General features: G+C 64.1%; 35 protein-coding genes, 1 tRNA gene and 1 riboswitch. Of the genes, 19 read left to right on the top strand and 17 right to left on the bottom strand.

Features of this window, described 5'->3' with window-relative positions:
- Window positions 1-229, top strand: a 229-nt coding sequence (locus VN634_18930; GenBank protein HXC52968.1) for a hypothetical protein, incomplete at its 5' end; no start/stop codon positions are given.
- A 179-nt stretch (window positions 230-408) separates the two neighbouring features.
- On the opposite strand, the gene VN634_18925 is transcribed toward VN634_18930, so the two are convergent.
- A complete protein-coding gene (locus VN634_18925; GenBank protein HXC52967.1) occupies window positions 409-1,347 on the bottom strand; it encodes a hypothetical protein in 939 nt (312 codons plus the stop codon).
- A gap of 2,587 nt (window positions 1,348-3,934) precedes the next feature.
- Here VN634_18925 and VN634_18920 point away from each other — a divergent pair.
- A complete protein-coding gene (locus tag VN634_18920; GenBank protein HXC52966.1) occupies window positions 3,935-5,542 on the top strand; it encodes a DUF2235 domain-containing protein in 1,608 nt (535 codons plus the stop codon).
- A gap of 844 nt (window positions 5,543-6,386) precedes the next feature.
- Complete coding sequence (locus tag VN634_18915) at window positions 6,387-7,949, top strand: SUMF1/EgtB/PvdO family nonheme iron enzyme (GenBank protein HXC52965.1); 1,563 nt, start codon at window positions 6,387-6,389, stop codon at window positions 7,947-7,949.
- A gap of 629 nt (window positions 7,950-8,578) precedes the next feature.
- On the opposite strand, the gene VN634_18910 is transcribed toward VN634_18915, so the two are convergent.
- Both VN634_18910 and VN634_18905 read right to left on the bottom strand, forming a co-directional pair.
- A tRNA-Ser gene (locus VN634_18910) sits at window positions 8,579-8,668 on the bottom strand.
- A 191-nt stretch (window positions 8,669-8,859) separates the two neighbouring features.
- Entirely contained in the window at window positions 8,860-10,017 is a 1,158-nt protein-coding gene (locus VN634_18905) for a hypothetical protein (GenBank protein HXC52964.1), read from the bottom strand.
- Window positions 10,018-10,404: 387 nt separating this feature from the next.
- Between VN634_18905 and dnaX the strand changes: the two genes are divergently transcribed.
- From dnaX to VN634_18885, 4 genes are all read left to right on the top strand, one after another.
- Window positions 10,405-12,225, top strand: a complete 1,821-nt coding sequence (gene dnaX, locus VN634_18900; GenBank protein HXC52963.1) for a DNA polymerase III subunit gamma/tau — start codon at window positions 10,405-10,407, stop codon at window positions 12,223-12,225.
- Window positions 12,226-12,236: 11 nt separating this feature from the next.
- Window positions 12,237-12,656: a YbaB/EbfC family nucleoid-associated protein gene (locus VN634_18895; GenBank protein ID HXC52962.1), complete on the top strand. Its 420-nt coding sequence runs from the start codon at window positions 12,237-12,239 to the stop codon at window positions 12,654-12,656.
- Between the two features lie 8 nt (window positions 12,657-12,664).
- Window positions 12,665-13,261 carry a recombination mediator RecR gene (recR, locus tag VN634_18890; GenBank protein ID HXC52961.1) on the top strand — a complete coding sequence of 199 codons (597 nt, stop codon included), beginning with the start codon at window positions 12,665-12,667 and terminating at the stop codon, window positions 13,259-13,261.
- Window positions 13,262-13,390: 129 nt separating this feature from the next.
- Complete coding sequence (locus tag VN634_18885; GenBank protein HXC52960.1) at window positions 13,391-13,858, top strand: hypothetical protein; 468 nt, start codon at window positions 13,391-13,393, stop codon at window positions 13,856-13,858.
- 189 nt (window positions 13,859-14,047) lie between these two features.
- Here the strand turns inward: VN634_18885 and VN634_18880 are convergent, their stop codons facing one another.
- The 8 genes from VN634_18880 to gltB all read right to left on the bottom strand — a co-directional run bounded on the left by VN634_18880 (window position 14,048) and on the right by gltB (window position 27,283).
- Entirely contained in the window at window positions 14,048-14,467 is a 420-nt protein-coding gene (locus tag VN634_18880; protein HXC52959.1) for a hypothetical protein, read from the bottom strand.
- 196 nt (window positions 14,468-14,663) lie between these two features.
- Window positions 14,664-15,782: a DUF1214 domain-containing protein gene (locus VN634_18875; GenBank protein HXC52958.1), complete on the bottom strand. Its 1,119-nt coding sequence runs from the start codon at window positions 15,780-15,782 to the stop codon at window positions 14,664-14,666.
- A 123-nt stretch (window positions 15,783-15,905) separates the two neighbouring features.
- The gene (locus tag VN634_18870) at window positions 15,906-17,174 is read right to left on the bottom strand and encodes a sulfotransferase (protein HXC52957.1); all 1,269 of its coding nucleotides are present in this window, start codon (window positions 17,172-17,174) and stop codon (window positions 15,906-15,908) included.
- Window positions 17,175-17,300: 126 nt separating this feature from the next.
- On the bottom strand, window positions 17,301-18,677 hold the full coding sequence (locus VN634_18865) for an alanine racemase (GenBank protein ID HXC52956.1): 1,377 nt from the start codon (window positions 18,675-18,677) through the stop codon (window positions 17,301-17,303).
- 146 nt (window positions 18,678-18,823) lie between these two features.
- A complete protein-coding gene (locus VN634_18860) occupies window positions 18,824-20,017 on the bottom strand; it encodes a hypothetical protein (protein ID HXC52955.1) in 1,194 nt (397 codons plus the stop codon).
- Window positions 20,018-20,141: 124 nt separating this feature from the next.
- On the bottom strand, window positions 20,142-20,957 hold the full coding sequence (locus VN634_18855; GenBank protein HXC52954.1) for a GNAT family N-acetyltransferase: 816 nt from the start codon (window positions 20,955-20,957) through the stop codon (window positions 20,142-20,144).
- A gap of 179 nt (window positions 20,958-21,136) precedes the next feature.
- The gene (locus tag VN634_18850) at window positions 21,137-22,582 is read right to left on the bottom strand and encodes a glutamate synthase subunit beta (protein HXC52953.1); all 1,446 of its coding nucleotides are present in this window, start codon (window positions 22,580-22,582) and stop codon (window positions 21,137-21,139) included.
- A 126-nt stretch (window positions 22,583-22,708) separates the two neighbouring features.
- Window positions 22,709-27,283, bottom strand: coding sequence for a glutamate synthase large subunit (gene gltB, locus VN634_18845; protein HXC52952.1), 4,575 nt, complete (start codon window positions 27,281-27,283; stop codon window positions 22,709-22,711).
- A gap of 373 nt (window positions 27,284-27,656) precedes the next feature.
- On the opposite strand from gltB, the gene VN634_18840 reads away from it, so the two are divergent.
- The 5 genes from VN634_18840 (at window position 27,657) to VN634_18820 (ending at window position 32,605) form a co-directional block, all read left to right on the top strand.
- Window positions 27,657-28,232 carry an Lrp/AsnC family transcriptional regulator gene (locus VN634_18840; GenBank protein HXC52951.1) on the top strand — a complete coding sequence of 192 codons (576 nt, stop codon included), beginning with the start codon at window positions 27,657-27,659 and terminating at the stop codon, window positions 28,230-28,232.
- Window positions 28,229-29,104, top strand: a complete 876-nt coding sequence (locus VN634_18835; GenBank protein ID HXC52950.1) for an SDR family oxidoreductase — start codon at window positions 28,229-28,231, stop codon at window positions 29,102-29,104. Before VN634_18840 ends, VN634_18835 begins: the two co-directional genes overlap by 4 nt.
- On the top strand, window positions 29,101-29,649 hold the full coding sequence (locus tag VN634_18830) for a hypothetical protein (protein ID HXC52949.1): 549 nt from the start codon (window positions 29,101-29,103) through the stop codon (window positions 29,647-29,649). Before VN634_18835 ends, VN634_18830 begins: the two co-directional genes overlap by 4 nt.
- A gap of 141 nt (window positions 29,650-29,790) precedes the next feature.
- Entirely contained in the window at window positions 29,791-30,255 is a 465-nt protein-coding gene (locus VN634_18825; protein ID HXC52948.1) for a pyridoxamine 5'-phosphate oxidase family protein, read from the top strand.
- A 223-nt stretch (window positions 30,256-30,478) separates the two neighbouring features.
- Window positions 30,479-32,605, top strand: coding sequence for a hypothetical protein (locus VN634_18820; protein ID HXC52947.1), 2,127 nt, complete (start codon window positions 30,479-30,481; stop codon window positions 32,603-32,605).
- A gap of 48 nt (window positions 32,606-32,653) precedes the next feature.
- Here the strand turns inward: VN634_18820 and VN634_18815 are convergent, their stop codons facing one another.
- Window positions 32,654-34,285 (bottom strand): thiamine pyrophosphate-binding protein, encoded by a 1,632-nt coding sequence (locus VN634_18815; GenBank protein HXC52946.1) that lies wholly within the window; start codon window positions 34,283-34,285, stop codon window positions 32,654-32,656.
- A 212-nt stretch (window positions 34,286-34,497) separates the two neighbouring features.
- Window positions 34,498-34,647, top strand: a riboswitch (cobalamin riboswitch).
- Window positions 34,648-34,804: 157 nt separating this feature from the next.
- On the opposite strand from VN634_18815, the gene VN634_18810 reads away from it, so the two are divergent.
- From VN634_18810 to VN634_18795, 4 genes are all read left to right on the top strand, one after another.
- Window positions 34,805-36,265, top strand: a complete 1,461-nt coding sequence (locus VN634_18810) for a hypothetical protein (protein ID HXC52945.1) — start codon at window positions 34,805-34,807, stop codon at window positions 36,263-36,265.
- On the top strand, window positions 36,265-37,209 hold the full coding sequence (locus VN634_18805) for a hypothetical protein (GenBank protein ID HXC52944.1): 945 nt from the start codon (window positions 36,265-36,267) through the stop codon (window positions 37,207-37,209). Before VN634_18810 ends, VN634_18805 begins: the two co-directional genes overlap by 1 nt.
- 270 nt (window positions 37,210-37,479) lie before the next feature.
- Complete coding sequence (locus VN634_18800; GenBank protein ID HXC52943.1) at window positions 37,480-38,604, top strand: fatty acid desaturase; 1,125 nt, start codon at window positions 37,480-37,482, stop codon at window positions 38,602-38,604.
- 128 nt (window positions 38,605-38,732) lie between these two features.
- Window positions 38,733-39,668 carry a metal ABC transporter substrate-binding protein gene (locus VN634_18795; GenBank protein HXC52942.1) on the top strand — a complete coding sequence of 312 codons (936 nt, stop codon included), beginning with the start codon at window positions 38,733-38,735 and terminating at the stop codon, window positions 39,666-39,668.
- A 48-nt stretch (window positions 39,669-39,716) separates the two neighbouring features.
- Here VN634_18795 and VN634_18790 read toward each other — a convergent pair whose 3' ends face one another.
- Window positions 39,717-41,609 carry a tetratricopeptide repeat protein gene (locus VN634_18790; protein HXC52941.1) on the bottom strand — a complete coding sequence of 631 codons (1,893 nt, stop codon included), beginning with the start codon at window positions 41,607-41,609 and terminating at the stop codon, window positions 39,717-39,719.
- Window positions 41,610-41,792: 183 nt separating this feature from the next.
- Here VN634_18790 and VN634_18785 point away from each other — a divergent pair, with 183 nt between their 5' ends.
- From VN634_18785 to VN634_18775, 3 genes are all read left to right on the top strand, one after another.
- Complete coding sequence (locus VN634_18785; protein HXC52940.1) at window positions 41,793-42,560, top strand: ABC transporter ATP-binding protein; 768 nt, start codon at window positions 41,793-41,795, stop codon at window positions 42,558-42,560.
- Window positions 42,560-43,351 carry a metal ABC transporter permease gene (locus VN634_18780; protein HXC52939.1) on the top strand — a complete coding sequence of 264 codons (792 nt, stop codon included), beginning with the start codon at window positions 42,560-42,562 and terminating at the stop codon, window positions 43,349-43,351. Before VN634_18785 ends, VN634_18780 begins: the two co-directional genes overlap by 1 nt.
- 72 nt (window positions 43,352-43,423) lie before the next feature.
- The gene (locus VN634_18775) at window positions 43,424-43,627 is read left to right on the top strand and encodes a hypothetical protein (GenBank protein ID HXC52938.1); all 204 of its coding nucleotides are present in this window, start codon (window positions 43,424-43,426) and stop codon (window positions 43,625-43,627) included.
- 74 nt (window positions 43,628-43,701) lie between these two features.
- Here the strand turns inward: VN634_18775 and VN634_18770 are convergent, their stop codons facing one another.
- The 4 genes from VN634_18770 to VN634_18755 form a co-directional block, all read right to left on the bottom strand.
- Window positions 43,702-46,254 (bottom strand): hypothetical protein, encoded by a 2,553-nt coding sequence (locus VN634_18770; GenBank protein ID HXC52937.1) that lies wholly within the window; start codon window positions 46,252-46,254, stop codon window positions 43,702-43,704.
- Entirely contained in the window at window positions 46,251-47,090 is an 840-nt protein-coding gene (locus VN634_18765; GenBank protein HXC52936.1) for a right-handed parallel beta-helix repeat-containing protein, read from the bottom strand. The genes VN634_18770 and VN634_18765 overlap by 4 nt, the downstream gene beginning before the upstream one ends.
- 105 nt (window positions 47,091-47,195) lie before the next feature.
- Complete coding sequence (locus VN634_18760; protein HXC52935.1) at window positions 47,196-48,593, bottom strand: sulfatase; 1,398 nt, start codon at window positions 48,591-48,593, stop codon at window positions 47,196-47,198.
- A 7-nt stretch (window positions 48,594-48,600) separates the two neighbouring features.
- Window positions 48,601-49,353 carry an SDR family oxidoreductase gene (locus VN634_18755; GenBank protein ID HXC52934.1) on the bottom strand — a complete coding sequence of 251 codons (753 nt, stop codon included), beginning with the start codon at window positions 49,351-49,353 and terminating at the stop codon, window positions 48,601-48,603.
- Window positions 49,354-49,360 lie beyond the last annotated feature (7 nt).

Here is a 49,360-nt window from a genome sequence, read left to right as displayed (position 1 = left end):
TCTTAGCGGGGAGGTACGCACGGTCAGCGAGATAGCGCGCGAAGCCAAAGTCACAGGGCCGTATGTGAGCCGCCTCATTCGCTATGCGTTCCTGGCACCGGACCTCGCCGACGCGGGCCTGTCGGGAAAAGAAGCTACGCGCGGCGGTCTCGACGTGCTCCTGGATTCACCATTGCTGAGCTGGGCGGAACAACGATCCCGGCTTGCCTCGCAATCAGTCCGGAGGTGAGACGAGGCTGGCACGCGCCCGCCACGGATACACTTAAAAAGTGCGTGTCGTCTTCGAGTATGGCGGTAGAGCAATTAGCCGCGGCTCAATGAGGCTTCTTCGTGGCTGAGGTGCGAGAAAGAGAATAACATCGACATTACGGGTGCGAGATAAAGGGCCGCGCTGGCGGCCTAGGTTCGTTAGGCATCGGCCTTCGCGAGATGAAGAACTTCGCCCACGAATAGGTAGGTGTTTAGAAAGAGCGATCGAGCTTCCTCTGCGGTCACTTCGCTATGGACTCCAGAGGAAACCCGATCGAAGAGATTTGCCAAGTTTTGCCTAAGCCTTTTTTTGCGTGAAGCGCTATCAGTCTTTGTGTGAATGTAAGCGTTGATGCGATTCTGATGCTTGGACGCGTCGAGGCTAAGGGCGTTCCCACCGATTTCCATTGTTCCCTCTGTTGGTGGGAACACAGAATCTGCGAACGCTTCGATTATGCGCCGACAGGTTACGAGAGCCTGCGAGATCGACTCCTCATCGTTTGCAGCGAGCCTGTCCATAACAGCGGGGATCTTCTGAATAACGTCGCCACAATTATCGGCGATCAAAGTGTCAACCTCGCTCTTGTACCGCTCAAAAATCGATTCCGATAGCTTGTCGAACTCTTTCTCGTAGTAGACGTCGGTCACAAAGTCGTGCAACTTCGCGAGCACTCGGCTTTTGATCCCGCTGAGTCGCCCGATGAGATTTGCGGATTCGGTCATCGCTCGCGTCACGTTCCCAATCGCCGCGATGGCGAACTGACTGCTCGAGTCTGGAGTTCGCATGGAAGCCAGTTTGGCTTTTTCAGCTAGAATCGAAGCCTCTTGCTGAGCGAGTGGCCCCCAGTATCCGGTCTTGTTTTCGTAGTTCACCCACCGGTGTGTGAGGCTCATATATTTCAGCGATACTGGATCTGAGCCATTGTATCCGCCCATCTCCAGCTGGAGCCACTGACGAATCTCGTTGTTGCCAACCCAACGAGCGAGGCGAGACGCCTTGAGGATCAGACTCTCAGCGCTCGTTCGGCTAAGCTCGATGTCGTCTAGCAACTCCCGAGCGAGTTGAAGAATGTGCTCCGATCGACTTTGGTCGGTCATGGTGTTCCGCGGATCACGCGTAACGACTGAAGTAACTGCGGTCGCAGATACGGCCAGCTCGAAGCGCGGCCCTCGGCCGGCATCCAGTTGAGTAATAGTTAGGCACCGCTCAGTTCTATAGGCCGCTTGAGCCGCGGGTTAGTCACATCGCGGCAATGCCAAGTATGGCTGCATCCCGGAGCGAAGTCGCTCAAGCGAAGCGCGATGAACATCCCGCGGCTTTACCATTTTGACTGCTCCAGACGTCATCCCCCTTACCCATTCTGGGATGACCTCTGATTGTTCGATGAGACTTAGTGTCTCGGCCACCCACTGCTCTGGATCCGGGGATCGTTCGAGAACGCCTATGTTAGCTAGATGTTGTTCGATGGCGCACGGGATGACAGACTCGCACTTTGCGACGATGCCGAGCACGTAAAAGCTCAACCTCGGATACGATTTTGCTCCGCTCTGATTGGAGATGGCGTGAGGCGCAATGAAGAAAGGAATTCCGCTTTTGATATGCGCCGCCGCTGAAATATCTAATCCGCGATGCACGATCGCATTTCTAAGCTCTCGTACGTACGAATAGTTCACCTTGCCGGATGGGTTCTCCGCAAACACGAAGCGCGACTCCAAAAGCGCCGAGAATCCGATCGAGAGAGAGGCGCTCTCCCGTAGCAACTCGACAGCAGAAATAAGGCTACTGAAATAGTTGGAGTAGTTGACTCTAAGGTCGGAGGTTTGTGCGGTCGTGAGCGGCGTCCGCAGGGAAAGGGCGCAGCGCAGGGCAGTCTGCCTTGTTGCGAGGTACAAGGACAAGGAGTTCAGGGTCGCTCTATCCTGTAGGCTGAGACTATCCATGCGTCGAGAGGTTAGAAAGAACGAGACGATGGGTCGAACGACGGTGAACAAGCCGAGGGGGAACGCAGGTTCGCGCTCGTGCGGCCTCGACGCAGCAGAACCGTCTCCACAATCGCGGTGCTTTTTCGGGACTTAGCACAGGACAGGCAAGTAAGACTGCGGCACCAAGGTCCGCGCGTGCTTGACCGGCGCCCATCACCTTCTTGGAGTTGCGCAATGGGCTAAGAGTCGCGTAGATTTACGCTCTCCTTCTCGAACGTCTACGTACGGCACTCCGAGCCTGTGGTTGGGCAATTGCGCGGAGATGGGGCCTTCGTTCCGTCACCACTGGCCGCTAAGATATTCGTCATTGTTGACCTCGTAGGAGCATCCTCGCCTAAGTGTGTGATCGTCCGCGAGGGTAACAATCCAAACCGACCACGATCGGAGGATATCATATTCGGCACAATATTCTGGGCGGCTGCTGCTAGCCAAGTTGGCCGACCTCCGCTTATGCATGCGAGATGAAGGAGGCGTAGCCCAGCGACCATCACAAAAACGGGACAACGGCCGGGTCTTTGAGGTGGTGGTGGTAGGAGCCTGAGAACTCGGCCGTGGCGAAGAAGCACAAAACGAGAACTCGTTGAGATTTCTACGACTGGCGTGTCGGGCCGACGCAAGGCGGTCGAAGTCCGCACGCGATTGCGTATCGGACTGCTCGGCACATCGGAGGTGCTGGGCATAAGCGAGGCATTCAAAGTCATTAGAAGGAAGATCGACCGAGAAGGCGATCGCGTGGTCACGCCATGCCCGAAAGCGCCCCAGGTCCTTTGGGGGCCGCTCGACACCCTGATCCATCGTATTCTGATTCCATCTAGCGTCGAAGTATTCCGGCCGACCCGCCTTCGGAATGAGCGACCATTCGAGGTCGGCTTGGCCGCGATAGCACCATCCCACGCCTTCCACCGGTGGAAATTCTTGCGCCAGGGCATAGAGATGTCCCAAAGTATGCGCGACACGTTCTTCCATGCTTTGACTGTTCGCTCCTCCTGCCTAGTTCCAAATCTACCGAGGCTTACAGCTTAGCCGAGATTGCGAGCCGGGTCCCGTGTATTGCGCCGGTGACGCGTCTCACGACTCTGCGGCCCATTGCTTCCTACGCGCGCGAAATATCTATCTCGCCTAACAACTGGGCGCGACGCGAGGCTAGTCTGAGCCCAGAGAAGGTCACCCACCTCGGAGCGACTTGGGTGTCCAACTTTTCACGAAGCACTTCCTAAGCGAATCTGGAAAATCCGTGACGATGCGAAATGCCCGCGGGGAAGCCTTCCCGTAATCGCCCAGTCCGGGTTCATTGGGAGAAGAGTATCGTCACTCGGGGCCGCCGAGTCCGGGAGAGCATGGGGCTCACGTTAGAGAGCTGGGAATTCGGACCAGGTGAAAGTGGAGAGAGGGATCTCGACTGCAGTACTCGTAGCCACAGTCGGATCGCCTGACTTGCTGAGTCACACGAGTCGGCCATCTAGGCGGGCGCCCCATTGGTACCACGAACGTCTGACAAATTCGGCTCTAGTTGCGAAATCGTAGCCTCTGCCCGCCACCTCCGACCCTGTTGGGACGCGGGCGGCAGTGTCTCTCCTAGGAATGCCCAAGCCTGGACAAAATATGCGAGCAACCTCGGCACAGGCCCCGATGTGTGACGGTGGCCACCGCGTTCCCCATCCCCTTCTTTTGTCACGCGCCGCAGTCGGGTAAGGAATCGTGCATGGGCAACGTCGCCGTCTTCGTCGATGGCACCTACAATTCTCCAGAATCGACTCATACCAACGTTCATCGGTTGGCTGAGCTCGTCATCGAAGACGCGACCCAAGCCGCTCCGCACTACCTGCCCGGAATAGGGACAGACGAATGTGGCGACGGTAAGTTGTCTCAAACTACATCTTTCCTCGTCAACGCCGGACGGACTGTTCGAAAAATCTTCGCAGGAACCAGCGGATATGGAACTGAGGGACGCATCGTTGCCGCCTATCGCGACCTCTGCCAAGTGTACCATCACGGGGACCATCTCTTTCTTTTCGGGTTTAGCCGCGGAGCATTTGCTGTCCGCTCGCTGGCGGGGTTCGTCGCCGAAGTCGGGCTGCTGCTCAAGGATCACGCCACGGACGCGAATATTATCGAGGCATTTCGGTTGTACGAGGACGGAAACAATGCGCTCGCGGGATCGTCACTGCGTGCGTATCTTCGAAAGCTCGAGTTTCCCACGCAGCTTCGCGAGGACCAGCAGATTCGGATCCACTTTCTCGGCGTCTGGGACACCGTGGCAAGCATTGGAATCCCTACGCGATCCCGATGGCTGACCGCCAAGTGGACTGAACGCTATCAGGTCGCCGTTCCGCCCAACATCTTCCACGCGCGACACGCCCTCGCACTACATGAGATGCGAGCATCATTTCGGCCGCTTCCGTGGCGGCGTCACAGCGTAGTGGATGACCAGCACTCCTTGAAGCAGGTGTGGTTCACCGGGGGGCATGGCGATGTAGGGGGAGGCTACTACGACAAATCATTACCGAGCCTGGCCGACCGTGCTTTGAGGTGGATGGCCATGGAAGCAATGCAGCATGGACTGCGGCTGCTTCCTCTACCGCCTGACCCCGGGTCGAATCTGCCGCTCAACCACGAAATCCGCGGAAAATTCCTTTTCGCACCGCCGCGAATGCGACCGCAACTTACGGAGATCCCTGAAGCGCCGTCGGATTTTTCGCTCCATCCATCGGCTATATCTCAGTCCATTCGATTCAAGCCAGCCGACTACCGTTTTCCGCCCCGCGTGCATCGTTGTCTGACGCGCATCGACCGTAGGATTCCGGGCTTCCATTTCGAATTGTGTTATCGCAATGAAACAGAACGCCGACGGAACGAAGTCCGCAGCGAATTGAAGGACGTAGATGAGGCAGAACTGACCACCGCTATCGCGCAGAGCAGGCTACTGTTGACCACCCATCACAAACTTTCTACGGGGGGACCCAGGGCAGTGTCGCGAAGCCTGCTACTGTGGATCCTGTGCGTTGAGAGTGAAGTCGACGATGCGTTGCGCGGCTTCCTGGCGCTGAGCGGCGTGATTGAGAAAGAGGCCCCGCCATTTCGATCGGAATGTCCTCTGGAGGACTGGGTGGTGCGGCTCGGACTCGTCGCGGAGGCAGCATTGCTTACGTCGAGTGCACTCCCTTCACTGCAAGTTCCTCGACTTTTGGAATTCGCTCAGGAGGTGCGGAAAAGAAGAAGCGGAATTTCTATCAAGCTAACGGCAGGCCCAACGCGGATCCCCATAAGTGCAAGCAGGACGATCCAAGTTTCCAGACGCCGAAGCGACTGACGGCGGTGAACAAATTGCTGAGGACCGGGCCGAACGCTGTCGGTACATACGGGAGACTTTGCGATAGGCGGAGGGAAGGGTACCAGAGAATGGTGCCAGGAACGCGCGCTTTCGCCTTCCGCTAGTCGTTGCGCTTCGTATGTTGACTGGCCAGAAGCGGCTCAGAGAAAAACGCGTGGATCGGCCCTTTTCATCTGAGTTCGGCTTTCTCCAAGTCTCACGCGCGCGAACATGAATCACGGATTCCCGCAGCAACTCGACTATATTCGACGACCCGAGAGAAGTGCGGAAGGTTATAAAGAATTGGCGGAGCGGTAGGGATTTGTACTCATGGACTTGTAGTAGGGTTGCGTCGATGACGCGCGGCGTCGTATTTGAGCGATTCGTTGTCGATCGCGAGCCGGCTGCGTGCAGCTCACAGGTCGACCTCGGTAGGCTTTCGCTCGTAGTATTGTCCACGAGGGCGTGCTGGGTCACGAGTCCAGTTTCGGGCACAGGTCACCGCTCGACAGAAATCGACTAGTACATGAGTACGGACAATCCTTGCCGCATTGTTGGCGCTGATCGTGCCCGCACTGGTCCTGCCGAACGTCAGATCTGAGCAACAAATTTCGAGAGGAGGGCTTCTGATGCGACGCGACTGGCGTGGTTGTCTACACTGCGTGTGCTGTCGTATCTGGCCTCCTAGCGGCCGCAAATATTGGGGCGCTTGTGGTAGAGATTTTTGAGCTTATTTTTCTGGCGTTGAAGACAACGCTAGGAGCATTTCTTTTTATCGTGTCGTCGGGACATTGGGGAGGCGACGCGTTCAAAAAAAAATGTCACCGTACGAATCACAGCGGGAATGGTAGCCACATTCCTCTCGTACCTCACGCTAGAGCCATTTTTGCCGCTGCCTAGAGTCGAACCTATCATTGCACGCCTTCTCTCACCTCGTGGCGACAATCAGCAACGCACAATTCCGCAAAACGCCGCAACTTCAGATTTAGCAATATCCGGTGTCACGCCAAGCACCGAATACCGGTCGAGCACCGTCGACAGTGTTTCGGCCCAATCGGAAGTGCGCTCTAAATCCAACGAGTTGGGTAGCAAATCCGCCAATCAGCAAGGAGCAATGTCGGTCACTTCCGCAACTTCAAATCTAGAAAAAACCGGTGCTACACCGACCACAGACGACCGATTGAACAATAGATTGCCAACCGGCACCGCACGACCGGACTCTGCCGACAATGCTGCGACCAAGCCCGACGTGCGCTCTCAATCCAATGCTTTGGCTAGCGAGTTAGATAACCCGCAAGCAGCCACCTCGCAAAAGCTCGCAAACTCTAGTCTCGGAACAATAAGTGCTACGCCGCCCGATGACAGTCGGTCGGACGGTAGTGCGCCAGCCAGCGCCACGCGGCGCACCGATGCCGACGATACTGCGACGAAGCCCGAGGTGCACGTTCAATCCAACGTTTTAGGCAGCGAATCCTCCCAACGTAGATACGAAAATCTAGACGAAATTGTCATTCCGGGAACATACAAACCCCGCGATAGCTTTCGAGACTGCGCAGGCTGCCCCGAGATGGTCGTTCTCCCGGCTGGATCCTCAAGCATCGGTGTGGTTGAGGAGCTCGCAGGCGTAAGGATCGAAGTTGGTGGCTTGCCACCGTTCAAAGTGACGCTCAACTATCGCCTCGCGTTAAGCAAAACGGAACTAACCATGAGCGAGTATGCTCTTTGTGAGCGCGAAGGTCACTGCCCTCGTGTCCGCACGAAGTATACCGGCCGCTATGTAATTCTCGAATTGACCGGTCAGTATCCAGTGATTGCTTCATGGAACGATGCACAGAAGTATGCTGAATGGCTATCTCGAAAGACCGGCCGACACTACAGATTGCCCTCAGAGGTCGAATGGGAGTACGCCGCCAGGGGAGGAACCAAGTCTGCATTTTGGTATAGCAACGAGTATGACGCATCCAAAGCAAACTCGAGGGATAGTATGTCAATCAACCCGTTCAACGCGCACACCGAGAATAAACCGATCCAAGTCGGGCAGTATCCTCCGAACCCATTTGGTCTCTACGATATGTATGGAAATCTTGCCGAGTGGGTGCAGGACTGCTTCAATATTTTTTGGTCTCCAGAGGACCTAAGAGCCGGAGAAGACGACGCAGTTGTGGTCGACGGGGACGTGTCTTCGATCACCGAACATCCTACAAACGGTTCGGCCTATGACAACTCGGAACAGTGTAAGAAATGGGGTGGCACAACATGGGGCGGCAAGAAGTTTGCGTATCGAGTGTATAGGGGAGGATCGTTCGAACAGGGTTCTGACGATTTCCCGAATTCGTACTCGAGAGGCTGTCTCACTCCTAGTTCACAGGAGGAAGGGATTCGTCTTGCCGTCAGCCTGTCCGACTAGCATGCCCGTTCGCCTTTCCTGGCTCAGCTATATTCGCCAATCGCTTCAATTCTTGCCGCTGGCAGCGCAGCCAAGTCCCACGCTCAATCCATTGACGTTTTCCCCTTAGAAGCGACCATTCAAGAGCCGGTCCCATGAGACGAATGAGTAGTTCACGTGAGGGGTATCTGACGCTCCGAAGAGACAGCGATTGGAAGCCGAAAGAGTCCCAGAGAGATCGAGATGACCGCTAGGAACAGGGAACCGAGAGAGGTGAAATGCCGTGTCGCATTTTGCGATTTCGCAGCTCGGTGCCCTCGTACGTATACTGGCTGACGCTGGCGCCGATGGTGGGGATTCTCTTCAGTACCGCGGGTTCAAATACCTTACCCACCGGAGATTTGAAGTAGGAGGTGGAACCGGAACCAGAGAGCGGTGCCGAGAGCCCGCACTTTCGCGTTTCGGTGGCCGTCGCGTTGCGTATGCGAACCGCCCAAAAGCGGTTCAGAGAAAATCTCCCGGAAAGGCCCTGTTTGTGTAGGTTCGGCTCTCTCCAGGTCCCGCTTGCCCGAACTTGAATCGCGGATTCCCGCAGCAATTCGGCTGTATTCGGCGATCCGAGAGAAGGGCGCCCGCTCTTGACGACTTTATGGCGGAGAGGGTGGGATTTGAACCCACGGTACCGGTAAGGGTACACACGCGTTCCAGGCGTGCTCCTTAAGCCACTCGGACACCTCTCCGCAAAGGCTGGAACGACGACCGCGGAAACTAGCGGCCCCCGTAGCCGCTTGCAACGCAGGCCATGCGGCCCGCGAGCTCGCCGGATCGTGCAACTTCCTGCAACCTGACAGCAGTTGGCAAGACATGTCCGACGCGCAAAGGCTGGCGGCGGTCGACGAATGAACGCGGCGCGGGCGCGCCCGATGCCAACTCAGTGCGCCTTCAAATTCACCGCCGGCAGCGTATCGATCGGCTCGAAGTTGATCCCGGTCGCATGCAGCACCTCGGTCGGCCCGTACTCGAGTAGTCCGTAGCCCTCGCAGCTACCGACCGTTCCGGATTCGGAGATTCCGTGAGCATCGATGATGCAGATGGTCGCGGAGTCGTCGTCTTCGTGACCGAGATAGATCTGGCGATCCGGCTGGAAGTCGTCGGTGCCGCAGAACAGGCAGCCGTACGGTGTCGTCTCGCCGCTGACGCGCACCACGAGCGAAGTGAAAAGGGGCGGTGTCTCGGGGATCTCGATATCGCCGAGCTCATCCACGTTGCAGCAGGTGCCGCACGGAGACTCGGTCGACGATGAGCTGACTGTTTGCGACGGAGTGGTGGTCGATACAATCGACGTCGCGGTCACGTCCGACTTGCTTACGATCGTCGGTGATCGTTGGCTGATCGGCGGTTGAGGGATCGCCTGGCCCGCGGCGCCTGTGCTCGCGCATCCGTTGTCTCCCACATCGTTGCACAACGTCCGCTCGGGACATTCGATGGAACAGCACGGGCACGCGACCTTTGCGGCTGCGCTCATCGCATCGGCCTGTTTCGCGGACACGTCACAGGTGAAGATCGACTGGTAGAGGTCGCAGTTCTCGTATGTGTCCTCGGAGTGCCGCACATCGATGATCAGGCCGTCGCCGGTGCGCTCGATCGTGCCCACGCAGCCGTTCTGCGCTCCCTGCTCCACGAGCGCGCAGTCCTCCGCCGAGAGGCCGCCAGGCAGCGCGACCGACGGAATGAAGATGTGGGCGCCCAGGCAGGTCTGGGCCTCTGGAATCCCGAAGTCCGCGCAGCGCGGACACGCGAGGGCCGAGCTGAGGCCGACGGCGGCCTGCAGAACCAGCAAGGCATCGCTGGCCAGGATCTTTTTGTCCCCGTTCGAATCGCAGACGCAGATGTCGCACGTGGCCCCATACCCGACGCTGCGACGCAGTACGGTCAGCGCGTCGATCGCCGTCACGGTGCCGCTCGTGTCCGCATCTCCGCACTCGGCTCTGCCGCTCGATGCGTATGAAACCCCGGCGATGCCTGTCAGCAGCGCGAGCATCGTGATGACGACCACAAGTCGATTCGCAGGCGAGCCGGTTACGTGCATGGCGGGCGTCTTAACGGGATTGCCGGTGCTGCGGCAAGGGTAAAGCGCAATGATGCGCCGATTTCCGTCGGTGCGGACGCTCTTCCGGGATCAGCGCTTCGACAGAACGGGACTGGTCCGGCCGGCGTCGGATGATCAGCGACGACGTCGTGAAGGATCACTGCCGAAGGCGCTGGTGAGCGGTCTGCAATCGACGGGCGGCGACCGCCGCTGCAGCGCCCCTTCGGACAGACGCAGCGACAGGACGCAATGAGTCGCAAACATCGCGGCAAAATCCGCGCCCCGGTCGAGCGCAACGCCCCGCCACGTCAAACAAAATCCGCGCAAACCGCGAGATTGCCCGGCCCTGTCCCCGGTGCTACCGACTCGCCTTCGGAGCGCTGGCAGATGTCGTATGAAGTGGTCGCACGCAGGTGGCGCCCGCTGACCTTCGGGTCGGTGGTGGGGCAGAGCCACGTCACGCAGACGCTGGCCAACGCGATCCGCCGCGACCGCGTCCCCCACGCGTTCCTGCTGACCGGGACCCGCGGAGTCGGCAAGACCACGATCGCCCGCCTGCTGGCCCGCGCGATCAACTGCACCAATCGCGGCGAGAACGCCGAGCCGTGCAACCAGTGCCCGTCGTGCCTGCAGAACCTGTCGGGCTCGTCGATGGACATCATCGAGATCGACGGCGCGTCCAACAACGGCGTCGACGAGGTCCGCGACCTGATCGAAAGCGCGCAGTACCGGCCGTCGTCGGGGCGCTTCAAGGTCTACATCATCGACGAGGTCCACCAGCTGTCGAAGTCGGCGTTCAATGCGCTCTTGAAGACGCTCGAAGAGCCGCCGTCGCACGTCAAGTTCATCATGGCGACGACCGAGGTGCACAAGCTGCCGCCGACGGTGCTGTCGCGCTGCCAGCGCTACGACTTCAAGCGGCTTTCCGATGACGAGATCGGGCGCCAGCTTACGACGATTGCCGAGCGCGACGGGATGCAGATCTCGCCGGACGCCATTGCGCTGCTCGCGCGCGAGGCCGACGGCAGCATGCGCGACGCGCAATCCCTGCTCGAGCAGGCGATGGCCGGCGCCGACGGGCCTCTCGGCGTTGCCGAAGTCGCGCAGCTGCTCGGCGTGGCCGGCACCGAACTGGTGTCGGGGATCGTCGAATCGATCGTTCTCGGTGACGCGCCGCGCATCGTCGACCTGATCGGCGAGGTCCGCCGCTACGGCTACGACATCGAACGCCTTCTCGGCGAAGTTCTCGAGATCCTCCGGCACGTCACGGTCGCCACCGTCGCGAACGTGAAAGCGCTGTCGCCGGTGATTCCTGAAAATCATCGGCGTCTTGCAACCGAGCTCAGGGCAAAGCGGAGCCCGCTCGATCTTCAACGCATCTTCTCGTCGCTGCTCGGGACGGCGAGCGACCTGCGTCGCGGCACGCATCCGGATCTCGTGCTCGAGATGGGACTTCTCAAGGTCGCATCGCTCGAATCGGTGGAAAGCGCGGCCGAGCTGCTGTCGAAGCTCGGTGCGATGGAGAGCGGCTCGGCGCCGCGCTCTGCGGCAGCGCCGCGAACGATGTCAGGGCCGGCGCCGACGCCGCAGCGAATCGAACCGCAGCGGACCGAGCCGGCGCGAACCGAAGCCCCGCGCTCGCAACCGCAAACCGCGGCGCCGCAGCGTCCCGCTCAATCACCGCCGCAAGCGCCGCCGCCTCCGCGTACAGCTGCGCCCGCGGCCGACCGCCTCCCGCTCGCCGGCAAGCCGAACGCCGCAGCGGTCGAAGCCTGGACCGGCCCCGAAGGCGAGCCGCTCGAGCCGCTGTCCGAAGAAGAAGCGCTCGCGCGCCGCTGGGAAGCGTTCCTCGACGACATCAAGAAGAAGGGCGGCCTCGACCTTTACGTCACCGTGACCAACTGCAAGCTCGCGAGCATCACGCCCGAGCACGTCCAGATCGCGCCGATTTCGGCGAGCTGGGCGCAGAAGCTCAAGAACCCGACGGTTCTCGGCCGCGTCACCGAAGTTGCCCGCGCGCACTTCGGCGAGAACGTGAGCGTCAAGATCGTCGATGCGTCGGCGCAGGCCGAAGGCGTCACGCTGCAGGGAATCCACGACGAGCGCACCGCGAAGAAGAAGGCGAGCGCGCTCGCCGATCCGTTTGTCGACAAGGCGGTCGCCGATCTCGGCGGGCGCGTCACCAAAGTATCCGTCTACGAAGAATAAGGAGTGACGAGATGGCCGAAGAACCATCCATGATGCAGATGCTCAAGCAGGCCCGCGGCCTGCAGAAGCAGATGAAGCAGATCCAGAAGCGCGTCGACAAGAAGGAAGTCTCGACGACGCTGCTCGACGGCAAGCTCGAGATCGTGATCACCGGAAAGCTGCAGGTGCGCCGGATCCTTCTCGACCAGAGCCTGCTCGAGAATCCCGACAAGCGCGTGCTGCAGGACAACCTCGTGCTCGGCGTCAACACGGCGATCCAGAAGGCGCAGAACCTGATGGCGGTCGAGATGCAGAAGATGGCAGGCGACATGGGTCTTCCGCCCGACGCGATGAATGAAGCGATGGGCGGCGACAGCGAAAGCGACGACGACACGACCGGCGGCGGCGAAGCGGCCGGCGGCGGACGCCTGCGCCGCTGGCTGGGGCGCTAGGAGAACGAGTGGCCTACACGCCCGCGCTCCAGGCCCTGATCCAGCTTCTCACGCGTCTTCCCGGCGTCGGCGAGAAAAGCGCCGCGCGCCTTGCGTTCTTCATCCTGCGCGGCGACCAGGGCTACGCGAACGAGCTCGCGCGTGCGATCGAATCGGTAAAATCGGCGACGCGCTTCTGCAGCCGCTGCTTTGCGCTCACCGAAGACGATCCATGCTCGAACTGCGAAGACCCGCGGCGCGATCGCACGATCGTCTGCGTCGTCGAGGAGCCGGCCGATCTGGTTGCGATCGAGCGAAGCCACGGCTTCCAGGGAATCTTCCACGTGCTGCACGGATCGATCTCTCCGCTGGACGGGCGCGGCCCCGAGCAGCTCAAGATCCGCGAGCTCGTCGAACGGGTAGGGCGCGAGCCGATCAAGGAAGTGCTGGTCGCGACCAATCCGACGATCGAAGGCGAAGCGACGGCGGTCTATCTGTCGCGCCTCTTGAAGCCGCTCGGCGTGCGCGTCAGTCGCATCGCCCAGGGCATTTCGGTTGGCGGAACGATCGAGTACGCCGACGGCGTCACGGTCGGGCGCGCCATCGAAGGCCGTCGCGAGATGTAGCTCGCCGGCATCTCCGACCTCTTACGGCGCGCCGTCACGTGATCTGAGACACAGAACGTCGTTGGCCGCTCTTGACTCAAGGCCGCCGCACACCGAAATCAGGTCCACCGACTTCCCGGGAGGACCACAATGAAAACGAAAGTCCCTGCAATCCTGTTCTGCGCGATTCTGATCGGCGGCTGCACGTCGCTGCGGCTCACCGGCACAGTGGTCGACGCGAATACCGGCGATGTCGTCGGAACCTGCGGAATCACGAGCGGACCAAAATACGCGAAGGTGGATTCCGCCGGCCACTTTGCCGTCAACGTCCGCAAGACGTGGAAGACCGCGACACTGACCTGCGGAGGCTACGAAACGCAGGAGTTCCCCATCGAGAACTTTCAGACGCGCTATCCGGAGCTGACGATCCGAGTGACGCCGCGCAAGCTCGCAAAGGCTGGCAGCGCCCATATGGAGACGGCATCTGAGGAGCGTGCGACGTCCGCCGAACACGCCAAGTCCGCTGGGCATGCCAAGCCGGCCGAGCATGCGGCAGCGGCCGACGACGCGGCGTCTATCGTCCATCCCGTCGCAGACGAACGCACGACGGCTCCATAGAAAGAAAAAGGGGACAGGTACAGTTTTTTTTCGCCAGTAAATCCGTACCTGTCCCCAATGATCGGCCGAGTGCACGCATCGTCGCCCATGCCGGGCGACGATCGTCTCTCATCGCGCGCACGGACTACGATCTCGCGCTGTTTCCACGATCCGGCATCGACGCCGGCATGCGTTCAATGTGCGCCGCGACTATTTCGCGTCGACGCGCCACACCGCGACACACGGAACAGCGCCGGTGCACTGCAACTGCACGTTGCGCACGCCGTCGGCGCATCCTGCCGCGGTTTTCAGCGTCGCGTTTGCAATGAACCCCTGCAGGTTCACCGCCGCGCCGTCGAGCAGATCCATCTCGGCGCCGTCCCCGCTGATCAGCGTGATGGTGCCGCAGACGTTGGTGTCGACCGTGAGCTGCACGGCAGCGTCCGATGTAGTCGGCTGTCGCGTGTATACGCCGGGCCCGGCGATCGTCTTGCCGCCGGCTCGAAGCGCTTCCACGACCGCCTGAATTGTTTTTGCGCTCTGCGCATTGGCCGCGGGCGCCGATGAAAACAGAAATCCGAGCGCAAGAGCGCCCGACAGCAACGAAGCCGACCGATGGAACTGTTTCATGAATGATCCCTCCCCGGTGTGATGTAGGCCGGAGAACTAACGCGACTCGGTTGCCCGCTGCAAGGACTTCAACAGTCGCCGCGTATTTTAAATCGACGACGTTCGCCTGAAGTCCGCCGGACCCGGAACGTCGCGTCATTTCGCGGCTCCGCAACGCAGCTCGCGGCCGGAAAGGAACCCCCGAGGAATCGGGGTCTCAGAGACCGAGCTCGATGACCTCGGCGTGGGGCGTCTCGATCTCGCCGTCCGGCAGCATGAACCTCCAGAACACGAGCCCGAACGTGCGGCCCTCGGTGTCGAGCCAGTTCGGCATGCCGGGGTCGCGATGCGCGATCACGACGCGGAAGCTGCCGTCGGCCTCGAGCTTCATCTGCGCGCGGTTCAGGCTGACCCGGTGCCGAAGATAGTCGTACGTCTGCAGCTGCCGGTTCCACAGGTTCACGTTGGCGCAGCGGCACTTCGGCCAGCGGCCGCTGATGACGAGCGCTTCATCGGGACCGAGCACGTACGGCGCGAGGCTATAGGCCGCATCGGCCGCAGCCAGCGCATGCGCACCGGGCTTCACCGGCGCGACGAACAGGTTCGGGATGCGCGAGACGAACGCCGGCGCTTCGCCGGCGCCCGGCTTCGCGATGAGGTCGACCGTGCGCGAGCGGACATAGCGAGCCATGCGACGAATCGACCGTGCGACGCTCTCGTCATTCGGCGCACGCGGCGAAGGCGCCACGTTGCCTCCGACAAGCTCAATCTTCAGCGCAAGCTCCGGCGCCGGTGGAATCGCGGGAGGAGATGCTTGCTCCCAGTAATGCCGGACGGTGATGCGCGACGCGCCCTCGGCAAGGCCGAGCCAGTTGCGATCCTGCTTCGGGCCGCCGAGCGTGATCGCGAAGCCTCCGTCGCCATCGACGTCGAACCCGGTGTCGTTGAGCACGCCGACTGTCCCCGACGGAAACGCGCCGTCTTCCGCTCCGGCTTCGACGGTGAACGATACGTAGACCGCGCCCGCGGTGCGTCCGGAGATGCGATACGTGCCCGCCGGATCGATCTTCGCGTCGTGATACATCGCGTCGGCATTGTCGCCGAGCGCCTTGCGCCACGGCGTCACGATCGAGCGGAACGTTGGCGCGGCGGCATCTTCCTCGAGCTGCGTCTCGATGCCGGTCGCAACGTGATGGAGAATGACGCGCAGGCCTTCGGCGACGTCGTCGGGCGTAAACAGCGCCCACTCCTCGCCGGCGTAGCGGTCGGCGACTTCCTGCAATGTCGCAAGCAGATCGCGGAATGCCTCGCGGCTGGTTGCGGTGAGGTCGCTCATTTTTCCTCCAGCTGCCGGAATGCGTGTCGATACGTCATGAGGACAGGGTCATTCAGTTTTTTGCGAGAAAACGCACCGTTGAATTTGCGGTGGATTTTTAAATGTACCTGTCCCCTTTTCTCCTCATGCGTCTTCCAGCTCGATGCCGAACGTCGTCACGTAGTCACGAAGCTCGTCGCGCAGTGACGCGGCGTCGAAGCCCCATTCGGCGGCGGTGTACAGGTGGCGCCCGAACTTGCCCTGCGGCTTGTCGCGAATGTACGCGCGAATCGCCGCCGCATGCTCGTCGCTGATGCGGCGGCCGAGCTGTGCATACGCGCGACCGACGGCGCCGGCCGGATCGTTCATCAGCTCGGTGAAACGGATGTCGCCGCATGCAAGCGGAAGCGATCCGTCGCTTCGCCGGCGCGCGACTTCGCCGAGCGCATTCGTAAAGACCGCGCCGATCATCGTCGAGAGCATGTCGAGATCCACGTGATCGGTGCGTAGCCACTGCACCATCGCGACGGTGCTCACCGTCGACGGCATTGTTCTGGCCGGATCGCGGTGTGTGAGAATGAGCTCGGCGTCGGGATATGCGGCGGCGAGAAAGTCGAGGCCCACGAGGTAGCCCGGAGTCTTCAGCAGCCAGCGCCGCCCGGGATCGCCGCGCTGCATGGTTCTGAGCGCGGCGCCGTGCCACGCGAAGTCGGCAAGCGGATCGGGAGCCCAGTCGCCGAGCTGCTGGAGCAGCATCGGCCAGTGCGAGCCGGCAAACGACGGCGCATTGATCGTCACGCATTCGACGGGAAGATCGGCGCGCAGCTCGTGGATCGCGGCGAACTCGGGCTGCACGTCGGCCCACAGCTCCTGCTCGCATTCGGACATCGCGAGGCGATCGGCGTCGGAGGTACCGCCCTGCGGCGCAGGATGCAGCACATCGGCAGCGCGCGGGCTTCGAAGCTCGGGATCGAGCGCCAGCAGCTCGAACGTGATCGTGGTTCCGGAGCGTGCCGGACCCGTAACGACGAGAGGCGCGCGGATCACCTCGGACGCGATGCCCGGATCCTCGCGCCATTGCTTCGCCATCAACAGGCGCGTCCGCAGGCAGCGCAGCATTTCCTCGCGCGTCATCAGCCGGCCGACGACGTGGAGATCGCTCGTGTTGACCGCAGCAACGAGAGCTTCGAGACGATCGAACCAGTTGCCGTCGCCGAAGCTTCCGAAGTCGTCGAGGCCGGTGGTCTCCACGGCGAGATCGACGAGCTCGCCGGCATCGATCGGCACGACGGCACGTGCATCTCCGCACGCAGCGGCCATCGCGTTCAGACGGCGGACGAGGGGAGGGCGGGTGTATCGCGAATGCATCGGCTCGAGCATGGCGCGCGAAGCGATCACGAGAGCCGAGGTCATGCAATTCCGGCCCGCTGCTCGCGAGAGCATCTTTTCGAAGCGCTGCCACGCCCATGCCCGGCAAAAGAAAGGGCGGGAGACTCAAAGCCTCCCGCCCTTTCGCTGACCCAGATGACAGTCGACGAGTTACGCCGCCGACGCCTTCTTCTCTTTCGCCTGGCCCTTGGCTTCCGGCCACACCTGGCTCACGAGCACGTCCTCGACCGTCTCCGGCCGGCGCACGAGCTCGATGTCACCGTCGAGATTGATCGCATACACGGCGCTTCTCGCGCGCGTGAACTGGTTGGCGCGGGCGACGCTGTACGCTCCGGCGTCCAGGATCGCGACCGCACGGCCTTCGGCTGCGCCCGGCACCTCGCGCTTGAAATACAGCACGTCCTGCGTTGCGAGCGTCGGACCGGCGACGTTGTACGCCTTGCCCTTGGCCTCGGGCTTCTCGCCGGGCACCACGAAACGCCACTCCGAGAAGAACAGGTTCTCCGGAACGTCGTTGATCGAAATGTCCGTGAAGACCCAGTCGTTCTTGACGATCTTGATGTTGCCGATCACGGTCTGCGCATTGGCGCAGATGCAGCGTCCAGGCTCGAGCGTCAGGCGCGGATGCAGCCCGGTCGATTTCACGAGCTCGTGATACTTGCCCGAGATCGCCGTGCCGAAATCGTCGATCGACGACGTCTTCTTCTCGATGCGTCCGAAGCGCTCCATGACCTGCGCGAATACGAAGCGGCGCGACATGCGAAGGTTGCGCATGCTCTGCGCCGGGTACCCGCCGCCCATGTTGATCTCTTCGATCTCGATGCCGCGCGCCTTGAGCTTGCCGACGAGATCGAAAATCTTCTCGAGCGTGGTCAGGTAACGGCTCGGTGTGAAGATCTGCGACCCGATGTGGGTCATGATGCAGCGGAAGTCGAGGCCGGGGAGCTTCGCGATCTCGACGACGGCGGCTTCGGCCTGCTCGATCGGAAGACCGAACTTTTCCTTGTACGTCGAGATGACCTTGTCGTAGTACGGCTTGGACAGCTGCGGGTCGATGCGCAGACCGACCTTGACCTTCTTGCCCATCTCGGTCGCGATGCGGCTGATGAGGCGCGCCTCGGTCATCGACTCGATGTTGATGAAGCGCACGCCCCATTCGATCGCAGCGCGAAGATCGGCTTCGGGTTTTACCGGGCCGTCATAGACGACCTTGTTCGGCGGCATGCCGGCGCGCTTGGCGAGCTCCATGTCGAGCGCACCGGAAATCTCGGCGCCGCAGCCCTCTTCGGCGAGCGTGCGCAGCACGATGCTCTCGAAGTTGGACTTGACCGAATAGTACGTCTCGAGGCCCTCGACGCTGGCGAAGGCCTGACGCAGCCGGCGGTAGTTGTCGCGCAGCTGGCCCTGGGAGATCAGGTAGAAAGGGGTGGGGTATTTCTTTGCCAGCTCCGCCAGGTCGTAACCGTCGATCGTAGCCTTGCCAGAGGGCTCCCAGACAAAGTGCTCCACTTGTTTCGCTACCGTCATGCCGTGCTTGCTCCTCGATAATTCGATTGCCGATTTCGTATGCGACGACGCCCCTCTTCACGATGGGGCGAAGCAGTGCCCGCTGGCCTGATGTCGTCGACTGATGGATGCTTCTCTCTGTTGCCCCGCCGGATGATCAGATCCGGTTACCGTCCACGGACAAGGCGCTTACTCGCCCGCACGAGTCCCGGCCACGCAGAAGGTCGCAGATAGAGTGGATCCCGAAAGGCCCACCAGTTGGCCATCATGGTGGAAGCAGCACCTATCATCAAGCGTGGAACCAACGCCAGTCCGTGGCGCTTCGGCCTGTAACACCGCGTCAAAAAGGCAATTGTTCCGCGCGGTGAGACCCACTGAGGCCGCCGGTCGGGGGCCAGCGGAGGCTGGATTTTGAGCCCCGTGGCCTCGCCGTACGCGGCCAGCAGCAGGTTGTGTCCCGAACGCGTGCCGAGGTTCAGCCACAGCCACGTCCGCGGGTTGGCATCGAGGAGTTTGTACTGGCCGCTGCGGGCATCGCGCTTGAACTCGATGTCGCAGATCCCCCAATACCCGATCTCGCGCAGCAGCCGCACGCACGGCTCGAGCAGGCCCGGATCGCTGATCGTGCGCACGATCAGACCGTCGCCGAACGGCTCGGGATACTCATACTGTTTCTGCGCGGCGAACCAGTCGAGCACGCGGCCGTCGCGCGAGATCGACACGGCGATCGTCACGAGGTTCTCGAACGGCCCCGGCACGGCTTCCTGGAGAATCGTCGGGAATCCGGCAGCGATGACGGCGCGCGCGGCGCTCACCGGATCGCCGGCGATCGCCTTGGTGGCGCCGGTCGCCTGCAGGAACGTCTGGATGCCGCCGCTTTCGCTCAGGCGATAGCGGACAGCGGGCTTGATCAGCCATCCGCTCGCCTTCGTGTCGCCGATTTCGCTCGCGTCGGTGACTTCGCGCGAGCCGGGCACGCCGACGCCGATGCGCTCGGCGGCGGCGTAGAGGCGGCGCTTGTCGACGACGTCGAGGATGACGCCGGGGGCGGGATGCGGCTTGAGGAAGTGCTGTGCGAGCTCGTCGTGATGTTTTTCGGCGGCGAGCAGGCCGGCGTCTTCGCTCGCGAACAGCACGGGCTTCGTCGTCTGCGCGGCGCCCCACGCGCACAGCGCTTCGGCCCAGCGCGCGGTGCTCTCGTACAGATCGGGCATCTCGACAAACGTCGCGAACCGCGAGCGCGCCGCCGGCCCGCGCTTCGGCCCCGCAACGACGACGTCGATGCCCGCGGCGCCAAGCTCGCGAGCCGCCGCCAGCGCCCCGAGATTGTCCGGAAACACGACAGCAATCGGCCGCGACATCACGGGATCCGAAAAAGGGGACAGGTAGATTTAAAAAAGATCAATGAATTCGCTCGGGGGAAACGCAGCACGAAACCCACCCGTGAATTTGCTGCGAAAAATTAATTGTACCTGTCCCCTTTTTTCACGCGAACTTGAGGATGCCGGCGAGTTTTCGCAGGCGGACGTTGGCGGTGGGGTTGGTGCCGAGCCTCATGACGGCCTGGCGAACGGGCGCGACGGCGAACGCGGTGCGCAGCAGCGGATGGAACACGACCCGCTGCAGCATCGGTTTCTTGCGATAGCCCATCTGCAGTTTGAACGCATCGAGCTCTTCGACGGGTTCCGGCGATTCGATCCCGAACGTCACCTCGCGCACGCCGCGCCGCACCAGCATCTCTTCGGTCAACGTGTAGATCAGCGCGTTGTTCGGATAATGCTTGAGCAGCCGGCTGACCGAGCGCGCCTGGAAGAACTCGCAGACGTCGTCGATGCGCACGGCGATCAGGTAGCTCGCGAACTCGCCCTCGTGCCACGACGTCCAGATCTCGATGGCCGGCTCCTGGTCGGCCGCCGCGAGCATGCGCCGCCACGTCTCGACGGCGCTCGCGGATGCGCGGTTCTGCCGCTCCATCGTCTCGACAAACGCGCTTTCGGCAAGCGCCGCGAGCTCGCGTCCGGAAATCTGCCGGATCTCGTTTCGCGAAAGACCCCGCCGCACCTTGCTGCGCGTGTTGGCCGAAAGCTTCTCGAGGCTGTAATCGGGCGAGTCGCAGACGAGCTGGAAGCTCTCGCGCCCGCCGTCGCCGCTGATGTAGCGCAGCCCGGCCAGCCGCTCGCGCCGGATCAGCTCGCGCGCTTCGTCGTCCGGAAGCACGAGCTCGCGATGACTCGGCAGCGCGAGCAGGAAGCGCGGCGCGGCTTCGTACCACCACGCACTCTCGCTCTTCGCGACGCGCACGCCCGAGCGTTCATAAAAGGCCGCGAAACGTTCTGCGTCGAGGGCTGGCGCAGCAGAACCCGGCCGCCCGTGCGCCGGCGAACCGACACCGGCCCGTGCCTCCGCCGGTCCTCCGGCGCCCGCACCGATATTCGACGCGCCATGCAATGCTTCGGGCGGTTCGCTCGCGGCCACCGTGCTCAGAGGAGTTGCGGTGTCGACGGCAGCTTGCTCGTCCCGGTCAGGAATTCGTCGACGGCGCGCGCGCACTCGCGGCCTTCCCAGATCGCCCACACGACGAGCGACTGCCCGCGGCGCGCGTCGCCGCACGCAAACACCGACTCGACCGACGTCTGCCAGTCGGTGACCTTGACGTTGCTGCGTTCGTCGAGCTCGACGCCGAAGCCGTCGAGCAGCGGATTCTTCTCCGGTCCGAGGAAGCCCATCGCGATCAGCACGAGGTCGGCCGGGATCTCGAAGATCGAGTCCGGGATGTCGCGCATCTTGCGGCGGCCGTCCGAGTCGGTGAACCACTCGACGCGCACGCACTCCATCGCTTTCACCTTGCCGTTCTCTCCGATGAAGCGGCGTGTATTGACGGCAAAGTCGCGCTCGGCGCCTTCTTCCTGCGAGCTCGACGTGCGGAAGATCATCGGCCAGTATGGCCACGGCATGTCGGGCGTGCGCGCATTCGGCGGCTTCGGCAGGATCTCGAGCTGCGTGATGCTCGTGGCGCCGTGCCGGTTCGACGTGCCGATGCAGTCGGAGCCGGTATCGCCGCCGCCGATCACGACCACGTGCTTGCCGGCCGCGGTCAGCGGCGCGACGTTGCGGTCACCGGCGACCCGCTTGTTCTGAAGTGGCAGGAACTCCATCGCGTAATGCACGCCGTCGAGATCGCGCCCTGGAACCGGGAGGTCGCGCGCCTGCGTGGCGCCGACCGACAGCACGACGGCATCGAACTCCTTGCGAAGCTCGTCGGCCGTGACGTCCGAACCGACCGCGACGCCTGCGCGGAACGTGACACCTTCGGCTTCCATCTGTTCCATGCGCCGGTCGATCAGGTGCTTTTCCATCTTGAAGTCGGGAATGCCGTAGCGAAGCAGTCCGCCGATGCGGTCGCTCCTTTCGAACAAGGTCACGGCGTGTCCCGCGCGCGCGAGCTGCTGCGCGCAGGCCATTCCCGCAGGACCCGAGCCGACCACGGCCACTTTCTTTCCGCTCTCGACGAGCGCCGGCTGCGGCCGCACGTACCCGGCCCGCCACGCATGGTCGATCACGTTTTTCTCGATGAGCTTGATCGAAACCGGATCGGCGTTGATGCCGAGCACGCACGCTTCCTCGCACGGAGCCGGACAGATGCGGCCGGTGAACTCCGGGAAGTTGTTGGTCGCGTGCAACGCCTCGATCGCCTCCTTCCAGCGGCCGCGATAGACGAGGTCGTTCCAGTCGGGAATTTCGTTGCCGAGCGGACAGCCGTTGTGGCAGAACGGCACGCCGCAATCCATGCAGCGCGCGCCCTGGTTCTTGAGCACGTCCTCCGAAGGCTTGCCTTCGAACTCGCGCCAGTCACGGAGACGCTCTGCGACGGGCCGCCTCGTCGGCTGCTCGCGCGGATACTCCAGAAAGCCTGTGATCTTTCCCATATGCTTACGCTGTGCCCATAAAGCGTTACTTGTCCTGAAAAAAATTCTTCGAGCTAAAACCGCCGCGAGCTTCTCAGCTTCGGCGTCCGGCTAAACCGCCGCGAGCTTCCGTGCTTCGGCGTCCGACTAAACCGCCGCGAGCTTCTGCGCTTCCGCGTCGAGCTTCATCGACTCGATGACCTTGCGGTACTCGGTCGGCATCACCTTGACGAACGCATCCCGCGAATCGTCCCACTCCTCGAGCAGGCGCGCGGCGACGGCGCTCTTCGTGTACTGCGCATGGCGGACGAGCAGCTGGTGCACGCGCCGGCGGTCTTCGTCCGAATCGATCGGCAACAGCTCGACCATGCCGAGGTTGCAGCGCGAGCGGAACGTCTTCTCCTCGTCGAGCACGTACGCGATGCCGCCGCTCATGCCGGCCGCAAAGTTGCGGCCGGTGGTGCCGAGCACGACGACGATGCCGCGGGTCATGTACTCGCACCCGTGGTCGCCGATGCCTTCGACGACGGCCGTTGCACCGCTGTTGCGCACGCCGAATCGTTCGCCCGCGCGCCCGCGGATGAACACCTCGCCGCCGGTCGCACCGTACAGAGCGACGTTGCCGATCACGATGTTGTCCTCGGCGGCGAACTTGACGCCCGCCGGCGGCTGAATCACGACCTGGCCGCCCGACATTCCCTTGCAGAAATAGTCGTTCGCGTCGCCCTTGATCGTCAGCGACAGCCCGCGCGTCAGGAACGCGGCAAAGCTCTGGCCGGCCGAGCCGTCGAAGTCGATCTGCACCGTGTACGGCGGCAGGCCTTCCTCGCCGTAGCGCTTGGTGATCTCGTGCGACAAGGTCGTGCAGACCGTGCGGTTCACGTTCTTGATCGGCATCTCGAGGCGCACGGGCTTCTTCGACTCGAGCGCATCCGCGCAAAGGCGGATCAGCTCGTTGTCGAGCGCCTTCTCGAGCCCGTGGTCCTGGCTTTCGTAGCCGCTGATGCCGACGCCTTCTTCGACTTCCGGCTTGTAGAGAATCGGCGAGAAGTCGATGCCCTTGGCCTTCCAGTGCGTGATGTTCTCGCGGACCTTGAGGCGCTCGACGCGCCCGGTCATCTCCTGCACCGTGCGGAAGCCGAGCTTCGCCATGATCTCGCGCAGCTCTTCGGCGACGAAGAACATGAAGTTGATGACGTGCTCGGGCTGGCCCGCGAAGCGCTTGCGCAGCTCCGGATCCTGAGTCGCGATCCCGACCGGGCACGTGTTCAGGTGACACTTGCGCATCAGGATGCAGCCTTCCGAGACGAGCGCCGCGGTCGCGAAGCCGAACTCGTCGGCTCCGAGCAGCGCGGCGATCGCAACGTCGCGGCCGGTCTTGAGCTGTCCGTCGGTTTCGACGCGGATCCGGCTTCTGAGCCCGTTCTCGACCAGCACCTGCTGCGTCTCGGCAAGCCCGAGCTCCCACGGGATGCCCGCATGCTTGATCGAGCTGAGCGGCGATGCACCGGTGCCGCCGTCGTGTCCGCTGATCAGCACGACGTCGGCCTTCGCCTTCGCAACGCCCGCGGCAATCGTGCCGACGCCGACTTCGGCGACCAGCTTGACGCTGACGCGCGCGGCCGGGTTCGCATTCTTCAAATCGTGGATCAGCTGCGCGAGATCCTCGATCGAATAGATGTCGTGGTGCGGCGGCGGCGAAATCAGGCCCACGCCCGGAGTCGAGTAGCGGGTCTTCGCGATGACCTCGTCGACCTTGTGTCCGGGCAGCTGTCCGCCCTCGCCGGGCTTCGCGCCCTGCGCCATCTTGATCTGCAGCTCGCTCGCGTTCGTAAGATACGCCGCCGTCACGCCGAAGCGTCCCGACGCGACCTGCTTGATCGCGCTGCGCGCGGAATCGCCGTTGGCCATCGGCTCGTAGCGCCACGGCTCTTCGCCGCCTTCGCCGGTGTTCGACTTGCCGCCGATGCGGTTCATCGCGATCGCAAGGGTCGTGTGCGCCTCGCGCGAGATCGAGCCGAAGCTCATCGCTCCGGTCTTGAAGCGCTTGACGATCTCGGACGCCGGCTCCACGTCATCGATTGCAATCGGCTCGGCCGCCGGCACGAAATCGAGAAGGCTGCGCAGCGTACACAGGTGCCGGTCCTGCTCGTTGACGAGCCGGCTGTAGCTCTTGAAGTTCGTGTAGCTGCCGGAGCGCACCGCGTGCTGAAGGCGAGCGATCGTTTCCGGGTTGAACAGGTGGAACTCGCCGCGACGGCGCCATGCATACTGGCCGCCCGGAACGAGCCCGGTGTCGTCGCCGACTTCCTGACGCCACGCGCGCTCGTGGCGCATCTCGACCTCGCGCGCGAGCACGTCGAAGCCGACGCCGCGGATGCGCGACGACGTCCACGCGAAGCAGCGGTCAATGACTTCTTCGGAAAGCCCGACAGCCTCGAAGATCTGCGCGCCGCGATAGCTCGCGAGCGTCGAGATGCCCATCTTCGACATGGTCTTGAGCAGGCCCTTGCCGATCGCCTTGCGGAAATGGTCGACGGCTTCGTCTTCCTTGAGCCCGTGCAGGTTTCCCGCCTCGGACATGTCGACGAGCGTGTCGATTGCAAGATACGGATTGACCGCGCTGCAGCCGTAGCCGGTCAAGAGCGCGAAGTGCATGACCTCGCGCGGCTCGGCCGACTCGAGCACGATGCCCGTCAGCATCCTCTGCCCGGTGCGGATCAGGTGATGGTGCACCGCGCCCACGGCAAGAAGCGACGGCACCGGATCGAGCTCCTCGGTCACGCCGCGGTCCGAAAGAACCAGGATCTCCGCGCCTTCGCTGATCGCGCGCGACGCTTCGTCGCAGATGCGGTCGAGCGCGGCCACGAGCCCGTCCTTGCCGCTGCCGGCGTCGAACAGGATGCGGATCGTACGGCTGCGAATGCCGTGCGAGCCGATCTCGCGGATCTTCGCGAGGTCCTCGTTGGTCAGCAGCGGATGCGGGATCTTCAGCTGCCGGCAGTGCTCGGGCGTCTCCTCGAAGATGTTTCCCTGGCGGCCGATCGCGGTCTCGATCGACATCACCAGCTCTTCGCGGATCGGATCGATCGGCGGATTGGTCACCTGCGCGAACAGCTGCTTGAAGTAGTTGAAGACCAGCTGCGGCTGATCCGACAGGCACGCGAGCGGCGTGTCGGTTCCCATCGAGCCGACCGGCTCCTGGCCGTTGAGCGCAATCGGCGACAGCAGCACCGAAAGATCTTCGCGCGAATAGCCGAACAGGTTCTGCAGGCGCTCGAGCTCGGCGCCTTCGACGTGCCAGTCGACGCTCTCGGCGGCCGGAAGGTCGTCGAGGTCGCAGGTCTGGTCCTTGAGCCACACGGCGTACGGGTGACGAGCCGACATCTTGAGCTTCAGCTCGTCGTCGGTGACGATCCTCTTCTCGTCGAGATCCACGCAGAAAATGCGCCCCGGCTGCAGCCGGTCCTTGACGAGGATGTCCTCGGGCGCGACGTCGACCACGCCCGTCTCGGACGCCATCACGACGAGGCCGCCCTTGGTCACGAGATAGCGCGACGGACGCAGGCCGTTCCTGTCGAGCACGGCGCCGATGCGGCGGCCGTCGGAGAACGCGATCGATGCGGGGCCGTCCCACGGCTCCATCAGGGACGCGTGGTACTGGTAGAACGCGCGCCGCTCGCGCGGCATCGATTCGTGCTTCTCCCAGGCCTCCGGGATCATCATCGTGATCGCATGCGGCAGAGAGCGGCCGGTGCGCGTCAGCAGCTCGAGCGCGTTGTCGAACGACGCCGAGTCGCTCTGCCCGGGCGCGATGACCGGCATCAGCTGCTGCATCTCGTCGCCGTAGACCGGTGACGTGAACAGCTTTTCGCGCGCGGTCATCCAGTTGATGTTGCCGCGCAGCGTGTTGATTTCGCCGTTGTGCGCCATGAAGCGGAACGGATGCGCGAGCCGCCAGGTCGGCAGCGTGTTGGTGCTGAAACGCGAGTGGATCAGCGCCAGCGCGCTCTCGCACAGCGGATCGCGAAGGTCGGGGAAGAACCCGTCGAGCTGCGAGCTGACGAGCATGCCCTTGTAGACGATCGTGCGCGACGAGAAGCTGCAGATGTACGAGTGGTACGCGATGTCGCCGCCCTCGGCTGCGATCGCGTTCTCGGCCGTGCGGCGCGCGACGTAGAGGCGCCGCTCGAGCTCTTCCTCTTCCATCTCGCGCACCGGTGCGACGAACAGCTGCGCGATGTGCGGCCGCTTGCTGTCGGCCACGGTGCCGACCGAGCGCTGGCCGGTCTGCGGGTCGGTGACGGTAACGGGAACGTCGCGCCAGCCGAGCGGCGTGAGCCCGCTTGCGCGGCAGGCCGCTTCGAGCGCGCCCATGGCCCATTCACGGGCCTTGTCCGCAGGCGGAAGAAACGTCATTGCGACGCCGTAGCGTCCGGCGGCGGGCAGATGAATGCCCTTTTCGTCTGCGCGCGCGCGCAGAAGCTTGTCCGGAACCTGAAGGAGCACGCCGGCGCCGTCGCCGGTCTCCGAATCGCAGCCGCACGCGCCGCGGTGTTCGAGCCTTTTGAGGACCTCGATGCCCGTCTCGATGATCGTGTGCGAGGCTTCGCCGCGGATGTTCGCGACGAACCCGACGCCGCACGCATCACGTTCGACAACGGACTCGGAGAGTCCCCGCGCAACGGACTCGGAGAGTCCTCGCGATCGGGAGGCGGACAATCCGACGCGGGTCTCACGACCCGCTGTGCCGACGCGGGTCTCACGACCCGCTGTGCCCTGCGCTCGGCTGGTTGGTTCTCTCATGGCTGGCTACTCCAGATAGGCCGTTCGGCCGGCCGGCATCCTCTTAATGCCGTGCTTGGCCCGGCGGCGGTCGGCTTGTCTAGTAAGAATGCAGAAAAATGTCAATGATCCTCTGACATTGGCCCACAGATGTTGAACTTGCGCACAATCTGGCCTAACTTTGTCGTATCGCCTCCCCGGATGGCCCAAGGTCTGTCCAGATATGGAGGCCGGTCCAGGCTTCGGCCAGCGGCGCACGCCAAGCACGGGCAACCCCGCGCCCGTGTGACACGCAGAAGGGATTTACCGAATGAGAAAACTCGACGAGCAGGAACTGAAAATCGCAAAGGCCCTGACGCGCAACCCGCGCCTGTCGGACAATCGCCTCGGCGAGTTGTACGACATTCCGGTGCGGACCGTCAGTCGCAAACGCGCGCGCCTCGAAAAAGAGGGGCTGCTTCGTTACTTCGCCGAGGTCGACATGTCGGCCGAAGGCACCGGATATTTTCCGACCAGCCACCTGTACATCATCCGCTTCAAGGTGGGCGTCACCGTCAGCCAGATCCAGGACGAGATCCGGCATGAGCCGAACGTCGTCACGGTCTTCACCGAGCTCATCCGCGAATCGCACATTGCCGAGATCGACGGGCGCGTTGCGCTCGTGATGGTCGTCGAGGGGACGTCGGACTCCGACATCGTCGAGAGCTTCCAGCAGAAGATCGTTCCGTCGCTGCAGAAGAACCACGGCAAGGATTCGATCGAAGACATCTCGACCATCCGCCTGCTCAGCCGCGTGCGGATCCTGCGCAATTATCTTCCGGCGGTGAACATGGAGAACGGCATGATGAAACCCGACTGGAGCACGAACTCCATCTTCGTCGCATGAGCTCGACCGTGGAAAAGCCCGAAGAGACGAAGAGGTTTGAAACCTCGAGATCCCCCGCTGTCTCGAACGCGCCCGGGCGATCGACGCCCACGTCGGATCGCTACGGTCCGTGGGCACTTGTGACCGGCGCATCGTCCGGCATCGGACAGGAGTTCGCGTCGCGGCTCGCCGCATCCGGACTTCACGTTGCGATGGTTGCGCGCCGCCGCGCAGCGCTCGAGCAGCTTGCCGCCGATCTTACGCAGCGTCACGCGGTTTCGTGCCGCGTGCTCGAGATGGATCTTGCCGAGCCGGGCGCCGCGGCACGCCTTGCGCTGCAGGTTTCGGATCTCGAAATCGGCCTGCTGGTCGCCAACGCCGGCACGGGATGGATCGGCCGCTTCGATCGCCAGGCACCCGATTCGCACGCGTCGCTGATCCGTCTCCACTGCGAGATGCACGTCGAGCTCACTGCGCGCCTGCTGCCGCCGATGATCGAGCGCAAGCGCGGGGGCGTGATCATTGTTTCGTCGATGGGCGGCATGGTCCCGCTCCCGTACTACGCCGTATACAGCGGCACCAAGGCGCTGCTGCAGAACTGGGGCGAAGCACTTGCGCTCGAGATGCGCGGCACCGGCGTCGACATCCAGGTGCTCGCACCGGGGGATACGAAGACGGGGTTCCAGGAAGTCGCCGGCGAGATGTCGACGAAATGGTCCAGCGTAGAGGACGTCGTCACCGAATCCCTGAATGGTCTCGGACGTCGAACCGTCGTCGTGCCCGGCTTCGAGAACAGGCTGTCACTGTTCGCCGCGCGTTTTCTTCCGCGCCGCATGTTCCTCGACATCGTTGCGAAGCGCCAGAAGGAGCAGACCCCGCAGGATCGCCGGTGAGACCTGCTCCCATTGTCATCGCGGCTGGCATTTCCGCGATGGCCGCGATGTTCGCGATGACGCCGTTCGGCGTTACGCGCGCGCTTGCGACACCGGATCAGCCGTCGACCGACGAGCCCCGGCGCGACGAGTTCGGCGTCGTGCCCGAAGCGCCGGGCGATCCGGATTTGTCGCTTCCCGATCCGGTGCTCGACCGGACCTGGCCCGCGCCGAAGCCCGGCGACCATCGTCGCGCTCCAGAGAAGATCGACCCCGACGAAGACAAGGACGATCCGTTCCTGGATGAAGACGCTCCGCCGCCGCCGCGCGCCGCACAGCCGGGGCTCGCGCCGGATTTTCAGCCGCCGGCCGCGCGACCGACGCCGCCGATTGCAGGCTCCGATGGAAAGGCCGAGGCGGACACGCCGGTCCCCGAGCCGAATCGCGAGCTCCCCGACGTCCTGACGCCGGATCTTCCGGAAAACCAGCAGGAAGAAGAGCGCCAGCCTTCGCCGCTCGACGAAGACGACGAGAAGTACAATCGCGAAAGCGAAGATCCATGGTAGACGCGCTACGCACTTTGGGTAAACGCGCTACGCGCTGTTGGGTAGACGCGCTACGCGCTTTGGGTAAACGCGCTACGCGCTGTTGGGTAAACGCGCAGGGCGCTGTTCGGTAAACGCGCAGAGCGCCGCTGGAGAGTAACGATGCCTAACGTACGAGACCAGATTCGCCTGACCGACGACGAGATGCGCGACTTCCTCGCGTCGAGCAAGACCGTGATCGTCGGCACGATCAATCACGACGGATATCCGCACCTCGTCCCCATGTGGTACAGCATGCTCGACGGCCTCGTGCACATGCATACGTACAAGTCATCGCAGAAAGTGAAGAACATCGAGCGCGACGCGCGCGGCTCGATCCTCGTCGAGGACGGCACCGAGTACGACAAGCTGCGCGGCGTCTTCATCCGCGGCCGCTACCAGATCATCGACGACCAGGACCTGTGCTACCGGATCGCGCTCGCGTCGGCGAAAAAATACCAGGGGCTCGATGAAGAAACGGCGGGAGCGGCGCTGCGCTACTACATCCGCAAGCGCGTCGCGCTGGTCTTTCATCCCGAGAAAACGTCGAGCTGGGACCACCGCAAGACCGCTGCTGCGCAGGCCTAGAACAACTTTCCCGACGATTCGCCGTGCGCCGAGGGCGGGCGCAAGAGCTCGAATTCCATCGAGAATGGTGAGCCGCGTTACTTCGTACGTGTCACGCCCCTCGAGAATCTCCGTTCCCGCATCGACAGAGCCGCGACCGTCCCATACGACTCCCGGGCTCGATGCGGCACTCGAGGCGAATCGCCCCGAACCGACTCGCCTCGAAAAAAGGGAGACTGAATCGATGCTTCGAAGGTCCAAACCACTCCTGTTCTCGATTGCACTGGGTCTGCTGGGTGTCACGCAGGCTTCGGCCGTCGCGTTGCCGGATTCCGCTGTCGATTGTCGCGGCACTATCGCGAAGAACTACGCAAAGCTGATGAAGACCGCGCACAAGACGATCGCGGCCTGCCACAAATCCCGTGACGGTGGCAAGACCATGGCCGGCGTAGACTGCAATGACATGACGCAGGCCGATTCAAAGTCGAAATTCTCGTCTGCCCGAACCAAGGCCGAAATGGCGATCAGCACTGCATGCGCGGGCGAGAACGCTACGCTCACCTCGGCCAGTTCCGGCACTCAATTCTACGTGTCGTGTCCGGTATCGTGCGCGGTGCCGAATCCGATGACGACGATGGCCGAGGTCGCGACCTGTCTTGGTTGCCGGGCCGAAAACATTGCGGAGACAGCGGGCACGACGGCGCTCGGATCCCCGACTCCTTCTTCTCTTACGAGTGACGACATCAAGTGCCGGAGCGCGCTGGCGAAGGGCTACGCCAACGTCGCGGCAACCGCGTACAAGACGGAGACGTCGTGCCAGGGAGACGACGATGAGGCTGGCGACTACGACATCGCAAGCTGCGTCGGCTTCGATCCCGATTCCAAAGTGAGCGGGGCCCAGACCAAGGCCGACGGCAAGGTCGAATCCTCGTGCGCCGCCGCGGCGCTCGCCAATCTCGACACATGCGCGACCGACACGATCGCGAACCTGAAAACCTGCAGTGCCGCGGCTTTTGCCAGCGCCGAGAACGACGCATTCGAGATCACGTACGAAGCCCACGCCACGCTCTGCCCGCCGGCGGTTCGCCTGACCACGCGCAGCGGCTGCAGCACGCTCGAAGAGACCGCGGGCGGTTGCTCGAACGGCGGCGCAACTACTAGCTCGTCTTCGGACGGATGGAAGGGGTACGGCCACGACCAGGACCTCGTCGATGCCGTCCCGTTGGCGCTCGACGTCTCGTGCCCGGGCGCGTTCGGAAGCTGCGGAAGCTGCACGATCGGAGGCATCAGCACCGACAGCGTGCTCTACGACGGTTTCGCGCGCTGCGCGGCGTCCCCGTGGATCGAGTGCAGCAACGTCTTTGATACGGACGCCGCCTGCGGCGGTGGAAACTGCACATACTTCGCGAGCCCTCCGATCGCGCAGGCGGTGGGAGGAACACCAGTTTGCCTTCTCAGCCGCTTCGACGAGGACGTGTCGGGCACGGTCGATCCCGATTCCGGTTCGGCGAACATCACGATGGCGACGCGCTCGAGCGTTTACATCGGAATCGCCCAGCAGCAGCCATGCCCGATCTGCGAGGGCGATGCGACTCCGCAGGACGGCAACGCGAACGGTCTATGCAACGGAGGCGCGCGCGACGGGATGGCGTGCGACGTGCAGGGATTCGATCTGACCTATGCGACCGATGCCGACGCTCCGGTTTCCGGCAACAGCCTCGACTGTCCGCCGTCTTTGGGACTGGCCCTTACCGGCGCCACGGGGATCCCGCGCGAGATCGACATGAAGACGGGATCGACTTCCAAGCCTGCCTCCGATGCCTGCGAAGCCCCACTCAATGCGTTGAGCTGTTTTTGCGGAGTGTGCAGCGGCGACACTCTGGAGACCTGCGACGACGACGCACACTGCGCGGGCATGGGACTCGGCACCTGCGGCAGCGGCGGAAGTCCGGGAGTCGACCGTCGACCGAACAACTGCGGCGATCTCACCTGCACGGCGGTTCCCGGACAGACCGATCGTGGCCAGTGCAGCAGCGACACCGCCAAGTATTGTAACGGAATGCTGCGCGCCGATGGCCGCGGCCTGCTGCCGTGCGCCAGCGACGCTTCCTGCGACGCGTACGTGACCGGGAGCCTCGACGAGGAGCAATGGGTCTGCCCGAACGACAATTGCGGAGACTGCGCGGCAGGCCCGCCGCCGAGCTGCTATCTGGATCCGATCGTCGTCGAGGGTGTGGCCGATCCGGCGGCTCCGACCCTTGCCGGAGTTTCGTGCGCGCCGGCAAGCTCGAACAGCGCGGTCAATACGGCGTACGGGTTGCCCGGCCCGGTAACGATGAGGATGGAGACGATCCTGGAAAGGCGTTACTGAACGACCGAGCCCGGCCGATCCGCAGTGCGGATCGGCCGGGTCCCGGTCCTACATGTAGATGCCGCCCATGAAGTCGAAGTCCTTGCGGATCATCACGTTCACGCACGCGGCCTTGCCGCTCGCGAACGCGCGCTCGAGGGCAGGGCGGATCTGGTCGGGCTCGGTCACGAGCTCGCCGTAGCCGCCGAGCGCTTCGACGACCTTGTCGTAGCGCGTCGGAAGAAGCTCGGTCGCGACCAGTCGTTCGCGGCCGTACATCATGACCTGCGGCCGCATCATCTGGCCCCACGCGGCGTCGTTGCCGATGATGCCGACGATCGGAAGATTGTGGCGGATCGCGGTGTCGTACTCGAAGCCGTTCAGGCCGAACGACCCGTCGCCATAGATGATCAGCACGCGCTTGTCGGGGTTGGCGAGCTGCGCCGCGATCGCGAACGGCATGCCGACTCCGAGCGTCCCGAGCGGCCCCGGATCCATCCACAATCCGTTCTTCGGAATCGGCACGACCTTGGCGGCCTTCGCGACGATGTCGCCGCCGTCTCCGACGAGGATCATCTCGTCGGTGACGAAGTCGGCGATCTCCTTGCAGAGCCGCATCGGATCGATCGGCACTTCATTCGACGTCAGCTTGTCGGCGAGCGCCGCTTCCTCGTCGTCTTCCTTCGCACGCCATTCCTTGACGACGGCGCTGAAGTCAAGCGTGACGCCGTCCTTCTTCATGATCTCGAGCATGCCGTCGAACATCAGGCCGAGGTCGCCGACCATGCCGATGTCGGCGCGCCGGTTCTGGCCGATCAACGTCGCATCGAGATCCATCTGGATGATCTTGGCAGTGGCGGGAATCGATTTTCCGAAGCGCATGCGGAAATCGAGCAGCGAGCCGGCCAGCAGCACGCAGTCCGACAGCTCCATGTAGTCGCGGCGCGTGCGGTTGAAGAAGTACGGCGAGTCGTGCGGCACGGTGCCGCGTCCCATGCCGTTGCAGTACGCCGGCATCTTCGTCGCCGACAGGAAGCGGTTGAGCGCGTCGGCGCCGTTCGACCACTTGACGCCCGTGCCCGACATGACCATCGGCATCTTCGACTGCTTGAGCAGCTCGACGGCCGCGCGAAGGACCGCGTCTTCCGGCCGCACGCGCGGAGCAGCCATCGGGGCAGGGCAGTACGCGGTCTCGAGATTGACGGTGCCGCCGAGCACGTCGATCGGTACTTCGAGATAGGAAGGCCCGGGATTTCCCGCGAGCGCAAAACGGATCGCCTCTTCGACGAATTCGCCGAGTCGGTCGGCGGCGTAACATGCATTGGCCCACTTCGTGATCGGGCGCATGACCGAGATGTGGTCCATCTCCTGCAGCGAGCCGCGCCGCAGGTTCGCGAGCGGTCCCTGTCCGCCGATCACGAGGATCGGCGAGTTCGCGCGCCACGCATTCGCAATGCCGGTGACGCCGTCGGTCGCGCCGGGGCCGGCGGTCAGCACCGCAACGCCTACTTTGCCGGGATGAAGCCGTGCGTACGCATCGGCGGCGTGGACGGCGGCCTGCTCATGGCGAACGTCCACCACGCGAATGCCTTCGTTCAGGCAGCCGTCGTAGATCGCCATCACGTGGCCGCCGGAGAGCGTGAAGATGCAGTCGACGCCCGCTTTTTTCAGGGCCCTCGCAACCAGTTTTCCACCGTCCATTCGTAAGTCCTCGTTCGCTTGTTTCTCGGTGTCGGCAGCCGGCTTCCGGACGGTTGCTGCGAGATAGGCTCGTATAGCCGCCGCAAGGGTGAACTCAAAGTGACCCGGCAAGCGGTAGAGGACCAGCGCGAACGGTAGAGCAGGTTTGACATGTGGCGCTCTGGCTCCTACGGTCGCGCCGCGAGTCGATCGAGAGCAATTCCGCTCTCTGTCGGGAACGAGGTGAAACTCCTCGACTGCCCCGCAACTGTGAAGGGGGACGAACGTCGCACTAAGCCACTGGGCGCAGGGCTGCGAAAGCAGTCCATCCAATGCACCTGGGAAGGCGCGACGGCTCGGACGATCCCAAAGTCAGGATATCGACGCGGCTCGCTTTTGGTTGAACCTTCCGACGGGGAAGGAGCGACCGGGATTCGAGTCGTGGCGATCGATCGCTGCGGCTTCCGGCCCCGATTCCCTCTTCCTTTTTGCGGATGGTTCTTCGAGCAAACCCCGGCGCGGGCCGGAAGGAGAACCAGCATGCGTAGTGTTTCTGTCGCGACTGCGGTCGCGATTTCCATCCATTTTTCTGCATCTGTTGGATCGGCTGCCGTGCAGCCGGCCGACGGCTATCTCTATGCGAGGCAGACGCTTGCGGAGCTGACCGAAGGCTGCGTTGCCCACGCGAAGGGCGGCGACTTTGTCGGCGTAGGACCGGCGCTTTCGTTTCCGACGCCGAGCGGCCGCACGCGCAGCATCCTGTTCGTGTCGAACCGCGGAGACGTGCGAACGGTGGCGACCGGGCTCAACTCGATCGCCGACTGCGTCTATGACGCGGCGTCGGACGTGCTCTACGTGACGGACAGCGGCTTCAACTTCAGCGGCGCAACGACCGGCGATACCGTGTTCGCGATTCCCGGCGACTCGACGAGTGTCCCGGTTGATGGCCTCGAGGTCCTGCCGAGCGGCACCATTGCCAATGCGTTCAGCATCGATCTGTTCGCAGGCGGCCTGCTCGTCTCCGATGCCAACGGCAGCGGCGCCGGCACCGTCATTCACATCGACCTGTCGGAACAGACGCCGGTGGCGACGACGTTCGCTACCGGGTTCGACTACACCGGCGGGCTCGTCGTGCGGGATTCCGATGTGCTGATCAGCGAAGCCACCGGTTCGTTCGCGAGTGCGATCTATTCGTACTCCGATGCCGGCGTGCGCCAGAGCACACTATCGGGACCGACCTACGACCATGGCTCGATCGATATCGCGGTGACAACCGACGGCGCCGTGCTCGCGACCGGCAGCCCGACCATTGCCGCGGTCGCACCCGGCGGCACGGTCACGCCGCTCGTCACCGGTGTCGACGGCGGCACCGGATTCGATGCGTTCGGCGGCGGCGTTTCCGTCAATGCGTTCACCGGCCGGATCGATTTCCTCGCGTCGTCGTTCTCCGGCGCCGACGACGACAAGAGCGTGCACCGGCTGATCCCGATCGACCGTCTGGTTCTCGGTGGCGGCAGCACGGAGACCGACTGCATGCTCGAGCTGTACGGCGTCGAGGTCGCGATCTCGGACGATGGAACGCCGACGCGCTCGGCGTACTGCACCGACGGCGACGCGTGCGATGCGGACGGCGTGGCGGACGGCACCTGCACGTTCCCGCTCGGCCTGTGCCTGAACGTCGGCGATGCACGGACCGGCGACTGCGCGCCGCCGTCGCCGATCGCGAGCATCGAAGTTCGCACGAGGCTCGAAAGCACCGGGCTCGACGATCTCGTCGCAGATGCGTCGGCGCTGCTGCCGACGTCGGACAGCGCGTGCGTCCTCGGAGACGGCGTGCGCGTACCGCTTCGCATCGCCAGCAACGGCAAGCCGCAGAGGGGCAGGGCGAACATCCGATTCCGCACGACGACCGACAGTGCGAGCTCCGTTCGGGATACGGACGGCATTCGGCTCGTGTGCGAGCCTCCGGCGACATCCGGCCCGGCGATGAGCGGCCACTGATGATGGGTGCGCGGGTTGCCGCGATATGCCGCGCGGCGTTCGTTCCGGTTGCGCGCATCGCATGGATCGCGAGCACGGCGTACTTCGCGTGCATCGCGGCGCCCGCGCCTTCTCTTGCCGCCGACCGGCTCGGCGATGCCTGGCTCGACCGCGTTCGCGTGTTCGAGCCGGGTACGTCGTCCGGTTTCGGAGCCGACCAGCTGCCGGGCATCGTGCTCGGTCCGCCGGAAGGCGGCGGCATGCTGAAGGGGTCGCTCGACGTGGTTTCGCTCGGTAACGGCGGAAGCATCACCGTTGCGTTCGCCGACAACGTGGTCGTCGACGGCGAAGGCGACGATCTCGTGATCTTCGAGAACGCGTTCTTCGGCGGAGACCTGCTCTTTGCCGAGCTCGCGTTCGTGGAGGTCAGCGCCGACGCACGGCAGTGGTTCGCATTCCCTTACGATCCCGACACGCACGCCGGGCTGGCAGGCCGGACGCCGGTCCTTGCGAACAGTGAGAACGGCCTCGACCCGCTGGCGCCCGAGTCGGGCGGCGATCGCTTCGATCTTGCCGACGTCGGGCTCGAATTCGCGCGCTTCGTGCGCATCACCGACGCCGGCGACCTGATCGATGATCCCGGCAATCACAGCTTCGCCGGCACCAAAGGCGGATTCGACCTCGATGCTGTCGCGGCGATCCACTGGATCGGTCTCGGGTGCATCGCCGGCCGCGTCACGGCGGACGGAGTCGCGGTGGCCGGGGCGCGCGTGCACGTGGAAGCCGAAGGCGAAAGGTCGCGGCGCCGCGTGACGCGCACCAACGGCCGCTACCGGGTCTGCCGCCTCACGCCCGGGCGCGACTACGACGTCCGGAGCGAAGTCGCCGATGTCGGAAGCGCCGCCGAGATCGTGCACGTCGATGAAGATCATCTGCGTGTGACAGTCGATCTCGATCTGCGGTAACAAGTCGGGACACGAAACGGATCAGTCCGACTTCGTTCCCGACTTCCTTCCCGATTCCGCTTCGAAACGCGCAGGAACGCATGAACGCGGGAACGGCACGAGCTCGGTCGTATTGCAGAAGCGCGACTGTCCGGGAGTGTCTCGGTGAATGACCGATGCGTGTCACGCTTCGTTGTTCGTCGAATCAGGAAATCAACTTATCGCGCAGAGAAGAGTTACGAACGATTTCGCTTTTCTCGTGACGCTCCATCGCATACACACGCGCGTTCCGTGACAGCTGCGAATCCGAATCTCGACACCCTCGATCATATTGACCTCGAAGGCTTCGCGCAGGCGATCGGCGAGCTGCGCGCCGAATTGCGCGCAACGCTCGGCGATGACGACCTGCGTCACCTGCGTCGCATCGAACGATGGGGTCGCATTGCGACAGCCGTCGGGCTCGCGACGGCGTGGATCGCACCGAATCCGCTGAGCGCAGCAGCGCTTTCGCTCGGTCGCTCGACGCGCTGGCTGCTGATGCATCACATCGGTCATCGCGGTTACGACAGAGTCCCCGGGGCCCCGGCGCGCTACACGTCGCGTGTCTTCGCGCGCGGCCGCCGGCGCCTGGTCGACTGGGCCGACTGGATGCTGCCCGAAGCGTGGATCTACGAGCACAACATCCTGCACCACCAGCACACCGGCGAGCTGCGCGATCCGGACCTGATCGAGCACAACGTTGCCGACATCCACGGGTCGCGTCTGCCGGTGGCCGCGCGCTACGGCCTGCTTGCGCTGCTGGCCGCGACCTGGCGCGCGTCGTACTACGCGCCGAAGACGCTGACCGCGTGGTGGCACCGGCGTGCGCCGGAAAACGCCCCGCGTCCGACGCCGGTCCGCGCGCTGCTGCTCGCCTGCTACGCACCGTACGCGCTTCTCAGTTTCGTCGCGCTGCCGCTTCTGTTCGCGCCGCTCGGAGCGTGGGCGGCGTTCTCGGCGCTGTGCAACTCGCTGATGGCCGACGTGCTGACCAACATCCACACGTTCTTCGTGGTCGGTCCGAATCACAGCGGAGAAGACGTCTATCGTTTCGAGGGGAGCCCCGAATCGCGAGGCGAGTTCTACGTGCGGCAGGTGGTCGGGTCGGTCAACTACCGGACCGGCGGCGACGTCTGCGACTACGCGCACCTGTGGCTGAACTACCAGATCGAGCATCATCTGTTTCCGGACATGCCGATGCTCGCGTACCGGCGCGTGCAGCCGAGGGTCATCGAGATCTGTGAGCGCTTCGGCGTTCCGTACCTGCAGCAGCCGGTCACGCGTCGCTTCGCAATGATGAGCCGCATCTTTGTCGGAAGCGCGCGCATGCGCTGGCTGGAAGCACCCGATACGCGCGCCGAAGTGGCTGCGGCGTAGTCGCCGGGCGTCGGGCCTGTCGCCTGATCCGTACACTGCCGCCTGATGATCGCCCGGCCTGCCGCTAGCTCAGTGGAATCGGCGCCTGATTGCTCGAGGGTCTGACGAGCGATAGACGCGGTCGGATCATGCGTTCCATTCGCATCGCTGCAGCGCTCGCCGTCGTCACGCTTTCCCAGGCCGCAGTTGCCGGGGCGGCCGAGCTTCCGCTCCACGTCGTCGTGTCGATTCCGCCGCTCGCGATGATCGTCTCCGAGCTCGGCGGCGACCGCGTCGTCGTCCGCAGCATCCTTCCGGCTGGCGCCGATCCGCATACGTTCGAGCCGAAGCCTTCGGACGCCGCTGCCGTGGCCGCCGCGCACATCGTGATCTCGCTCGGCTCGGCCATCGACGACTGGCTCGGCGACACGCTCGATGCACCGGACGGCGCGATCGTCGTCCGTCTCGACGCTGCACCGGCAGAGTCCGCGGCCTCGCACGACCACGAGCGCGATCCGCACGTGTGGCTCGATCCGTCCTGGGTTCGCGACCATGCGATCTCGCCGATCTACCGGGCGCTCGCCGAGGCCGATCCCGAAGGAGCGCCACGCTACGGCGTAACGGCAAGGGCGATGTCCGAAGCGCTCGCCGATCTCGAAACCGAAGTGCGCGGCGCGTTCGCGCTGGCGTCCACGCGCAGCTTTCTCGCGTGGCATCCGGCATGGAACCGCTTCGCCGAACGTTTCGACCTGCATCCGGTCGGAAGCCTCGGCGAAAGCGAAGGACGCGAACCGTCGCTGCGCGCGATGATCGATGCCGTGCGCGCGGGGCGCGCTGCCGGCGTGCGTGCAGTGCTCGTCGAGCCGCAGATCGATCCGCGGCAGGCGCGCGTGCTCGCCGGCGAGCTCGGCGTTCCGCTCGTGACCGTCGATCCGCTCGGCGGCGCGTGGGGCCTCGAGCGCGCAACCTATGCGTCGCTGATCCTGTTCAACGTGCACGCATTCCAGCAGGCGCTCGCCGTTTCCCTGCCGAAAGAAGCGCCGCCGGTCAGCCCGATTCCGGAAAAGCCCGTCCGCCGACAATGAAGGCCGGTGCCGGCTCGTGCGCGAGCACCGGAATGTTCCGGATCGTCGTCAGCGCTGGCCGACGTTGGCCAGGCTTTCGGTAAGTGCGGCGTTGCCGGGATTGGCGGCAAGTCCCTCGCGATAGGCTTCGGCCGCTTCTCCGCTGCGGCCGAGCTTTTCGAGCGCAGCCCCGAGCAGGCGGAAGCCGTTCGCGTTGCCGCGCTCGACTTCGAGCGACTTCTTTGCCGCCTCGAACGCTTCCTGCGGTCGATTCAGTCGCAGGTACGCGCTCGCGACGTTGCGGTGCGCCATGCCGGCGTCCGGCTTGGCAGCGGCGCCGGCCAGGTAGACGCGCAGCGCATCCTCGCTTCTTCCCATCTCGGCGTAGAGCGACCCCAGGTTCTCGTACGAGCGCACGACGTTCGGCGCGATGCGGATCGCGGCTTCGTAGTGGGGAATCGCGTCAGCGGCGCGGCCCATGCGCTTGTACGCGTTGGCGAGGTTGTACTGCACGCGCTCGTTGTTCGGCGCCTGCGCGAGCGAATCCTCCATCATCGCGACCGGATCCGACAGCAGCGCGTTTCGCCTCGTCGTCGCAATCGCGAGCGTCGCGACGACGACCAGCGCGAGTGCGGCTCCGATCCGCCCGGCAGCATTCGCGTGCGGGGCAAAGCGCTGCAGCGCCGCGTTTGCGGCGGGAACCACCGCCATCGCCAGGAATGCGATCGGCAGGTACATGCGGTGCTCGACGTAAAAATCGGCCAGCGGCAGCAGCGATGACGTCGGTGTCAGCACGACGGCCGACCCGAAGACCGCGAACGTCGCGAGCGGCTGCCGTCTCCACAGGGCGAGCGCGCCGGCAGCAATGGCGAGCAGGATGACCGCCGGTATCGCGACCGAATTGCCGAGGAATGTCGCGTGCACGGGCCACGCGCCGCGGTAGCCGCAGTCGAAGCACAGCCGCGAAGGCCACAGCGCGACGCGCAGATACTGGACGATCACTCCGGCCTGCGCGCCGAGGTAATCGATCGGCGTAATGCCGGCTACATCGAAACCGGCCGTCTCGGCCTCGAAGCCGCCGCGCGTTTTGGTCAGCACGAACGTCCAGAGCGCGGCGACTGCGGCTATCGCATACGCCGGCCATCGGCGCGCGATTTCGCCGAAGCGTCCGGCCGGCCGTGCTTCGGATTGCCCGGTGCGGCGTTCCTCGACGAGTGGTGCGCGGACGAGGAAACAAAGGTCGTAGACCAGCAGCAGCGCGGGAACCACGGCGAACGAAGGCTTGCTGTAGATGCCCGCGATGCACGAGACGGCGAGCGCGACAAGAGTGCGCGCGCTCGTGCCGCCGTCCATGTTCGAAAACGCGAGCAGGCTCGCCGTGAGCGCCGCGCTGACGAAGATCTCTGCGCGCTGGATCACGTACGTGACGCTCTCGGTCTGCATCGGATGCATGAGGAAGATGAGCGCAATGACGGCGGCAAGCGCGTCCGTGACGCGTTCGTTGCCGTGTGCGGCCGGCTCATCGGTTCGGCGAAATACCGGAAGCCGCAGCGTCGCCCTTGCGAGCAGGAACACGAGCGTCCCCGCGATCGCGTGCGCGACGATGTTGAGGACGTGGTAGCCCGCGACGGAGAACCCGCCGGCGAGGTAATTCAGCCGAAGGCTCGCCGTCACGAGCGCGCGCGGATCCGCGATCAGGCTTGCGATCGAGAGCGGCAGCTGGATCTGCGGGTTCTTCGTGATGTTGATCGGATCGTCGAGGAGGAACGGCGTGCCGATACTGCCGGCGTAAGCTGCAGCTGCCGCGATCCACAGGCCAGCGATCCACAGCGCGGTGGCAACCCAGGCGTTCGCAGAGGTGCTCGCGCGCGAGGTTGCCGGCCGGGAAGTGACAGCAGCTGCTGCTTGAGGCCGAGCCTTTGCGATCGGCTCGTCCCGTTTGCCTCGCGCCTTGCGACCCATCGCCGCGCTTGTAGCCGACGCTCGCGCAGCCTCCAATTCGAGCGCTGCCGCGATCGCTGGCCCTCCCGGAACGAGAGCCGTGCGAGCGCCGCCTTCCGCCTGCGGTTTGCGACACGCTGCCGGAGCGAACATATTCGCCCGCCGCCCAGAGTCCTGATATGGCGGCGCTCTCCCATGGATGCCGTGCTGTTCGACCGAGTCAGTATCGACCTCGACGGCCATCCGGTCCTCGAGGACATTTCGTTTCGTGTCGCCGAAGGCGCGTTTCTCGGCGTGATCGGTCCCAACGGAGCGGGCAAGACCACGCTGCTGCGTGCGCTGCTCGGCCTGGTGCCGGTGCGCTCGGGCACGATCGAGGTGCTTGGTCATTCGCCCGCCAGCCATGGCGGCGATGCGCACGCGATCGGATACGTGCCGCAGCGCCAGGCGATTCCGCGAAACTTTCCGGCCACCGTCGCCGATGTCGTCATGATGGGCCGCGTGTGCTGCAACGGGCGCTTCCGCCCGGCGCGCGCGGCGGACTGGAAGCGCGTGCAGGACGATCTCGATGCGATCGGGCTTGGTGCGCTTGCGTCGCGCCCGATCGGCAGACTGTCGGGCGGCGAAACGCGGCGCGTGCTTCTCGCGCAGGCGCTGTGCGCCGGAACGCGCCTCCTGATCCTCGACGAGCCGACGGTCGGTCTCGACCTTCCGGCCGAGCTAGAATTCTACGGGCTGCTGCGAAGGCTCCAGCACGAGCGCGCGATCACCGTGGTCTGCGTCTCGCACGACCTGCTCGCGCTCGCCGGGCAGGCAAGCGAGCTCGTCTGCATCAATCGCCGCATGCACGTGCACGGCAATCCCGAGGAAGTCGTCCACAGCCACGCTCTTCGTGAAGCGTATTCGTGCGAGTTCGATTTCCTCGCCGGCGAGATCGCGCACCACGAGCGCCATCACGGCAGCGCCCACTGATGTTCGAATACGCGTTCGCCGAGCGCGCGCTGGCCGCGGCCGTGATCGTCGGTCTGCTGTGCGGGCTGCTCGGCTTCTTCGTGATCCTGCGCCGGCTCGCGTTCATCGGCGTCGGCATTTCCCATTCGGCGATCGGCGGCGTGGCGATCGGGCTGCTTCTCGGCGTCGATCCCGGGCTCTCGGCCGCGGTGTTTGCCGTGGCGGTTGCGCTCGGGATGTTCTCGGTCGCGCGCGACCGGCGACTCGGCGAAGACGCGATCATCGGCGTGTTTCTCTCCGGCGCGATGGCGCTCGGGCTGCTGCTGGTCGGCATGAACCACGGCTACCAGAAGGACCTGTTCGCGTATCTCTTCGGAAGCCTGCTGTCGGTTTCGACAGGCGACCTCTGGATGCTCGGCGCTCTGGCCGCGGTGCTCGCGTCGATCATCGCGGTCTCGTTCCGCGAGATGCTGTTCATTGCTTTCGACGACGAAGTTGCGCGTGCGTACAACCGGCCTGTCGACCTGTTCGATGCCGTGCTGATCGTCGTGCTCGCGCTCACGGTGGTGGCCGGAGTGCGGGTGGTCGGCGTGCTGCTCGTCGAAGCGCTGCTGGTCGTGCCGGCGGCAACCGCCGCATTGTGGACGCTCGATTTTCGCCGCCAGGTCGCACTGTCGATGGGGCTCGGAGCGGCGAGCGCAATTTCCGGCCTCTACCTGTCGTTTGCGTACGACGTGAGCGCCGGCGCGGCCATCGTGCTGGTGGCGGTCAGCGCGTTCTTCCTGTCGTGGGTGCTGCGGCGGGGCGCGTAGCGGCGAGCCGGGCGCGTTCCCACCGAGCCGGCCGCCTTTCCCCCAAGCAGCGCTCGAAGCTATAAGGCAGCCATGAGCTCTTCGGCGGAACTCGATCGCACGCTTCTACGGCTTCTTCTCGACGGCGAGGTCGAGAAATTCCAGGCAAGTCTCGAGAAGGAAAACCCCGGACTGTCGGCGACCGAACGCGAGCGCTACCTGCGCGCCGTCCGCCTGTTCTGCAGCCAGCTGCTCGGCGCGGCCCCGAAAACGCGCGGCCGCAAGGCCCGGGCCTGACTCGCAGCGAAATCGGGGACATGGAAATCGGGGACAGACACCGATTTCCGGAAATCGGTGTCTGTCCCCGATTTTTACTGCGCCACGTCCTTGCAGATCGTGGTCGTGCCGTGCGGGCGGCACGGAACGCTGCGCGCGGTCACGCACTGGTCTGTGCCCGGATCGCTGCCGAACAGCACCGACGCCGACAGCTGCGTCTGACCGATGGCGCCCGCGATCTCCGCTCCGGCGATTTTCAGCGTTACGCGCACCGTACCGTGCGTCGCGTCGGTTCGGACGGTGACGGAGCTTCCGTCGACGCCGGTCGAGTGCCAGGCCCAGAGCGTGGCATCCGTATGTGTCCACTGGCCTGCCGGCATCGCCAGAGTGTAGATGATCGTATCGAACTCATTCTCCAGCGTGAGAGTTGCGCCGCTGACGGTCGGATTGGCGGTGAGCTGGTCGAACGGGAACTCGATGCGACCCTTCAGACGATCGTTGGCCGCACCTTCCGGGGCCTTGGCCTTCAGTGAATTGCGCGTTGTGTGGAGACCGCCGGTGACTGTGCAATTTCCGTTGTCGCAGGTGCCGGCCAGCGTGCAGACGTCCCCATCTTCGCACGTGTTGCCGGTCAGGTCGGCGTACACGCAGCCGGTCGCGTCGTTGCAGATGTCGTCGGTGCAATCGTTGCGATCGTTGCAAAGCGTGTCGCTACCGACGTGCTGGCAGACGTTCGCATTGCACGAGTCGACGGTGCACGCGATGCCGTCGTCGCACGACACCGGGTGGTGGCATGCATGGGCGACCGGGTCGCAATCGTCTTTGGTGCAGGCGACGCCGTCGTCGCACATCGGCGTTCCCGGGAATCCGGGGGACGCGGCCAGGCATCCTTCGTCCTGGCAGTCGTTGCGGCAGCCGTCGCCGCTCGTCGTGTTGCCGTCGTCGCAGCTTTCGCCCTCGTCGATTTCGCTGTTGCCGCAGACCGGACAGCCTTCGAGCGTCGGGTTTACGTTGAGCAGCGGAGCGGGCGTGATCGACCCGTTGAGGACGGCCGGCTTCTTCGGGTCGCGCGTGTTGATGATCGTGTTGCCGCCCGTGGGATCGGTGATGATGCGGCTGCCCGTGTCGGCGACCATGCTCTCGCCGACAGAGACGATCACGTTGCCGGGAGAGTCGTTCGGCGTGTCGATGGAATTACGGACCAGTGCCGTCGATGTCAGGTGCAGCCGGCAGACGTCGATGTCGAAGTCTCCGGACCCGTTGTTGCCGCCGCCGCGCACTTTCCCACTGATCGTCACGTCGGTGTCGCCGCCGGCACTGAAATACCCGCCGGTTGCGACCCCGCCGTAGTAACTTTCCGATGCAAAGCCGTGCACGTCGACGCTTCCGTCGATCGTGACCTTTCCGCCGGAGTAGATCGAGACGGTGCCCTGTCCGAGCGGGGACGCGGTGTCGACGACGCCGGTACGGCCGACGCTCACGTCATCGTCCGCGAACAGGTAGACCCTGCCGCCGGCAGCCCCGGTATCGGAGCCGAAAGCCGGAGGTGTTCCCTTTGCCTGGATCGTGCCGTCGATGGCGAGATTTCCGTCCGAAATGAACCACAGTTCGCCGCCCGACGCCGCGGGCCCGCCGTTGGAGTGGACCGTGGCGGTCTTGCCGATCGTGAGGTCGTTTCCCGCCTCGAAACTCTGGTAGCCTCCGTAGCCGCTCGCCAGGCCGCCGCCGTAGCCGTACCCGTAGGAGTAGAAGCTGCCGCCGCCATCGCTGTTGATCTGCTGCGGGAAGGTTTCCCCGATCGGCGACGTGACCTTCAGGTCGCGTCCTGCCGCAACATCGATCTGGCCGCCGCCCGCGTAAAGGGCTTTTCCCGCGTTGCCGGTGATGTTCGATGTAATCACCACGTCACGACCGGCACTCACGTCGACCTGTCCACCTTCGCCTGCGCCCCAGACCCGGATACCGCCCGCGATGTTCGCATCCACCGCAGCACCGACCGTTACCGATCCGCCGTAGCCAGTCTCATAGTCGAACTCGCCACCCGCCGACGCTGCGGCGAGCTCACCCGACGCGAAGAGCGAGCCGCCGGTGCCGATGTTGATCTCGGATCCGCTGCTGCCCGCGAGTGTGGCGGTAGCGGTTACGCGGCGGGTCAGCGTGATGTCGCCTGGCGAGCTGATGAGGATGGATCCGGGAGAGCTTCCCGCCGTGCTGAGCCCACTGTCGACGTAGATCGTCCCGGTGTTTCCGGCCGTACACGTCCCTTTGCCTTCCGAGGAGCACTGGCTGTCGTAGCGGCACAGGAACGAAAGATCGCCCGAGCACGAGCGATACGCGCGCAGCGAGATGTCGCCTCCTGCCGAGCCGTCGGAATCGATGGCGTTCTCGCCAGGACCCGATGCGATCTGGATCGCGCCTGCCGACAGGTCCACTCCCGGCACGCCGCGCAGGCGTCCCGTCAATGTGATGTTGACTGTCCGTCCGCCGAAATCGAGTGGCCCGGTCACGTCGAAAACGCCGTCGATCACGCACGGATCCTCCGCCGGCAGGCAGATGTCGTCCGCGCTTGCGGCGATATCGACGGCTCGTGCGGCCGATGGCAGGAGAAGCAATCCGCAGATCGCCATCGTGCAAAGAGGCTTGTTCATGACTGGTCCCTCCGGTTGATGGTTCCGATTCCGCCGCGGGAATTACCGGTCGTCTCCACGCGATCGAGCTTGTTGTTGGAGCCCCCGAGAATGATCCCGAAACCTTTGTTGTCGTTGGCGACGCATTCGCTTACGTCGTCCCGATAGCCATGCAGGACGATTCCGCTGTCGGCGTTGCGCCGTGCGTCGGCGCGAATGATCGTGTAGCGCGTCTGCACGCGGAGACCCGCGCCCGCGTTCTCGCTCGCTTCGATTCCAAGCAGACGGCCGCCCTGGCCGGACACGCGAAGTCCGTCGCCACCGTTGCGAGTGGCGCGCACGTCGAGGACGAGCGTGCCCGTCATTTGAAGCAGCAGGCCGTGGCGCCGCTGGCCCTTGATCTCCAGCTTCTCGATGCGACGCACGCTGCGCCCGGTCGGCACGTGGATGCCGTCGGAAAAACCGACGACCTGCGCGCGGTGATCACCTGCTCCCCCGGTGATCACGGCGCCATCGCTGCCGCCGGAATGAACCAGGATCCCGTCGCCTTCGCCCGTGCCGACGAGCGACAGTCCATGAAGGTCCAGCGTCAGGGTTTCGGCAAAGGGGTTTGCATCGATCACGAGTCCGCCATGAGGACAGCGGCCGTTGACGACAGGATCGCTCACGGCGAGCACCGTGTCGCTGATCACGGTATCACCGCACGCGCAGGCGATGCGGCTGCCTGCAACGTTGTCGCCGCAGTCGCGCGCCCGCGCGACGAGAGGAAAGAAGAACAGCAGGGAAACTGCGATCGCTGTTCGCGCAGCGACAGCCCAGGCTCTCCCGTGCGGCCGTCGGTGGCGATCGTCGAACACCGGCGGAGGCTATCTCCCCGGCGCAGGAAGTGTCAATGAACCGTTGTCGCGCAAAGGCAGCAGTTCAAAACGGCTTTCCTCCGTCGCCGTGCCTCGAGTTTGTGGTCACTCGGCATAGCCAAGTGACCTCAAGTCCTCGGCGCGGCGCTGGTGATCTTCGTCATCGGAGCCTCCGGGATCGTCGGGATCGTCCGGGTTGTCGGGTTCGTCGCTTGCCTGGGATGTTCCCGACGTCTGTGCCCGCCGCGATTCGACCCGTGGTGGATGTGCCGCGGTCCATTTATCGAGCTCGGCCGCGAGCTCGCGCTGACGATCCGGGGCAGTCAGGGCACTCGTCTCTCCGGGGTCCTTGATCACATCGTAAAGCGCGAATCGCTTCTGGGTCGTCCAGTGGATGAGCTTGTCACGAGCAGTCGTCAGCGACCGAACGTGTCCGTCTCCACGTCGCGCCTCCGTTCGTTCCGTCTCGCTGACGATCAGATCGTCGGGCGTGGGTCCGCCGGCGGCCGCCTCGACGAGCGAGGGGCCGGGAAACGGTTCGATCGATCCTCCGAGAAGCTCCATCACTGTCGGCGCGATCGTAACCGATGCCGAGACCAGGCCGGGAACACGGCGCGGCACCAGACCCGGAGCGACGATCAGCAGCGGCACGTGCAGCACTTCGCGATGGAGCGTGGCCAGATGGAAGCAGCGTCCATGCTCGAGAAATTCTTCTCCGTGATCGGAAAGCACGACGAGGATCGTTCGCTGCATGAGGCCGCGTGCCGTCAGCTCGTCGACGAGCTTGCCGACGTACCGGTCGCCGCGATGAGTCGCGGCATCGTATTCCTTGATGTACGGGTCGATGCGCGAGACTGGTCCTTCGCTGCGGCATGTCGCTCCGTGCGACGCTTGCGGCGGCGCAGCGGGAAGGCCGAACACCTGGCGATCGACGGGATCGCTGAGATACGGCGTGTGCGGATCGTAGCCCTGCAGGAACAGGAAGAATCTGCCCGGCGGCCTGTGGTCGAGCCAGTATCGGATATCCTCGAGATTGTCGCGAAAATATTTGCCGTTGCTGCGGTACGTGTCGAACCCCCGGTTGAAGCCGAAGCTTGCCGAAAGATTCACACCGCCGACGAAGGCTGCAGTCTGGTAGCCTTTGTCTTTGAGCACAGTCGCGAGCGTAGGTATCGAGTCTTCGAGGCGGCGCGTGTCGCCGAGCGAGACGAAGCCGTGCTCGTGCGGATGCAGCCCGGTAAAAATCGACATGTGCGCCGGGCGCGTCCACGACGACTGCGCGATCGCGTTCTCGAACAGCACGCCTTTGGCTGCGAGCGCATCGAACCGCGGGGTCGTCGGAAGTGCATAGCCGTAGGCACCGACGTGATCCGCGCGAAGGGTGTCGATCGAGATCAGCACGACGTTGCAGTCGGCGCAGCCGTCGTGCTGCGGTCGGCGGCAGCCGGTCGAAGCGAAGACCATGACCGCGGCAACGACCGCGGCGGCGAGCAGGCGCGTCACGTCGGCGTCAGCTCCGCCCGAACCCGCCACTGATGCTGATCGCCTGCCCGGTAATCCAGCTCGCGCGATCCGACGCGAGGAACGTGATCATCGGCGCGATGTCTTCGGGCTGGCCGAGACGTCCGAGCGGATAGAAGCGCGAAGCCTGCCGCTCCATGTCCTCGTCGATGTAGGCCGTCATCGGCGTGCGCGTGACGCCCGGACACACCGCATTGACGTTGATGTTGTAGCGACCGAGCTCGGCGGCGAGCCCGCGCGTCAGCGAGATCACGCCGCCCTTGGTGGCGCCGTAGACGACCATGCGTTTCTCGTTGGCCTTGCCGGCTTCGGACGCGATCGAGACGATCCGGCCCGAGCGCCGCTCGATCATGTGATCGGTGACCGCGCGGCAGCAGTTCATCACGCCGAGGAAGTTGATCGCGACGAGGTCGGTCCAGTCCTCGGCCTCGGTATCGGCGAAGAACGTCGTCGGCCCGCCGATGCCGGCCGAATTGACGAGGATGTCGAGCGCGCCGAACTTCGCGATCGTCTCCTGAGCGGCCGAGCGGCACGCGTCCATGCTGCGCACATCGAGCACGACGGCCGCGACTTCCGCGCCGCCTCCGGAAAGCTCGGTGCGCGCGGCATCGAGCGTCTCGCGGTTGACGTCGGCGATCATCACGCGGACGCCTTCGGCGGCCATCGTGCGTGCGGTTTCCTTTCCGAGACCGGACGCGCCTCCGGTGATGAGTGCGGATTTTCCGCGCAGACCGAGATCCATGTTCGCT

This window comes from Candidatus Limnocylindrales bacterium (genome assembly GCA_035571835.1).
Classification (GTDB): domain Bacteria; phylum Desulfobacterota; class Binatia; order UBA1149; family CAITLU01; genus DATNBU01.
Note: the sequence above shows the minus strand (reverse complement) of the source record. Positions and strands in the feature narration are given on the sequence as shown.

Excerpts from the sequence above, each read along its gene's own strand:
- VN634_18925 (HXC52967.1), bottom strand. The coding sequence starts at position 1,347 with ATGACCGACCAAAGTCGATCGGAGCACATTCTTCAACTCGCTCGGGAG.
- VN634_18920 (HXC52966.1), top strand. The coding sequence starts at position 3,935 with ATGGGCAACGTCGCCGTCTTCGTCGATGGCACCTACAATTCTCCAGAA.
- VN634_18915 (HXC52965.1), top strand. The coding sequence starts at position 6,387 with ATGGTAGCCACATTCCTCTCGTACCTCACGCTAGAGCCATTTTTGCCG.
- VN634_18905 (HXC52964.1), bottom strand. The coding sequence starts at position 10,017 with ATGCACGTAACCGGCTCGCCTGCGAATCGACTTGTGGTCGTCATCACG.
- dnaX (HXC52963.1), top strand. The coding sequence starts at position 10,405 with ATGTCGTATGAAGTGGTCGCACGCAGGTGGCGCCCGCTGACCTTCGGG.
- VN634_18895 (HXC52962.1), top strand. The coding sequence starts at position 12,237 with ATGGCCGAAGAACCATCCATGATGCAGATGCTCAAGCAGGCCCGCGGC.
- VN634_18885 (HXC52960.1), top strand. The coding sequence starts at position 13,391 with ATGAAAACGAAAGTCCCTGCAATCCTGTTCTGCGCGATTCTGATCGGC.
- VN634_18880 (HXC52959.1), bottom strand. The coding sequence starts at position 14,467 with ATGAAACAGTTCCATCGGTCGGCTTCGTTGCTGTCGGGCGCTCTTGCG.
- VN634_18875 (HXC52958.1), bottom strand. The coding sequence starts at position 15,782 with ATGAGCGACCTCACCGCAACCAGCCGCGAGGCATTCCGCGATCTGCTT.
- VN634_18870 (HXC52957.1), bottom strand. The coding sequence starts at position 17,174 with ATGACCTCGGCTCTCGTGATCGCTTCGCGCGCCATGCTCGAGCCGATG.
- VN634_18865 (HXC52956.1), bottom strand. The coding sequence starts at position 18,677 with ATGACGGTAGCGAAACAAGTGGAGCACTTTGTCTGGGAGCCCTCTGGC.
- VN634_18860 (HXC52955.1), bottom strand. The coding sequence starts at position 20,017 with ATGTCGCGGCCGATTGCTGTCGTGTTTCCGGACAATCTCGGGGCGCTG.
- VN634_18850 (HXC52953.1), bottom strand. The coding sequence starts at position 22,582 with ATGGGAAAGATCACAGGCTTTCTGGAGTATCCGCGCGAGCAGCCGACG.
- VN634_18840 (HXC52951.1), top strand. The coding sequence starts at position 27,657 with ATGAGAAAACTCGACGAGCAGGAACTGAAAATCGCAAAGGCCCTGACG.
- VN634_18835 (HXC52950.1), top strand. The coding sequence starts at position 28,229 with ATGAGCTCGACCGTGGAAAAGCCCGAAGAGACGAAGAGGTTTGAAACC.
- VN634_18825 (HXC52948.1), top strand. The coding sequence starts at position 29,791 with ATGCCTAACGTACGAGACCAGATTCGCCTGACCGACGACGAGATGCGC.
- VN634_18820 (HXC52947.1), top strand. The coding sequence starts at position 30,479 with ATGCTTCGAAGGTCCAAACCACTCCTGTTCTCGATTGCACTGGGTCTG.
- VN634_18815 (HXC52946.1), bottom strand. The coding sequence starts at position 34,285 with ATGGACGGTGGAAAACTGGTTGCGAGGGCCCTGAAAAAAGCGGGCGTC.
- VN634_18810 (HXC52945.1), top strand. The coding sequence starts at position 34,805 with ATGCGTAGTGTTTCTGTCGCGACTGCGGTCGCGATTTCCATCCATTTT.
- VN634_18805 (HXC52944.1), top strand. The coding sequence starts at position 36,265 with ATGATGGGTGCGCGGGTTGCCGCGATATGCCGCGCGGCGTTCGTTCCG.
- VN634_18795 (HXC52942.1), top strand. The coding sequence starts at position 38,733 with ATGCGTTCCATTCGCATCGCTGCAGCGCTCGCCGTCGTCACGCTTTCC.
- VN634_18790 (HXC52941.1), bottom strand. The coding sequence starts at position 41,609 with ATGGGTCGCAAGGCGCGAGGCAAACGGGACGAGCCGATCGCAAAGGCT.
- VN634_18780 (HXC52939.1), top strand. The coding sequence starts at position 42,560 with ATGTTCGAATACGCGTTCGCCGAGCGCGCGCTGGCCGCGGCCGTGATC.
- VN634_18775 (HXC52938.1), top strand. The coding sequence starts at position 43,424 with ATGAGCTCTTCGGCGGAACTCGATCGCACGCTTCTACGGCTTCTTCTC.
- VN634_18770 (HXC52937.1), bottom strand. The coding sequence starts at position 46,254 with ATGAACAAGCCTCTTTGCACGATGGCGATCTGCGGATTGCTTCTCCTG.
- VN634_18755 (HXC52934.1), bottom strand. The coding sequence starts at position 49,353 with ATGGATCTCGGTCTGCGCGGAAAATCCGCACTCATCACCGGAGGCGCG.